The 57,671-nt window shown below is 52.7% G+C and carries 43 protein-coding genes and 2 tRNA genes (1 of these 45 only partly in view); 15 read left to right on the top strand and 30 right to left on the bottom strand.

All coding sequences use genetic code 11. The features are described 5' to 3' along the window. From ACAW75_RS08320 to ACAW75_RS08295, 6 genes are all read right to left on the bottom strand, one after another. Nucleotides 1-321, bottom strand: the 5' end (the start) of a protein-coding gene (locus tag ACAW75_RS08320; RefSeq protein WP_370728233.1) for a hypothetical protein. Its footprint begins 444 nt before the window's first position; the window shows 321 of its 765 coding nt (coding positions 1-321); its start codon is at nt 319-321; the stop codon falls past the left edge of the window. Between the two features lie 54 nt (nt 322-375). After that, entirely contained in the window at nt 376-1,362 is a 987-nt protein-coding gene (locus tag ACAW75_RS08315) for an L-threonylcarbamoyladenylate synthase (RefSeq protein ID WP_370728232.1), read from the bottom strand. Further along, complete coding sequence (locus ACAW75_RS08310) at nt 1,359-2,192, bottom strand: CvfB family protein (RefSeq protein ID WP_370728231.1); 834 nt, start codon at nt 2,190-2,192, stop codon at nt 1,359-1,361. The genes ACAW75_RS08315 and ACAW75_RS08310 overlap by 4 nt, the downstream gene beginning before the upstream one ends. A 173-nt stretch (nt 2,193-2,365) precedes the next feature. Continuing rightward, entirely contained in the window at nt 2,366-3,346 is a 981-nt protein-coding gene (locus ACAW75_RS08305; RefSeq protein WP_370728230.1) for an NAD(P)/FAD-dependent oxidoreductase, read from the bottom strand. A gap of 128 nt (nt 3,347-3,474) precedes the next feature. Further along, nucleotides 3,475-4,191 carry an outer membrane lipoprotein-sorting protein gene (locus ACAW75_RS08300; RefSeq protein WP_370728229.1) on the bottom strand — a complete coding sequence of 239 codons (717 nt, stop codon included), beginning with the start codon at nt 4,189-4,191 and terminating at the stop codon, nt 3,475-3,477. Nucleotides 4,192-4,215: 24 nt separating this feature from the next. Then, nucleotides 4,216-6,789: a TonB-dependent receptor gene (locus ACAW75_RS08295; RefSeq protein ID WP_370728228.1), complete on the bottom strand. Its 2,574-nt coding sequence runs from the start codon at nt 6,787-6,789 to the stop codon at nt 4,216-4,218. A gap of 186 nt (nt 6,790-6,975) precedes the next feature. On the opposite strand from ACAW75_RS08295, the gene ACAW75_RS08290 reads away from it, so the two are divergent. Beyond that, entirely contained in the window at nt 6,976-7,833 is an 858-nt protein-coding gene (locus ACAW75_RS08290) for a hypothetical protein (RefSeq protein ID WP_370728227.1), read from the top strand. Nucleotides 7,834-7,878: 45 nt separating this feature from the next. Next, entirely contained in the window at nt 7,879-8,202 is a 324-nt protein-coding gene (locus ACAW75_RS08285; protein WP_370728226.1) for a DciA family protein, read from the top strand. Here the strand turns inward: ACAW75_RS08285 and ACAW75_RS08280 are convergent. The 6 genes from ACAW75_RS08280 to ACAW75_RS08255 form a co-directional block, all read right to left on the bottom strand. Further along, nucleotides 8,145-9,341, bottom strand: a complete 1,197-nt coding sequence (locus tag ACAW75_RS08280; RefSeq protein WP_370728225.1) for a glycosyltransferase family 87 protein — start codon at nt 9,339-9,341, stop codon at nt 8,145-8,147. The two genes, ACAW75_RS08285 and ACAW75_RS08280, sit on opposite strands and share 58 nt — an antisense overlap. A 201-nt stretch (nt 9,342-9,542) precedes the next feature. Beyond that, nucleotides 9,543-10,328: a polysaccharide deacetylase family protein gene (locus tag ACAW75_RS08275; protein WP_370728224.1), complete on the bottom strand. Its 786-nt coding sequence runs from the start codon at nt 10,326-10,328 to the stop codon at nt 9,543-9,545. Next, nucleotides 10,283-11,281: a glycosyltransferase family 2 protein gene (locus tag ACAW75_RS08270; RefSeq protein ID WP_370728223.1), complete on the bottom strand. Its 999-nt coding sequence runs from the start codon at nt 11,279-11,281 to the stop codon at nt 10,283-10,285. The genes ACAW75_RS08275 and ACAW75_RS08270 overlap by 46 nt, the downstream gene beginning before the upstream one ends. 61 nt (nt 11,282-11,342) lie before the next feature. Continuing rightward, nucleotides 11,343-11,867 carry a shikimate kinase gene (locus tag ACAW75_RS08265; RefSeq protein WP_370728222.1) on the bottom strand — a complete coding sequence of 175 codons (525 nt, stop codon included), beginning with the start codon at nt 11,865-11,867 and terminating at the stop codon, nt 11,343-11,345. A 108-nt stretch (nt 11,868-11,975) separates the two neighbouring features. Next, nucleotides 11,976-13,121 carry a BT_3928 family protein gene (locus ACAW75_RS08260; RefSeq protein WP_370728221.1) on the bottom strand — a complete coding sequence of 382 codons (1,146 nt, stop codon included), beginning with the start codon at nt 13,119-13,121 and terminating at the stop codon, nt 11,976-11,978. Between the two features lie 32 nt (nt 13,122-13,153). Continuing rightward, nucleotides 13,154-13,696: a DUF1599 domain-containing protein gene (locus ACAW75_RS08255; protein WP_370728220.1), complete on the bottom strand. Its 543-nt coding sequence runs from the start codon at nt 13,694-13,696 to the stop codon at nt 13,154-13,156. 105 nt (nt 13,697-13,801) lie between these two features. Between ACAW75_RS08255 and folP the strand changes: the two genes are divergently transcribed. Together folP and ACAW75_RS08245 are read left to right on the top strand one after the other, a co-directional pair. Further along, nucleotides 13,802-14,668 carry a dihydropteroate synthase gene (gene folP / locus ACAW75_RS08250; RefSeq protein ID WP_370728219.1) on the top strand — a complete coding sequence of 289 codons (867 nt, stop codon included), beginning with the start codon at nt 13,802-13,804 and terminating at the stop codon, nt 14,666-14,668. A gap of 78 nt (nt 14,669-14,746) precedes the next feature. Next, nucleotides 14,747-14,819, top strand: a tRNA-Lys gene (locus tag ACAW75_RS08245). A 63-nt stretch (nt 14,820-14,882) separates the two neighbouring features. Here the strand turns inward: ACAW75_RS08245 and ACAW75_RS08240 are convergent. Next, the gene (locus ACAW75_RS08240; protein ID WP_370728218.1) at nt 14,883-17,549 is read right to left on the bottom strand and encodes a DUF5686 and carboxypeptidase regulatory-like domain-containing protein; all 2,667 of its coding nucleotides are present in this window, start codon (nt 17,547-17,549) and stop codon (nt 14,883-14,885) included. Nucleotides 17,550-17,778: 229 nt separating this feature from the next. Here ACAW75_RS08240 and ACAW75_RS08235 point away from each other — a divergent pair, with 229 nt between their 5' ends. Together ACAW75_RS08235 and ACAW75_RS08230 are read left to right on the top strand one after the other, a co-directional pair. After that, complete coding sequence (locus ACAW75_RS08235) at nt 17,779-18,843, top strand: ion channel (RefSeq protein ID WP_370728217.1); 1,065 nt, start codon at nt 17,779-17,781, stop codon at nt 18,841-18,843. A 9-nt stretch (nt 18,844-18,852) separates the two neighbouring features. Beyond that, nucleotides 18,853-19,758, top strand: coding sequence for a S66 peptidase family protein (locus ACAW75_RS08230; protein WP_370728216.1), 906 nt, complete (start codon nt 18,853-18,855; stop codon nt 19,756-19,758). A 118-nt stretch (nt 19,759-19,876) separates the two neighbouring features. Here ACAW75_RS08230 and ACAW75_RS08225 read toward each other — a convergent pair whose 3' ends face one another. The 6 genes from ACAW75_RS08225 to ACAW75_RS08200 form a co-directional block, all read right to left on the bottom strand. Next, the gene (locus ACAW75_RS08225; protein WP_370728215.1) at nt 19,877-20,212 is read right to left on the bottom strand and encodes an avidin-fold protein; all 336 of its coding nucleotides are present in this window, start codon (nt 20,210-20,212) and stop codon (nt 19,877-19,879) included. A 24-nt stretch (nt 20,213-20,236) separates the two neighbouring features. Continuing rightward, a complete protein-coding gene (locus ACAW75_RS08220; protein WP_370728214.1) occupies nt 20,237-20,974 on the bottom strand; it encodes a class I SAM-dependent methyltransferase in 738 nt (245 codons plus the stop codon). Between the two features lie 251 nt (nt 20,975-21,225). Further along, nucleotides 21,226-23,808 (bottom strand): YfhO family protein, encoded by a 2,583-nt coding sequence (locus tag ACAW75_RS08215; protein WP_370728213.1) that lies wholly within the window; start codon nt 23,806-23,808, stop codon nt 21,226-21,228. Nucleotides 23,809-24,028: 220 nt separating this feature from the next. Beyond that, nucleotides 24,029-24,640, bottom strand: a complete 612-nt coding sequence (locus tag ACAW75_RS08210; RefSeq protein ID WP_370728212.1) for a gluconate 2-dehydrogenase subunit 3 family protein — start codon at nt 24,638-24,640, stop codon at nt 24,029-24,031. After that, nucleotides 24,637-26,388 carry a GMC oxidoreductase gene (locus tag ACAW75_RS08205; RefSeq protein WP_370728211.1) on the bottom strand — a complete coding sequence of 584 codons (1,752 nt, stop codon included), beginning with the start codon at nt 26,386-26,388 and terminating at the stop codon, nt 24,637-24,639. The genes ACAW75_RS08210 and ACAW75_RS08205 overlap by 4 nt, the downstream gene beginning before the upstream one ends. A 107-nt stretch (nt 26,389-26,495) precedes the next feature. Next, nucleotides 26,496-29,111: a M14 family zinc carboxypeptidase gene (locus ACAW75_RS08200; protein WP_370728210.1), complete on the bottom strand. Its 2,616-nt coding sequence runs from the start codon at nt 29,109-29,111 to the stop codon at nt 26,496-26,498. A gap of 198 nt (nt 29,112-29,309) precedes the next feature. Here ACAW75_RS08200 and ACAW75_RS08195 point away from each other — a divergent pair. Continuing rightward, a tRNA-Glu gene (locus tag ACAW75_RS08195) sits at nt 29,310-29,381 on the top strand. Nucleotides 29,382-29,580: 199 nt separating this feature from the next. On the opposite strand, the gene ACAW75_RS08190 is transcribed toward ACAW75_RS08195, so the two are convergent. Then, a complete protein-coding gene (locus tag ACAW75_RS08190) occupies nt 29,581-33,282 on the bottom strand; it encodes an SdrD B-like domain-containing protein (protein WP_370728209.1) in 3,702 nt (1,233 codons plus the stop codon). Nucleotides 33,283-34,097: 815 nt separating this feature from the next. Here ACAW75_RS08190 and ACAW75_RS08185 point away from each other — a divergent pair. Continuing rightward, the gene (locus ACAW75_RS08185; RefSeq protein ID WP_370728208.1) at nt 34,098-36,431 is read left to right on the top strand and encodes a S9 family peptidase; all 2,334 of its coding nucleotides are present in this window, start codon (nt 34,098-34,100) and stop codon (nt 36,429-36,431) included. 122 nt (nt 36,432-36,553) lie between these two features. Here ACAW75_RS08185 and ACAW75_RS08180 read toward each other — a convergent pair whose 3' ends face one another. Together ACAW75_RS08180 and ACAW75_RS08175 are read right to left on the bottom strand one after the other, a co-directional pair. Next, the gene (locus tag ACAW75_RS08180; RefSeq protein ID WP_370728207.1) at nt 36,554-37,321 is read right to left on the bottom strand and encodes an HpcH/HpaI aldolase family protein; all 768 of its coding nucleotides are present in this window, start codon (nt 37,319-37,321) and stop codon (nt 36,554-36,556) included. 49 nt (nt 37,322-37,370) lie between these two features. Then, complete coding sequence (locus ACAW75_RS08175) at nt 37,371-40,820, bottom strand: ThuA domain-containing protein (protein ID WP_370728206.1); 3,450 nt, start codon at nt 40,818-40,820, stop codon at nt 37,371-37,373. A 191-nt stretch (nt 40,821-41,011) separates the two neighbouring features. Here ACAW75_RS08175 and ACAW75_RS08170 point away from each other — a divergent pair, with 191 nt between their 5' ends. The 5 genes from ACAW75_RS08170 (at nt 41,012) to ACAW75_RS08150 (ending at nt 48,302) form a co-directional block, all read left to right on the top strand. Continuing rightward, complete coding sequence (locus ACAW75_RS08170; RefSeq protein WP_370728205.1) at nt 41,012-42,400, top strand: glycoside hydrolase family 140 protein; 1,389 nt, start codon at nt 41,012-41,014, stop codon at nt 42,398-42,400. A gap of 78 nt (nt 42,401-42,478) precedes the next feature. After that, nucleotides 42,479-43,156, top strand: coding sequence for a 3-keto-disaccharide hydrolase (locus ACAW75_RS08165; RefSeq protein WP_370728204.1), 678 nt, complete (start codon nt 42,479-42,481; stop codon nt 43,154-43,156). A 39-nt stretch (nt 43,157-43,195) separates the two neighbouring features. Further along, entirely contained in the window at nt 43,196-46,066 is a 2,871-nt protein-coding gene (locus ACAW75_RS08160; protein WP_370728203.1) for a PVC-type heme-binding CxxCH protein, read from the top strand. 11 nt (nt 46,067-46,077) lie between these two features. Further along, nucleotides 46,078-47,352: an FG-GAP repeat domain-containing protein gene (locus tag ACAW75_RS08155; protein WP_370728202.1), complete on the top strand. Its 1,275-nt coding sequence runs from the start codon at nt 46,078-46,080 to the stop codon at nt 47,350-47,352. A gap of 95 nt (nt 47,353-47,447) precedes the next feature. Then, a complete protein-coding gene (locus ACAW75_RS08150; protein WP_370728201.1) occupies nt 47,448-48,302 on the top strand; it encodes an alpha/beta hydrolase in 855 nt (284 codons plus the stop codon). Between the two features lie 97 nt (nt 48,303-48,399). Here the strand turns inward: ACAW75_RS08150 and ACAW75_RS08145 are convergent, their stop codons facing one another. The 4 genes from ACAW75_RS08145 to ACAW75_RS08130 form a co-directional block, all read right to left on the bottom strand. Beyond that, nucleotides 48,400-49,032, bottom strand: coding sequence for an NAD(P)H-dependent oxidoreductase (locus tag ACAW75_RS08145; protein WP_370728200.1), 633 nt, complete (start codon nt 49,030-49,032; stop codon nt 48,400-48,402). Between the two features lie 26 nt (nt 49,033-49,058). After that, entirely contained in the window at nt 49,059-49,763 is a 705-nt protein-coding gene (locus tag ACAW75_RS08140; RefSeq protein WP_370728199.1) for a DsbA family oxidoreductase, read from the bottom strand. 67 nt (nt 49,764-49,830) lie between these two features. Further along, nucleotides 49,831-50,427 carry a TetR/AcrR family transcriptional regulator gene (locus ACAW75_RS08135; protein ID WP_370728198.1) on the bottom strand — a complete coding sequence of 199 codons (597 nt, stop codon included), beginning with the start codon at nt 50,425-50,427 and terminating at the stop codon, nt 49,831-49,833. A gap of 134 nt (nt 50,428-50,561) precedes the next feature. After that, nucleotides 50,562-51,494, bottom strand: a complete 933-nt coding sequence (locus ACAW75_RS08130; protein ID WP_370728197.1) for an extracellular catalytic domain type 1 short-chain-length polyhydroxyalkanoate depolymerase — start codon at nt 51,492-51,494, stop codon at nt 50,562-50,564. 224 nt (nt 51,495-51,718) lie between these two features. On the opposite strand from ACAW75_RS08130, the gene ACAW75_RS08125 reads away from it, so the two are divergent. Beyond that, nucleotides 51,719-52,633, top strand: a complete 915-nt coding sequence (locus ACAW75_RS08125) for a glycoside hydrolase family 19 protein (protein WP_370728196.1) — start codon at nt 51,719-51,721, stop codon at nt 52,631-52,633. A 146-nt stretch (nt 52,634-52,779) separates the two neighbouring features. After that, on the top strand, nt 52,780-53,289 hold the full coding sequence (locus ACAW75_RS08120; RefSeq protein ID WP_370728195.1) for a hypothetical protein: 510 nt from the start codon (nt 52,780-52,782) through the stop codon (nt 53,287-53,289). A gap of 115 nt (nt 53,290-53,404) precedes the next feature. Here ACAW75_RS08120 and tssD (ACAW75_RS08115) read toward each other — a convergent pair whose 3' ends face one another. The 4 genes from tssD (ACAW75_RS08115) to ACAW75_RS08100 all read right to left on the bottom strand — a co-directional run bounded on the left by tssD (ACAW75_RS08115) (nt 53,405) and on the right by ACAW75_RS08100 (nt 57,646). Then, a complete protein-coding gene (gene tssD / locus ACAW75_RS08115; RefSeq protein WP_370728194.1) occupies nt 53,405-53,830 on the bottom strand; it encodes a type VI secretion system tube protein TssD in 426 nt (141 codons plus the stop codon). Nucleotides 53,831-53,887: 57 nt separating this feature from the next. Continuing rightward, nucleotides 53,888-55,609: a type VI secretion system Vgr family protein gene (locus ACAW75_RS08110; RefSeq protein WP_370728193.1), complete on the bottom strand. Its 1,722-nt coding sequence runs from the start codon at nt 55,607-55,609 to the stop codon at nt 53,888-53,890. A 33-nt stretch (nt 55,610-55,642) separates the two neighbouring features. Then, nucleotides 55,643-56,059, bottom strand: coding sequence for a type VI secretion system tube protein TssD (tssD, locus tag ACAW75_RS08105; protein WP_370728192.1), 417 nt, complete (start codon nt 56,057-56,059; stop codon nt 55,643-55,645). 186 nt (nt 56,060-56,245) lie between these two features. Continuing rightward, nucleotides 56,246-57,646 carry a type VI secretion system contractile sheath protein TssC gene (locus ACAW75_RS08100; protein WP_370728191.1) on the bottom strand — a complete coding sequence of 467 codons (1,401 nt, stop codon included), beginning with the start codon at nt 57,644-57,646 and terminating at the stop codon, nt 56,246-56,248. Nucleotides 57,647-57,671 lie beyond the last annotated feature (25 nt).

Below are 57,671 nucleotides of genomic sequence, written 5' to 3'. Positions count from 1 at the left end.
ATCTAAACTCATGGCTAAATGAGCCTCTAGTGTCTCTTCCCTATTTGTACGGACACCGCCCCAACCGGCCACAATCCAGCGGGCAAGTAAACGTCTTTCTGGTAAGTCAGCTGTTTCCCATTTAGCAGTTAGATGATGCTTCAGCGCAATGCATTCATCGGATCCACCAGATGGTGTGTGCCACTTAAATTCAGGAATTAATAGTTCAGCTTGGCTCTTTCCTGACTGGCCAACTGGCCAGTAGTATTCTTGGTGGGACGACTCAAGATTCTCACCAAAATAATGAACAAATGCGTCGATAGGTAGCTGTTGTAGCATCATAAATTCGCTAGTTTATGACTATAAATTACGCATTTTCGAGACCAAGATCAACACCTATGCGGCAGCCCGCCTTAGCCGATCATTGACAGCCCTCCCGAGTCCTTCATCAGGGATTAACTGCGCGTAAAGATGCGTTACGGGAAGGGCATCCAGACGCCGCAGGTAAGCAAACAGATTGCGGGCAGCTTCGATCACATCGCCACCCGGTGCTAGTACTAATTGATGCTCGACAGGAATACCAGGCAACGTACCTGAGAAAGTAAGCGCCCCTACCGACCCGGCAGACGGCCCGGCGAGCAACGTACCCAGCTCTGGTGAGACTTCGCCGTAGGCCAGTAAGGTCAGCGGTTTACGGGGGGCGTAGTGGGAGGTGAGCATGCCCGGAGCCTGCGGAGCTTCCTGCGCCTGCGGGTTTGAGCTCGACGTTTGCACCCGAAGTGGCCCCGTTATAGCTTCCAGTTGTTCAACCGCCATGCCGCCCAGACGATACACGACCGCCTGACCGCCTTCATCGAACCCAATAATCGTTGACTCGACCCCAACGGGGCAGGCGCCACCGTCGAGAATATAGGGCACCTGATTGCCAAGCTGGTCGGCCACGTGCTGCGCCGTGGTGGGGCTGATATAGCCAAACGGATTGGCACTCGGCGCGGCCAACGGGAAATCGAGCGACTGCAACAGGGCCAGCGTTAGCGGATGGTTCGGAATCCGAATGGCCACGGTATCAAGGCCAGAGGTAGTCAGGTCAGGTACGTGGTCGCGTTTGGGCAGGAGTAGGGTGAGCGGTCCCGGCCAGCAGGTACGTGCCAGCTGTTCGGCCACGGGTGGCAGTTCGCGAACCAGGGTGTGCACTTTATCGAGCGAATCGGTGTGCACGATCAGCGGGTCGAAAGCAGGGCGGTTTTTTACCCGAAAAATCGTGAGCACGGCCTCTTCGTTCAATGCGTTACCAGCCAGACCATATACTGTTTCGGTAGGAATGCCAACTACGTTTCCCGCCTCTAGCCAGTACCGGGCGGCGTTGAGGTCTGTTCCGATCATACCAGATAAATACCGTCGTCTTTCAACACAATTTTTCGATCCTTATACAAGGCCCCTACTGCTTTCTTAAATGTCTTCTTGCTCATCTCAAGCAACGTATAAATAGCCTGAGGGTCCGATGAATCGGTGAGGGGCAGAAAGCCATTCTGTGTTTTCAGCTTATCGAGAATAGCCTGGGCGTTTGGTTCTACTTTGGCGTATCCTGCCGGCTGGAGGCTCAGATCTACGCGGAAATCTTCGCGAATGCGTTTAACATACGCCTTCACCTTATCGCCGATGCGGAGCGGTTTGAAGAGCTCGTTGGCATAGAACAAGCCACGGAACTGATCGTTCACCACGGCAATCAGGCCCAGGTCAGTTCGTTCGTAGATGAGCGCCGTAACTTCGTCGCCTTCTTTCAGGTCTTCGGGTGCTTCATCGTCGACCAGCGCATTGATCTTTGATGAACCGATCAGACGGTCTGTGTCGGCATCGTAGCCGCAGTATACCACATACCAGCGCCCTTCCGACATGGGTTCTTCCTGGGCTTTGGTAGGCACGAGCAAGTCCTTTTCAAGGCCCCAGTCCATAAACGCACCAAAGGGTGAAATGGCCACGCATTTCAACGCGGCAAACGTGTTGCGACTAACCGCCGGACGAAGCGTAGTAGCGATGGGCCGATCCTCCGAATCCGTATAGACGAACACGTTGATTTCGTCCCCTTCTTTCAGGTCATCAGGGACGTACTTGTTGGGCAGAAGGACATCATTGTCATCCTCATCGCCCAGATACATGCCTACGCTGGTCATGCGCAAGGCCGTGAGCCGGTTATACTGGCCAATATTAATCATAGAGCAAAGGTACGCGGAATATGTTGGTACGCGGATTTTGGATGGATACACGGATTGTAATGGTGTGCGGATCGTGCGGATTCGCGCGAATTTCTGGATTATAACAGATCTGCTCTGCTACGTCTGAATGATCCGTTTGAATCAAAAAACCTGCTGGAGTCTAGTTTAATCTGTTAAATCCGCGTACCATTTTCTATTTCCTTCGCCATAGCCAGGCCGGATAGGAAAGCGCCTTCGATGTTGCCCGGCCCAAACCCGTCGCCGCCGAACAGGAGCGGGGCTGGTGTTGACGCTGCCAAAAAAGGCTCGCTGTAGCGCTCGGTGGCGTTGCTGTAGCGCCAGCGGTGAATCTGTTGGTCGATGATGGTCTCCGGCGAAATGTAATCCGCCGCAGCGGCGACCAGTTCAGGAATCAGCGCGTTCAGGTCGGTGTCGTCTACGTGTTGCTGACTGTAACTGTGCGACGCGTGAAGCGTTACGGTGGTTACGGCCGGAGAAATGCCTTTCTGCTGATTGTCGGCGATCCAGGCGACCGGAGTGCCGGGCGGTAGTTTCAAACCGCCGGGCGTAGGTACGTTGCTGGGCTGACTGAGCTGGAGCATCACGGCTAAACAAGGCTCGTAGTGAATCGCTTCCAGCGCTGCTTTGTCGGCATCGGCCAGGTCCAGGCCAGACTCCTGCCAGAGCGCCAGCGCCTGGGGAGCAGGTAGGGTTATCAGCAACGAATCGGCCGCAATCGTCTGACCATCGTCGAAGGTCACGGCCCAGCCCTGGGGCACTTGTTTAACGGATACTGCGCGTTTACCTGTCTGCACCTGTAAATCGGTTGCCAGGTACTTGGCTATAGCGCTCATGCCGTCGGCCCCAATAAAGCGCGCGTGTTGGAACGAAGCCGGGTCCGACTGCTCAATGTGCCAGTCACTGACCACGCCCGCATGCTGCCATCGTTGGGTGAACGCAGCGAAGTCTGGTGAGCGGGCCGAGAAGTATTGCGCGCCATGATCGGCGCGGCCATCGGTTAGTCGACGAGTGGCCATTCGGCCACCAACGCCGCGTCCTTTGTCGTAAATGAGTACGGTATGGCCCAATCGGGTTAGTTCGTGGGCGGTAGTCAGGCCAGACAGTCCCGCACCGAGTATAAGCGTAGTAGGCATGTTGGGTATATCGTTATCAACAGACTCTAAACCAGCTACTGGTAGGAAACGTCTGTCTGATGGCGAAAAAAGCGAAAAGCCACTCAGTAGCTGAGTGGCTTTTCGAAGAGGAATGACAGGCTGACTTTTTATTTCGCCGGTTTTTTGAAGATCGCTTCGTCTACCGGGCCATTCACCGTCACCTTGTTGGTGTTGAAGGTGATCGAACCCATCTGACCACCAATGATTTCCATCGTGTTCGGGAATTTCACACCATTCACTTCCTTGTAGTCAGACAGCATGATCTCGCTCTCCTGACCATTTGTGTTTCCCTTGATTTTAGAGACCAGGTACGTTGTTCCATCCAGGTACAAATCGTAGGGCTGCCCCTCTTTCGAGGTCACTTTCAGGTGATACGCATCCTTTTTGTCGACCTGTTCTTTACCAACCAGTTCAACCTTTGTGCCGTTTTCTTTATAGCCAACCAGGGTGCCAAATGGATACAACTGGCTTATTGACTGCTTCACCATGGCAGCATCCATATCTTCCGGGTCGCCAGTGCCACCCATCATGGCCGGCCGGATCATCCAGCCCGTTGAGCCATTGACAACCTGCACCATTGAGTTGCCCATCACGGTTGATTCAGAACGCATGGCTTTGCCGACAACAACGGTGGTGACGGTGGGTATTTCCATGCCCTGTACTGAAAGAGACCGGTCTGTAACCACCGTTTTTACGGCACTCAATTTGTCCATGCCGCCTAGCGCAGCGACATGTTTGTCAACAATTTCATCGACGGTTTGGGCATAAGCACCAAACGTAACGAAAGCAGCCAGGGTTGCGGCCAGAAGTTTGTTAGTTTTCATTAGGCAAGTTTTAGTTAAGTTTTTTTACTGCCGTGGGGCACCACCCGCTGGAGCACCGCCGCTTGGCGCTTGTCCGCCGCCAGCACCGTCACTCTTCACATCGTCATTATTTACCGACTTGGCTTTTTTGCGAGGTGCCTCCATCGTCATCTTTCCAATCTTGTATGTGAACGTTAAACGAATACCCCGGTTGTAAAGATACACATCGTTGACCTGACTGAACTGAGGCGAATTCAACACGGTGTGAATATTAAACCGATTGGACAGAAAGTTCTCGGCCGCCAGTCCGACGCTCCCTTTCTTGTTCGCAATATCTTTTTTCACCCCCAGGGTATAGAAGCCAAAGCCACCCTGCGTTCCCTGCAATTGAATGGTGTTGCCCTGCATGAAGCCAAAGGCCTGTACACCCCAGCCGTGCGCAAACTGAGCCGTGACAAACGAACCGCCGCTAACCTGAAAACCATCGTTGGTCAATTCCTGCGAAAGGCCAGTTTTACCCGTTACCTGTCCGGTTAGTTTGGTGTAAAAAGCATTGAAAAACACACCGATATTTATTTTCGACGTGGCGGCTACGTTGGTGAAAATGTTGGTACCAAACGCGCGCTGACGGCCAATGTTCTGATACGTCGTGACGATAGCACCCTTCAGGGTATCCGAGGGCTGGCTAACCTGCGTGATGGCATTGTCGGTTACCCGGCCAAAGAACGTGGCGTTGACAAACGTCTTCTTGATAGTCCGGCTCAGGCCCAGTTCAAAGTTATCGGTCAGTTCGGGACGCAGAGCGGGGTTACCAACAGTGATCACCTGTGGGTTCGACGCGTTGTAGTTGGGATTCAACTGCTGAAGGCCCGGCCGCTGAATCCGGCGGTTGTAGCCGAGCTTAACGGTTGTTCCTTTAAAGGTTTTCGAGGCATTGACGCTGGGCACCAGCACGCCGTAATCACCAACACCAACGGGACCGCCTTCTTTGGTGCTGGCATCAATGAACGTATGTTCGTAACGCAGGCCACCTTTCAGGGTGTACCGCTTTTTGGTGGTGTAGGTATAGGAGGTATAGCCTGCCGCGATATTCTGGTTGTAGGTCAGTGCGCCCAGCGTGTTGTTGTTCTGGGTCAACAGTTCGCCCGTTGGGCCGCCAAACAGGTAGCGATAGTCACTGTCTACCCGGCGCAGAATGGCTTTTCCACCAAACTCGATCAGCTGGTTTTTCTTGATCGGCGTCTGATAATCGGTTTGCAGGGTAAATTCCTGGTTCACGTTCGAGTTCAGGTTACGCTGCCGGCTAACCAGCGCGTCATTGGTGCCAAACAGGTTCGCGTCGAAGTTATTGGTCAGGTCTGTCCGGCTATACAGCGTCGAGATGCTCCATTCCTGCTGCGGTTTGAAGGTATGCAGGTAATCGACGTTCATATCCACCGTTCCCGATAGGTTTTTGGCATCTACGAAGCGGTTTACGCTCGAATTGACCGCACCATTGGTTGCCAGGCGAGTGACCAGGTTCTGCAGGGTATTGAAGTTACGGACACCATACCGTACCCCGGCCGTAATGCTCTGGTTCTTAGCCAGGTCATAGTCGAATCCCAGGTTGTATTGACCAAAAAGACCGTTGCTGCTCCCGTTCCCGATCTGGCTGGTCGTGGTGGTTGCTCCATTCGACTGGCTGGTCTGCTCCAGGTCGGTGTCGGTTTTGGTATTGTAGATGCCTCGTCCAAAGCCACCCAGCGTGAAACCGGCCTTCCCTTTCCGGTAGCTACCATTCAGGGCGAGCGAAGAACCCCGGTTGCCAACCCCCGAGTCGACGTTCAGGTTGAGCCCCTGCAAACTATTCTTCTTTGTAATTATATTAATAATCCCCCCCGATCCTTCGGCGTCGTATTTGGCTGATGGGCTGGTGATTACCTCTACCGTTTTGATCTGATCGGCGGGAATCTGCTTGAGCGCATCAGACACACTGCTGGCTACGATCGTGCTCGGTTTGTTGTTGATCAGCACGCGAATATTGCTGCTTCCCCGAAGCGATACATTGCCGTCCAGATCGACCGTTAGCAGCGGCACTTTACGCAGTACGTCTGCCGCATCGCCACCTTTGGCGGCAATATCTTTTTCGGCGTTATACACCAGCCGGTCAACCTTCTCTTCAATGAGCGCCGCCTGACCAGTTACCACTACTTCATTAAGCTGTTTTACGCTGGAGCTAAGCTTAATTACCCCAATATCAAGCGTTTGGCCGTTGGCAACGGTTAGGCTGTCAACGGTTTTTGTCCGGTAACCCACAAAGGTGATCAGGGCTTTGTAGTCGCCCGCGACCAGTTTGCTCAGGGTGAATTTCCCTTTGTCGTCGGCCACGGTGCCGTCAACGGCCTTACCAGTAGCCTTGTTGTAAAGGGCAATGCTGGCAAATTCAACGGCCTTGGTCAGGCTCGAATCGACAACGTACCCAGTTATTTTGGCGGTCCCTTTAGGGCTAGTATCGCCTGCCGTGCCGGGCAGGGCTTTGGGCTGTGCCGCGCCCCCCATGCCCGGAAACTGGGCCAAAGCAGGTGCCGATAAACTGGCGGTGAACAGGGCAGCACTACAAAGTAAAACGGTCGTCTTCATAATTTGGCGGTTGTACAATACAAAGATGTTGCCCCGTTAAAGTCTGTGAAAACGAAAGGGGATAGACCCCGAATTTGACAGGATAGACAGCCAATTCCGCCCGACGAACGGTTGGGGCCCGTTGCCTGAACGAATGAAAAGTTCATAGCTCAAAACTGTCTATCCGTTTTCGTCGTTGACAGATTCATGCGTTGGACTGTTGTTCGTTGGCTTATGCTGTTGCTGATTGTACTTCCTCTTGGAACGGTTATCCTGTTTCCAACGCTTTGGCGATGCCTTACGATCGCCAACACCAGCAACTTTAACGCTGCTCAGGTTGGCAAACGAACGCTCTACATCAGTGCTGAGGCTACGCCCCGGCAACGCGACGTATTGTTGACGCACTTACAAATCGCCTCCAACCGCATCAGGCAGTTTTGGGGTAATCAGCAGGGGCAGGCGACGATCATTTACTGTCCGACGCAGGAACAGTATGCCCGCTATTGTTCAGGAGGTGAAGGGGCAGGCTGTAGCTTGGGTATGCCCTGGGGCGACTCATTTTTGGTACTAGGTCCCGAAGGAAACAGCCCGGACGTGATGGCCCATGAGTTCTGCCACGATGAGTTGTTTGCCCGCCTCGGCTGGCTGACGGTGAAGCGCCAGGTGCCGCAGTGGTTCAACGAAGGCCTTGCCCTGATGGTCGACTACCGCTTTTCGAACGGAAACAGTACGGCCCGCGAGCGGTTTCAGACTTACAACGCCGAATGGAACTACCGGGCCCATGGTCCGCAGGGGCTAAGCCCACAGGTGATGCCAGTACTCTCGTCGCTCGAAACAACCCGCGACTTTTTTTATGGCGATTACGGCCGTGTCATGCTGGCTTACCTGACGGCCGGACGGGAGGTGTCGCGGTGGCTGGCTACGGTTGGCCCTTCTGCTTTACCCCGGCTGATTACCGGTTTATCAGAAGGCAATGACTTTGCGGCTGTTTACCAGTTTGCCCACGTTAAGAGGCCCGGTACGTTGCAAAAAAATGTTCCACCTGTAAACCGTTCGCTGCATTAAGCCATTGTTATCTTTGTCTTGCTCCGGCCAACGCTATCCTACACTATGACGACCAATAACAAGTACGTAACCGCCACTTCGCGTAATCCGGGTACCACCACCGTCAAGGAAGCGTTCGACAAGTTGCTACAGGTCTATAAACTGCGGGGGCGATTCAACGAGACGTACCTGGAAGCGTATTGGGGCAAAATGATGGGGCAGGCCATTGCCTCGCGCACAACCCGGCTATACGTTCGGGAGAGCACACTGTACATCGAACTGTCGTCGGCCCCGCTCCGTAGCGAACTGGTCAATGCCAAGCAGAAAGTGATTCAGCTGGTTAATAAAGAGGTGGGGTCAGACGTCATCTCCGACGTGGTCTTTATTTGAGTCCAGAGCTGGTATTGTATACGTAGCCAAACCAGCACACACGGAACGGCCTTGATACTGTAGGGGACAAAAAACTCGTTCTGCCACGCTTTCGGAAACAGATCCGTTGGAGAAAGCGAGGTAAAGATGATCACCAGTGCCAGGAGTACCTTGTCGAGCGTTGAGACAGGCGATGGTAGGGAAACCCACCAGAGCCCTACGCCCACTACGGCCAACACATACGTTGGCGATTCGGCCATCTTGTTGAAAATAATCACGAACAACAGGAAGTAGGCCAGCATTCGCCGTTGGTAGGTACGTTCCTGCCAGAGACTGAATCGGACAAACGGAGCCAGAAACAGCACAATGCCGATCAGTTCCAGAAGGCGTAGGTTGGCGTCTGTTTTCGCCATGCCGAACCACGCCACCAGAATGCCCGGCACCGAAATCAGCACCCCCAGCTTACTGTCGACCACTACACGCCCCCATTCGGCGTATTCGCTTAAGACGCTGTTCCACGGAATCATCATCCAGGGAGCCAGGCCAAGTAGTAGGGTCCAAACGACCATAGCCAGCAGAAACTCGCCTTTTTTGGGATAAAACAGGAAGAAGATGGCTGCACCAACACCGTAGAACTTGATATACAGGCATAGGGTGAAGAGCAGCGCGGCGATCCAGACGCGCTGATTGCGGAGGAAGTAAATGCCCAGCAACATGGCCCCTACGATGAAGTTGTTGCTCTGCATGTTTTGCGCTGTGATAAGCCCCTCAGCAAATACAATCAGCAAGACCACTGCCCGCTTTCGATTGGCATCGGCATAGTCGCTGAGGTAATACCAGATGCCGGCTACAAACATGACCGCGTTGAGCAGGTTCCAAAGTAATACCCCCAGCCAGTTGGGCATATAATAGAAAGGGCCCATCAGCCAGGCAAAGGTGGGGCTATACTTATAGTTATCCTCAAACAGCGTTGGATGAAGACCGTATATCGTTTTATTGATCAGCAGGTTGTGAAACGGCTTGGCAAACATCAGGTAGTTGTTAAACTGACCAAGCGCATATTTCTGGCCCGCCACGGCGGTGAAGATAACCAGCGTAATGGCGGCCATCCGGTAGGGCGTCAACCAGCGAAAGGGACCATTGAGTGTAGCGTCTGTCACGAGAAATGGTTGTATTGATTGTGGTATTTTGGTAGCGGTGGCTTCGCGTGGATGTTGCTTTTGCGCTCGGTTACACCGGGTCGTACCCGGTGCAATTGATGCGCTGCGGCTGATAGCTTTTCCTGTATGCTATTATCCTGAAGTTTTAAAAACAGCAGCGCATCAATTGCACCGGGTACGACCCGGTGTAACCGGGTCAATCTATTTCAGCGTATCTGCAAATTCACCCATGGTGGTGTACTCGCCGTGTTGGCGCAGGAAATGTAGCAGCGCTTCAACACGGTCGAGGAGTTCATTGCGGGAATGGCGTTTCACGTAGGTTGGAATTTTGTCAAACTCGGCCAGATCCGTGAATTCCCAGGGGTGAACATATAAGTTGACGAACCCGTCGGTGCGGAGTGTTTGCAGGCAAAGCTGTTTGTAGAGGCTGAACGGAAAGTTTTTCAGGCTCAGCCAGAACAGGGGTAACCGGATGTGCGGCGTTACCGAAGCTGGAATTTGCCAGACCGTTTTCTCGCGGAACGGCAGTCGGGGTTCACCCCAGTGGTTGTATCGGCCCGGAATGAAGGTCGGATGTAGGGAGGAATTGTAGACGTACCCGGCCGCCACCAGATCGTTGGGGTTTGTTTTGCCCATCCGTGCCCGCCGGAACCCCCGAATGGGCTGCCCCAGCAAGTGTTCCAGCGCCTGTTTTGAGGTGGCCAGGTCAGCCGGTTCAAACGTGGTATGGTAATAGCCGTGCGAAGCGATCTCGTGCGTTTTGGCCAGCCGTTTCATCAGTTCTGGCTCGTGCAGCGCATAATTGGCTGTGGTAAATAGCGTCGTTCGGGCGTTCAGGCTGTCGAAGCGTTCGGCCAGCAGGCGCAGGCCTTTCGTCGAAACGGCAATCTGCTCGTCGAGTGACAGGTCGTGGCCATACTCAAGGGCCGTGTCGAATTCCTCTACGTCAACGGTGAAGAGTATATGTCGGGGGTTGGTGCTTGCCATGTAATGACTTCCTCAATCTCGCTTGTATCACCGATAATATACGGCGGGCGTCGTTTCACCTCATCAAACGTTTTCCCCAAATATACGCCCATAATGCCGATGACGATGAATTGCATCCCACCAATGAATACCGTCAATACCACCAGAGTAGTCCAGCCGGAAACCGTCGCGTTGGTGAAAAAGTACTCGTAGAGCACCTCCAGGCCCGTCAGTGTGGCAAACAGCGACATGGCAAAGCCAACGGCAACAGATACATACAACGGCTTTGAACTGAACGATGTAATCCCCATCGTAGCCAGCTGAAGCATCTTTTTAAACGAATACTTCGTTGTCCCGGCAAAGCGGGCAGCGGGCTCATACTCGATGCGACATTGCCGAAAACCCATCCACGAAATCATACCCCGCAGGAAGAGATCATTTTCTTTAAACTGTTTCAACGCGTTGAGCACCTTGCGGTCGACCAACCGGAAATCGGCGGCTCCGTCTTCCAGTTCAAGGTCAGAGGCCGCCCGCAGGAACTTGTAGAAATTGCGCGATGTAACCCGTTTCGACCAGGGTAAATTCGGATCGGGCGTACGCACCGTATACACCACATCGAACCCTTCCCGCCATTTTTTTATGAGCGCCGGAATGAGCTCGGGCGGGTGTTGCAGATCCGCATCGAGGCTGATGGCACAGTCGCCACGGGCGTGATCGTAGCCTGCCCGCAAGGCCACCTGATGACCAAAATTCCGGGAGAAAGACAGAAAACGCACTTCATCGAACGTCTGACTTAGCTGCCGGAGAACCGCTTTTGTACGATCGGTACTGCCATCGTCGACGATCAGGATTTCGTATATACCCAACGGTGTCATAACAGCCCGCAACCGATCAACCAGCATCGGAAGGTTGTCTTCCTCGTTAAAGGCGGGTATAACCAGACTGATCAGGTTAGGGATAAGCGGGGCGTTCATGCAGAATAATTGACTGTCACCGGGAATGTATGAACAAATATACGAACTGTATTTACCTTACTCACAGCCAGTCGCCCAGGAGCGTAAGAACGTCATGTTCAGTTGCGTCGCCCATGATACGAATGTCGGCTTGCTGATAGATTGGTAACCGTTGGGCATATTTTTGCCGCAACGTATCGAGCAGATCCAGGTCGTTTGGTTTGAAAAGTGGCCGTTCCTGGGCGTCGGCAGGAAACTGTTGCACATGGGTGATCATTCGCTGAGCCAGCACCTCTGGCGATACGTTCAGAAACACAGAAATACCGGTTTGCCTGATGTACGTCATGTTATCGTGAAAACAGGGCATACCGCCGCCTGTGGCAACTACCAGGCTGGCTCCCGATTTAATGGTGCGTAGTACGCGGGCTTCTGCCTCTCTAAAATACGCTTCGCCTTCCTGAGCAAAAATATCGGCAACACTACGACCCTCTTCGCGGGTGATAAGCCGATCGGTATCAACAAAATGATAGTGTAACGCCCGGGCAAGCCGCTTACCAAGGGTAGTCTTACCCGAAGAGGGCATGCCAATAAGGTAGATATTTTTCATGTAGTTATGAGTGAATGGCGAAAGAGCGAGGGGCGAAAGAGTGCTTACGCGTAATCTTATTTTTGCGTAAGCAACCTTTCGCCATTCGCTCTTTCACTCGTTCGCCCCTCACTCGTTCACTCGTTCCAGTACCTCCGCCCTGTCGGGTGTGCGGTTATTGTGCCATTTACCTTTAACAACACCGTTGCTGAGCAGCCACGTACCTGGGTCGGCCCGCATAATGGTTTTCAATACGGTGGCATCTCCTTTATAGGCAGGGATGTCGAGCAAAAACTCTTTCTTGAAAGCACCGATGGCTTCGTCGGAGGCTGATGTCAGCAAGAGCGGTGTGACGGTCGTTCCTTTCAGTTCATTGACCAGTGTCCGAATGGCAGGTACGGTGCCCGCATCAATAGTCGCCGGGTCTTTTACAATGATGAACAGTTTATTTCCCTGAAAACTCTGCTCCGTAAAATCGCCTTCTGTATCGCTCCAAATACGGTAGTCCGTGATTTTGGGTTTCGCCGATTCGTTCAGCGTAATCATCTGTTTGAACTTGAAGGTTGTGTCTGTAGGGTACTTTTCCATGTCGTACTCCTGGCCATCTTTGGTCATGATATAACTGAAGCGGAGTGGCTCCGACGGCTTCATCTGTACCGGAATACTTTTTCCAACGGCATAGGGAAGCATATCCAGCGGGGGTAGGTATTGGATGGCCCACACTCCCAGTCCAACCGACAGCACGAAGGAGAGAAACACCAGCCAACCTGTTTTACGGGCCTTCATCCGGTTTCGATGGCCAATGATGAACAGGATCAGCACCATCAAGATCACGTCTTTCGTAAATGAAGTCCAGGGTTTCAGCTTCAGGGCTTCACCGAAACAGCCGCAGTCGGTCACTTTGTTGAAATAGGCCGAATAGAAAGTCAGGAAGGTAAAAAAGCCAACCAGCAACAGCAATAGCCAGGTAGTCAGCTTAGGCCGGTACGAGACCAGTAGCGCTACGCCAAGCACCACTTCGGCAGCACACATAAAAACCGACACATACAGCATGTAGGGAATGAAGGCGTGGAAAAAGCCCGCGAGCGCAGGCAGGTCGTCAGCGAACACCTCAAAGTATTCGGTCATCTTGATCTGCGTGCCCACGGGGTCGTTCATCTTGATGAGGCCTGACAAAATAAAGAGCAGACCGACCAGTACCCGCGCTACTCTGGCTACGGTGAGCATGATAGGGGTGCCCGACTTCACCGGCGGCTGTGGTGTAATTGCGTTCATATGGTTAGTAAAAAGAGGCTTGCTTGCAAACTTTATTCCAGTGTCAACTTTATCAGGCAAAAAACGGCGTAATTAATCATGTCCATATAATTGGCATCAACCCCTTCCGAGACCAGCGTGGTACCCTGGTGGTCTTCAATCTGCTTGGTACGAAGCAGTTTCATCAGAATCAGATCAGTCATAGACGAAACCCGCATTTGCCGCCAGGCTTCGCCATAGTCGTGGTTTTTGGCGAACAACAGGTTCATCACCTGGTTCATCTGGGCATCATACAATTGTTCCAGCTCGTCTGTCGGAATATCGGTGCGGGTATCATGATTAGCCGCCAGATGCAGTTGGATCAGCGCCATCACGCAGTAGTTAAGAATACCAACAAACTCAGGTTCAATGCCTTCACCTACTTTGCTGACGCCCGTTTCCTGTAACGTTCGTATGCGCTGCGCCTTAATGTAAATCTGATCGGTAATACTCGGCAGCCGTAGGATGCGCCAGGCGGTGCCATAATCATGGTTTTTTTTCAGGAATAAATCCTTGCAGCGCAGCACGACCTGCCGATATTGAGCTTCTGTTGACAAAACTGCTTTCAGTTTTCTGTTTACCGTTTTCAGTTGCTTCGCTATTCTAACATTACTCGACTAAGCGGAGCAACTGAAAACGGAAGACTGTAAACTATCTTTTTGATGGTCAAAATTACGCAAAAAACGCTGAACTGCCGGGGGCGGCTAGTCGATCTGACCAAACCCGCCGTGATGGGTATTCTGAACGTGACCCCCGATTCATTCTACCAGAAGAGTCGCCTTCATGTTGGGCAGGAGGTAGAAATGGCCGCTCGCATGATCGACGAAGGAGCCACCTTTCTGGACGTAGGAGGCTATTCAACGCGCTCAGGGGCTACCGACCTTAGTGCTGCGGAAGAGGCTGACCGTGTGCTCCCTGTTATCGAGGGAATTCTCGATAGTTTTCCTGATGCACTTATCTCTGTTGACACGTTTAGAGCCGAGGTGGCCCGATTGGCCGTGGAACAGGGAGCTGTCATGATCAATGATGTGGGAGGAGGGTCACTCGACCCGGCGATGTTTGCGACCGTAGCTGCCCTGAACGTCCCGTACATTTTGATGCATATGCGCGGTACACCACAAACCATGCAGTCGATGGCAACTTACCGGCACGTAACAACTGACGTGATCGACGAACTGGCGGCACAGCTAAAGCAATTACGCGCTGAAAATGAGCCAGGTACGTTGCCCGTCGATGTTATTCTGGATCCGGGCTTTGGCTTTGCCAAAACGGTTGAGCAGAATTTCCAGCTCCTGCATGAACTGGCCGCGTTCAGCACTGTTTTCGATGAGCCATTGCTGGTGGGTATTTCACGGAAGGGGACAATCTGGAAAACCCTACATGTAACGGCCGATGAGGCACTGAATGGGACTACGGTACTGAACACCGTGGCCTTGCTCCAGGGCGCATCGATCCTGCGTGTGCATGACGTCAGAGAAGCGGTTGAGGCTGTGATACTTACAGAAAGATTAAAAAAAGTTTCCCGCTAAACTTGCCTTCATACAGGAAAACGTCTACTTTTGCAGTCCCAAATCAGTAGTCAATATACGGTTACAGGTTCTCGGGCCGATCTGGTAGCTCAGCTGGTAGAGCAATACACTTTTAATGTATGGGTCCTGGGTTCGAATCCCAGCCGGATCACAAGTAAAAAAGGGTCTGAAAACATATCGTTTTCAGACCCTTTTTTGTGTGCTCAGTTTACTGTTAGTCTCTGCCAAATTTTAGTGACGTACCTACCAGGAAACCGGTTCCCATGTATTTTCCGCCCTGAACCTGGCCAACTACCTCGACCCGAAAGAAAGGAAATCCAGGGATCAGCCCGTCGAGGCCGTAGCCGATTTCTGTGTAATTTTTGCTGGCAGGCGTAGCCAGATAATGCACAAATAGATTCTCTTTTAAACCGGCCAGCCGGACTAGTGTAAGCTGGGTGATCAACAGATGACGGAACTCGCCCAGTACGTGTAGTTCAGCAAATTTGCCCCGGGTGCTATACTGGTAGTAAGGCAGCATTCGGAACGAACTGACCGGGTCGCCTAACTGAAAGAAGAATTCGTTGCCCTGAAAATGTTTGAAATCGGGGAAGAAGACCGATGAATTGTTCAGAAATCCACCCGCTGATACTTGATACGCCAGTCGGCTACGTATACCCGTTTCGAACGAATGCCGCCAGGTTGCCTGCGCAAAGTCATAATCCACATCAGAGCCACCGACCCCGGAGATACCTTTGCGGTAATTGATCGACAGGAGTGGGGCCTCACTGTTGCGCAATTGAATCCGTCTTCCATTACGGATGCGATACCGCAGTTCACCCAGTCGGAGTGAGGCATTCAGATTCAGTGTCAGCGCCTGATGCACCGGAAAAGCGGCACTCTCTACCTCACTGCTGATGGGGCGGTTTGGCGTATAACTAAACTGATTCCAATTGATCAACGGCTTAATGCCTTCCTTGTAATTGGCCAGTTCGGTGCGCTCGGCATATTCGAGGCTGCTATTTACCTGCAACCGCCCTTCGATGGGCACTGCCGACGCCGACAGTTTCAGGTAATCTTTCTGAAAGAGCTTCATAAAGTTGCGCTCGAAAAGTACCGTTGTCAGCCCATTCAGGCTTGGACTGATCGGATTGTCGGGGTTTAGCTGGGCTACGAAACGGCCGCCAGCGATATCCAGGTACGTTCGTTTATGCTGGTATCCCACTGTTCCGAACCCAATGAACTGTTTACGACCTGTCTGGTAACGCCCAAGGCCCGACCAGGACCAGTAGTTCTGTTTTATGCTGTCGAGCCGGTGTCTGTAGCGCAACGAAGCGTCGAGAGTGATGCCTTCAACGGTGTTAAAATTGGCTCCCGCCAGCGGACTCACCCAGGTCAGCGAGGTAGCACGCGACAGGTTCCATACCTGTGTACCCGTCAATACATTGGTGGTTGTCCGCGATTTTTTCCGCTGGGCCTGTACCCGTTTCAGGCTATCTGTAGGGGCTATTCCCTTACGAATGGCGATCAGGCTGTCTCCTTTCTGATAGCTGACTACTTCGGCTTTGGTGAGCGGGACCGTTCGGAGCGAATCCCAGAAGGCGTTGCTCCGCTTCTTGGCCAGTGTATCGATCACCGTTGAATCGTTTCTGACAACGGCAACGTCTTCTCTTCGCTCTTTCCGGGCCTTGTATTCCTGTTTTTCGTATTCCTTGACCAGTTGCTTGAGGTTTTTTGTCGAAAATTCCTTCTGCTTGGCTACGGCATCGGCAAACGGCTGATTCTTCATGTCAGTCTTGCTCAGCGTTCTGGCGGGTGGGTTGAACCGCTCGTCCACAACCTTTACATCTTCGACAAAGCCGGGATTGATCGTGAAATCACGGAAAGTCTGGTTGCGGACCAACTGCGCCGTGAACGTAGCCCCCATGAAGGCCCCATTGATCTCGAACTGCTGGTTCACGGGCATCCAGACATTTTTAACCGGACTGCAAACCACTTTGGTCAACACGGAGAAACCCAGCTCGTTTCGGGTTTCCAGTTGCGCACTGTATACGGCCCAGGTGTCTTCAATAATGTAAATAGTCCCCCGCATCACGCCATCGCCATACTGTTTTGGCATCACCCTGATCTTCGAGACATCAACACCCTGCTCGTGGAAAGTGCCTTCGTATTCAAATTTGTAGTAGCCGAACGCATTGGGAGCCAGCGGTGAAACGGCCCCTAATAGCTTGGGCGTGTAGAGGTTAGCGCTGTAATAACTCGACACCTGAATAAAATCGCCGGCCGAGTTTCTATTCGCAATGATGCGCTGCTTGACCGTGTTGGGCAGGCGAAAATCAACCTCCGCGACGGTTTCATTCAGGATAGGACGCCCCACTTTGAAATTGGCTTCTTTTTCGGCTTCTTTTAATTGCTTCTGATACAGAAATGTCATTGGCAGCTTATGAACCACAATCGACGATTTGGTGTAGACCCGCGCCGTAAATTGCTGAACCTGAAGCTGATGAAAGCGCGCTTTGGCAATGGCCCGCCGCATGATACTCACCGCTGGGTCTTCGGTGTTCTTACCAATTTTTACATCCTGTAACGTGATTGACTGCTGCGTCATTGTCACGTTGATTTCCTGAAAGGCATCGGTAATCGTGACCGGGCGTGTTTCGGCTTTGAAGCCCAAAAACTGAAAAACGATCTCATACTGGCCCGGTTTTAAGGCGAGTTCATAGCGCCCTTCTTCATTGGCAATCGTGCCCAGCGTTGTGCCTCTGGCCGCAATGGTAGCGAAGGCCATTGCCTCGCCCGTGGTTGATTTCACGGTTCCCCGAATGCCCTGGGCAGTGCCTGTAAAGGCGATCGAAAGGAGCAGGCAGAAGCCGATGAGAGAAGTTCGTAAACGACGGAACATAGTGCTGGTAGGTACGTGGATGATGAGGTTAAGTAAAGAAATACGGCAAATGAATCAGGAAAGCGACTTTTGGATGAGCTGAGTGTAATTAAGTTTAACCAATTGGTTTTAGCGGATGAGTGATTTTATATACAGATGCTTTTTTAGTTTTAAACGTTGTACCCGATCTGATTAATGGCATGAATCAAACGGCAGATAGATTTGTACTACTGTCGAATCCATCCAATGTATGAATAAGAAGACGATAATCGACCTGAAACAGTCTTTAGCTACCGACCCGCTGCCGCATGAATCGTTCGGGCAACGATTGGCCGACAGTCGCCGGGGAAACAGCACGCTGGTTGAGCAGGAAGTAAAGCGGGAGGACATTGGCTTCGGAACAAAAATCAATGATGCTTCCTCACGACTGGTCAACAAAGATGGCAGTTTCAACGTGGTACGGGCACACCAGGGGTTCTGGAATCGGGTAAACCTCTACAATACCTTGATAACCATGCCCTGGCCAAGGTTTCTGGGCCTGGTTTTCACGTTCTACATCTCCTCCAATACCCTCTTTGCTACCCTCTATGGCCTGCTTGGCTACGAAAACCTGGTAGGCCTCGATAAGGTCACGCCCGGCACTACGATTGGCCGGTTCATGGGTGCGTTCTTCTTTAGCTCGCAGACCTTAACGACAGTAGGCTATGGCCATATTAGCCCAATGGGGTACTGGACCAGCAGTTTGGCTGCTGTTGAATCGATGTTTGGGTTGTTGCTTTTCGCCATGGCCACAGGTCTGATGTATGGCCGTTTTTCGCGCCCGGTGGCCAGCATCCGTTACTCGACTACCTCCGTTTTTGCGCCCTATCTCGATATCAATGGCTGGATGTTTCGCATCATCAACCAACGGACTAACCAACTCATTGATGTACAGATCGAGGTATCGCTTTCTAGACTCGAGAAAAAGGCTGACGGTTCGCTGTATCGGCGCTATTATCCGTTGAAGCTGGAACGGAGCAAGGTGAATTTCTTTCCGGCCAACTGGACGCTGGTGCACCCGATCACCGATGAGAGTCCACTCTATGGGTGCACCGCCGAGCAACTGGCCGAATCAGACACGGAATTCCTGATTTTGCTGCGGGGCATTGAAGACACCTTTAACCAGCCGGTGCACAGTCGGTTTTCGTACCGGTATGATGAAATCCAGTGGGGCAGGAAATTTAAACCGATGTTTACCCCAACCATTCTCGACAACCGGGCTACGCTGGTTGACCTTGACCAGCTTGACGAAACGGTGCCTGCTGATCTTAATTAATTTCTGACGTTGATTACTCCTCCATTCCTACGACCCGGCGATACCGTTGCGGTATTGGCGCCGGCCAGCCCATTCCCCTACGACGATCTACAGCGTGCCTTTCACGTGCTGCGCCACGATTGGCAGCTAACGGTGCTTGAGGGAGCCCATTTACAGGCCAGCGCAGGTGCTTTTGCCGGCCCCGACCCGCAACGCCTGGCCGACCTTCAGACGGCCATCAATGATCCGTCTGTACGCGCTATTTTTGCTGCCAGAGGGGGCTACGGCTCGTATCGCCTGATTGAGGCGCTTGATTTTACCCCCTTGCTTACTCAGCCCAAATGGCTGGTCGGCTTTAGCGACATCACCATTCTGCTAAGTCATCTGCAACAGCTTGGCATGGCCAGTCTGCATGCCATTATGCCCCGGCAGTTCAGGCTGGACGATACCGCCGAGGCTATCGAATCGCTGCGTCGATGGTTATTTGGTGAGATGGTAGTTCCCTACACAGCACAGCCCAATGCCTTAAATCGACTGGGGACAGCCACAGGTACGTTGGCCGGCGGAAACCTATCCCTACTCATTCATGCGCTGGGTACGTCGTCGGAGGTAGACTGGGCCGGTACACTGTTGTTCATTGAAGATCTCGACGAAACGCTTTTCTGGCTCGACCGCACCATGATCCAGCTGCGACGAGCGGGTAAGCTGGCCAACCTGGCGGGGCTGCTCGTAGGTACGTTCTCGGATATGCGCGATAATGTGACCACGCCCTATGGAAAGACCGCCACCCAGATCATTGCTGAAGCGGTGGCTGCCTATACGTACCCAGTTGCCTTTAATTTTCCAGTCGGGCACGAGGGCCGGAACCTGGCCCTGCCCGTCGGCCTGTCAGGTACGTTGGCTGTCGGCGAAGAAGGAACCGTTCTACGGTTTTAGACAAACGCGGGGAATAGGTTATGGGTGTAATGCATTGACGGCTAGAAAGCTAATCGAAGAGCTGGCCCTGTCTTCCTGATTTCCTTAGTACCTGTGCTTCCTGATCTTTCCCTATAAATCAGACTTCTTCCACAATAGACGTACCGGTTGAGCGATCGCCTGATGTCCATTGCCAGGTTTCATGCAGGCGGATTTTTCCGGTAGGCAGTAATTCGGGGACCGATTGGCATTGGCCGGTCGTGAGCTGTCCGTTGGTGTTGAGCTGATGGTACCGAAAATCGAGTCGGCCTGCTTCATCCACCAACCCGAGCAGATGACCGGTTACAATGCGTCCGCCGCTGTACTTGCCCGTCAGGATGTTGCCGGTCTGCTCATAGTGAAAAACCGTGGCTGCCGACGTTTCGCCATTCGCGGTATTGCTGACAGCCCGGAAGATTTTGTTGTTGTACTGCATCGCCTGTTAAACGGAAAAGATGGCCTACAGTTTAACGGCTGAGAGGCCAATTATTGGTTGACTGTCCAGGATGGCTGTCCAGTAATCGGCGGGATGAGCCTGTTTGCCTTCCGGCGAGGCGGTTACCGCATGCCACTGAACCTGCGTAAGTCCAGCCTGGCTTAATGCCGTTTCGTGCGTTGTCTTGGCCAGATGATAATTGATCACAGCAATGTTCGACAGGTCGGCCTGATAAAACCGCCAGGTAATTTCGGCGCCCTCTGCATAGCTGGCATTCTCGCGGGTAAAACCATACGGAAACATCGCCTCTACCGAGGCCTGATAATCAGGGTTACTATTTATCGTGACAAAACGACCACCCGGCTTCAGGTGGTTGGTGATGACCTGACCCATCTGGTGAAGTTCCGCGGCAGTCTGGGCGTAGTTGAGCAGATAAGTGGCCGTAATCAGATCAAATTTTTTGGCCAGGTTCAGTGCCAGCGCATTCTGACAATGATAAGCTACACCAATAGGCTGTTGGTCCTCCGCCTCTTCGGCCAGCTGGATCATTGCTTGGGAAATATCTACGCCAACAACGTCGGCGGCTCCCCTGAGCTTAATCTGTCGGGTGTAGAATCCCTCTCCGCAGGCCAGATCGAGTACATCCAGGTTGGCAAGCTCCCCGACCAGCTGGAAAAAGGTATACGACTCGACGTGCTTTCGCCAGGGTAACATCTTCGATGCCTGGTATTCTTTGGCAATGGCATTGTAGTCAGTTGGCATAAGGTAGCGGTTTAGGGGGGGGGGAATGCTAAAGTAAATGAACGTTTTTGTAATTCACTACCCGTACGATCTTACGATGTAGAAAAACGATTGTCAATCTGTTAGCCAGGTCAACAAAGCTATTGCGCCCGACCAACCGCTTTTTGCCGTGCGCGGTGCGGCAGCATAAATGCCCTCAAAAACCGATGCCATCGCTGATCAGCGATGGCATCGGTTTTTGAGGGCATACAGTAGGTACGTTCCCGTTTTGCCTATACCGTAACAGCCGTTTTTTCAGTGCCAACTTGTTTAGCCCCACGCAGTGAAAACCAGGCTCCGGCCATAATCAGGACGATGAGCAGGAGGTTAGCCACCAGATCGAGGCTATTGCCAAGGGCGACAACGGGCGGGTCAAAGCGGAATTCGATAGTGTGTTTACCGGCCGGTACGCGCATACCGCGCAGGATGTAGTCGGCGCGGAAGTGAGGAACTTCTTTACCATCCACGTAGGCTTTCCAGTCGTCGTTACCCCGGTAGTAAACCTCCGAGAATACCGCCACCTGCTCAGTTGGACTGTCGCTTTGGTAGGTAAGCTTATCCGGTGAATAGGCCGTTAACTGAATGGTGCCGGCGGGCGTCAACGAAGCAGGCAGGCCCTTTAATTGATCGGCAAAGCGCTTGTCGACGACGGCTGTCTGTTGAGCGCTCAAGGTTTTCAACGCGGCCATGTCGGCGTCGGCATCGGCTACCTGCTGTACGTTCTGCACAAACCACGCATTGCCCAACGCACTCGGGTTTTGTTGGGCCACGGGCGATCCCGACGGCCTGCCAGTGCTATCAACAGGTGGCGCAATGATGTATTTCACGTTCAACATATTCAGGATATTCTCGGCGTTGTCATTGAACGCGTACGTGATCATCTCCTGATACCGTTGCAACTTGGCCGCACTGTATCCACCTATCGACTTGTGGAAATACGACGCCCGGTTATTGTTCATGAAGTCGAAATTGCCGTTCGAGTTATCGAATACCCGGTAGCTCAGGGTTTTATCCTGCAAGATCTGTGCGTCGGCGGGGGTTTCGTCAAAGGCCGAATCGACGGTAGAGTGAGGAATAAAGCTTTGGCTGTTGATAAACCGCCGCCCCAGGCTGTAGACATCGATGGTGTTCAGCAGGAACAGGAGTGGAAGCAGCAGGCTGGCCTTTAGCTTTTCGGTCAGGTAGAGCCAGATCAGCCCGCCAGCCAACGTGACCACGAAAAAGGCGCGGAACGCATCGGCCCGTAGCAAGCTGGCCCGATCGCTTTGCAAGGCGCGCAACAGGTCAGACGCATCGGCTCCGAACATAGCGGTATCATTTGGCCCCTGAAAATCGAGCAGGCTGCTGCCTAGCAGCGCCAGCAGTAAGGCCAGCCCTCCGGTAAGCCCAAAGGCAATCAGCAGCGGTCGCTGAATGGCTTTGACCGTTGGTTTTTGTGTCAACAGCGTGTACAGTGCCAGCATCGCTCCACCGCCCAGGAAGATCGGTGTCATGGTGAGGGTCATGGTCACGGCCCTGAACTTATTGAAATAAGGCAGAACGTTGAATAGCAGGCCATTGAACCAGAGCATATTCTTGCCCATAGCCAGTAACAGGGTCAGTAGCAGGCCAGCCAGCATGAACCACCGCAGCGTCGACCGGCTGATGAAGAGGCCCAATATGAATAGGAAAAGTAAGGTTGCCCCCGCGTAGGCCGGACCGTTTGTGCTGCCCCAGTAGGTTGGGATTTGGGCAATTAGCTCGTCGGCTGCCAGCCCTCGGCTCACCAACACCTGGTAGGTAGCTGATTTAGCGTCGAGCCCCCCCGAGCCGGCTAGGCCGCCATACAGATTCGGAATCAGCATGGTCAGTGCTTCGCCCACACCGTAGCTGTACTGAAAGGCGTATTCTTCATCGAGTCCATCGGCGGGCTTGGCGTGATCCGACGGTTTGGCCTGAGCAGCCTGACCCGGAGCCGTAGCGGTAGTTGTTTTGGCGGTTAATTCAGATCGCCCCCGCGTTGTTTCTTTTGAATACTGATTCAACACAAGCAGTCGCTTGCTGAACGAAGCCATACCGATTCCTGTGGTGACGCCGAAGATGGCCAGCCCAATCAGCAGCCGACGTACCTGGCCCAGTCTGATCAGCCTGGTGCCCTCAATGATGACATAGAGACCTATGCAGAGAAAAAGATAATAGGTAATCTGTACGTGGTTGGCGCTGATGTTCAGGCAGGTAAACAGCCCGGTTACAGCCGCCCCCGACCAATATTTTCCCCGCAGGCAAAGCACCAGCCCTGCCAGCATACCGGGCGCATAGCCAAGGGCCAGAATTTTGGAGATATGGCCTGCTTCGATCGTGATCAGGTTCCACGAAGCCAGCCCGTAGGCCACTGCGCCAATGGCCGCCAACCAACCGCGCGCCGTACTGGAAAGCGTGGTTGGAAGGTCTTCGTCAGTGTCGGATGCCTGTTTGCCCAGCAGCACTACCAGCAGTATATACAGACCCAGCATCTGCATGAAAACCACGTCGATAGGTCTTGGAAATAGCCTCAGCACCGCTGCGGTTGCCCGGCCAACGTAGGTGTTTGGGTAGTCGTGGGCAATGAGGTAACCCGGCATACCACTGAACAACGCGTTGGTCCAGTTTGGAAACTGACCCGTTTCTTTTTTGTAGTACCGCAACTCCATCGTGGCAGCGTTACCCTGCCGCACGTCCTGCAAAGGCAATTCTTTACCCTGCCAGGCGGGCAGAAAATAAATAGAGGTGATAATGAATAGCCCGAAAATAAACAGCAGATGAGGCCGAAGCCGCTGAAAGAGGGTACGTTGTTCCATGGGGGCAAAAGTAGGGAAAAAGGAGGAAGGGGAGGAGGGGAGGAAAGGAGGAAAGGAGGAAGGGAGGAAGGGAGGAAGGGAGGAAGGGGAGGAAAGGAGGAAAGGAGGAAAGGGAGAGCGGAGGAAGGGAAATTGGAAAAGGAACGATGTAATTTGTACGTTCTATTTCTGCTTTACCCCTTCCTCCGCTCTCCCTTTCCTCCTTTTTCCCGGTCCGCTATTAAATAAGCTTATACTGTTTCAGCACGGCTTCTGGCGGACCATCCCAGTTATTAGGTGTGTTACCCATATAACCGAGGTCTTCGATGCCCATTTTACTGGTGTAGAACCCGGTCATGGTGTAGTTTCTCATGAGGGTGAAGAAAGCAGCCCCCTGCGACAACTCCGGTTTGGTTTGTTGCGGATAGGCAATCAGGTCAACCATTTCGATTTGCTGCGCTTTGGCTGCTTCTGAAAAAGGCTTGCCAAACCGTTTACGACACTGGTTGTCCAGCCAGGCTAGTCCGCCGCGCATCGGCGTCTGGTTGGCGGGTTGGTCTTTCATCATGAATTCGATGAACGCCGGTACACCTGCCTGCGACGCGCTGCCCGACTTGGCGTCGGCGGGGAGAATAATGTCGGCCAGGATCGTAACGGTTTTTAACTCAGCAGGCGTGAAAAACGTATCGGCCTGAAGTTTGGCGTCCCGTTCGGCTTCAAACGCTTGCCGACCGCCGGGAATTTTCAGCGGCACCTTTTTGTCGGGTGGGGCCGGAACCGCTGCTTCGGCCGGTCCAACAGCCAGCCCGAGGCTACTCAGCGAGATAGCCTTAAGCGAATCTCTGCGCTTCATATATTTTTCTTTTTGACTTGATCAATGAAGTATTCCGACGTGCGCATTGACGAGGCCAGGATTGTCCACGTAACGTTTTTATCCCCCTGCGTCACAAACGGCGCGGCATCAACAACGAACAGATTTTTCACCTCGTGGGCCTGCTGGAAGGGGTTCAACGCTGACCGTTTTGGGTCATTACCCATCCGAACGGTACCGACTTCATGGATGATCTTACCGGGCGCTTCCAGGCCGTAGCCGTGATTGGTGTTGGGCCCCGGCTTTTCGCCCGTCGGAATGCCCCCTACCGAACTAATGATCTCTTCGAAGGTATCCTGCATGTGCTTGGCCTGTTTTACCTCATAATCAGACCATTTGTAATTGAAGCGCAACGTGGGAATGCCGTACTTATCCACTTTCGTGGGGTCAATTTCGCAGTAGTTGCTTTCAAGAGGCACGGGTTCACCCCGGCCAGCCATGTGGATATAAGCCCCGTAGAAACGGCGGGCATCTTCTTTCAGCCGTGATCCGTAGCCGCCTGCCGGTAATGACTTTCCGTTGGCATAAGGGTATTTTCCGTTCATGGCCTCCATACCCATACCGAAACCAAACGAAGGCATGCCCATGCCGCCGCCGTATTCGATGTGATAGCCACGGGGGAAGTCTAGCTTTTTGTTGTCGAGCCACCAGGGGGTGAACACGTGCATGCCGCCCACACCATCTTCATTATAACGTACCCGGTCCATCAGGGCAGGCACGAAGGCAGACCGCGAAGCACCGGTGGAGTCGTTCAGGTATTTACCAACAACACCGCTGCTATTGGCTAAGCCATTCGGGTACCGCGACGACTTGGAGTTCAACAGAATCCGGGCCGATTCGCAGGCACTTGCGCCCAGCATAACGGCTTTGGCGCGAACGGTATGCTCCTGCAACGTACCTGTATGGACATAGCTGATCCCCGTAGCCAGACCCGTCTGTGGATCGGTCAGCACCTCGCGACACATAGCTCCGTTGATGAGTGTGACGTTTCCCGTTTTTACCGCTGGAATGCACAGGACCGATGAGGAGGAGAAATCGGCGTAGGCCTGACAGGCGCGGTTACATTGGTTGCAATAGAAACACTGCCCACGCTCGTTGTTGATCGCTTTGGTCAGGATAGACAAACGTGACGGGATAACCGGAATACCGATGCCTTTGCCCGCTTTCTGGAGCAGCATTTCGTGCAGGCGCGGCTTCGGCGGCGGCAGGAAGTACCCGTCTGGTTCATTGCGCATGCCTTCTTTTGAGCCAAAAACACCAATCAGCTTGTCGACCCGATCATAATACGGAGCCAGGTCATCATAAGTAATTGGCCAGTCGTCGCCAACACCGGTTAGTGATTTACGCCGAAAATCGTCGGGGCCGAAGCGCATAGAGATACGTCCCCAGTGGTTGGTGCGTCCACCCAGCATACGCGACCGGAACCAATAGAATTCAGTGCCCGCTGCAGCAGAGTAAGGTTCGCCATCAATTTGCCAGCCACCCCAGGCTGCGTCGAAATCCCCGAAGGCGCGGGTAGTACCTGCCCCACGGCGGGGCGACTCATACGGCCATTTGAGTTGCGTAATGTACTTTGGATCGGCGGGATCGAAATAACCACCCGCTTCCAGCAGCACTACTTTTGCACCGGCTTTTGCCAGCATATAAGCAGCCATGCCGCCGCCAGCTCCGGAGCCAACAATAGCGACGTCGTAGGTAGTGGGAGTTTCTTTGATCTGAAAAGAATTCATGTAGTACCCGGTTATGATTTGATGAATTACACTTGGTAAAGATAAAACTGGCCTAAATATCCCTATAGAGACGTTTAAGTTCGCAGTAAATGCTTCCGGGTTTCCTGTTAGTTGCCGCTCATAAACACAGCGTTACCGAAGAGAAGCTTGCCATTATACCAGAATCCCCGGAACAACGGATTGTCGGCCAGATAAATTACCTGTCCTCTACCCAGCTCCTGCACACCGATGGATAGTGTCTGCTTCAATTTCTCTTTGGCGTTCTTTCCGGCGAAGCCTGCCACCAGATTGCTGTCTTTCAGATAGCCTACATTCCAGCCATCTTTCAGCATATCGTACGTATGCGTGTCCTGAACCAGCGTATAATACCCGCCCGACAGACCAAAACCCAATGGATGGGAGGTGTCAAGATTCAGGCGGTAGATGCTGCCGGGGGTCTCATCTGATACGGCCACCCGTTCGCGATCGGCGTATATCTTCAGCGAGTCGGTCAGGGCGCGTTTGCCTTTCGCCTTATCCTGCTCGCCTTTTTCGTCTTTCTCCTTTAGATCGAAACCTTCTTTCCCAACCAACGCTGCTATTGCCCGCTCCATAGCAATCAGTTTGCCGCCACCACGAATCCAGTCGCGAATAGCCGACAGCGTGCGATCATTCAGGATGCGGCTGTAGGCAAAACCATTCGCCAGCACCAGTACGTCGAGTTGTTTCCAGTCCACCGAACCCAGGTCAGCTCCGTTGATCAGGCTGACGGGGTACTTCAATTCCTGATCGAAGTAGTGCCACACTTCGCCAACCGATGTCGCCGCTGTTCCTTCGCCCGATACGACAGCCACTCGGGGCGCTTTCAACGACATCACGAAATCAGAACCAAAGTCAGAACCCTTGGTCACAAAGCCAGTTGTTACGGGGGTCAGCGTAATGGTCTGGTTGGCGGCCTCTTGCCGAACTAGTTCGTCGAACCGGTTGCCGAGGCGCTCGTTACCTGCCCGGGTAATGAGCAACGTACCTGCGCTATACTGTTTGCCGTTTAATTCAAAGGGTTTCTCGGCAGCACGTACCCGAACTTTCTTGCTCAGCAAGCCCGCCAGGAATTGCACCGACGGCATCGACTGCCAGTTGACCAGGTAAGCGTATGGGCGATCAGACGTAGACAGGATCGAGGCAGACGCTGGCTTGGCTGTTGTACTGACCGGATCAATCCGGGAGGTTAGCCCGTAGGTTTGCAGGCCAAAGGCGTAGGGCAACGACCAGGCCGTGATATCGTAGGTGACGGAATCCTCCAGTACCGATTTTGGCTCGAACAGGATCTTTAGCAGCGTAGATTTTGGTTGGTAGGCACTGATGATCAGATCCTGTTCATCGATCGTCACGCTTTTGTCGCTGGCCTGTGTCATGTAGTTATACACGCCGGCAGACATACCTGACGATTTACCTTTCGAAGTAGACCCACCCGATATCGTCTGCGTTTTTCCGGCTACTCCGTAGCGAATATGGTTCCGGTCGAGCAGTTGCCGTAGTGCCGAAAGTTTACCCTCATCGCCACCACTCTTGATCACATAGGTTTTGTAGGGACCTACGGGTGCCGACTGAGCTTTATCGAAAAAATGACCAAACTCGTTGACCACTTCTGCTGACCGATCGGCCACTGATTCGAGCGTGGCGAAAGAAGAGGCTACATGATGGTCGATACGCTGACGCAGGGTGAGTGTGTCGCCGTCTGCTTTTCGAATAGCCAGACCAGCCCGGCTGTTACCTCCCTGCTCATACGTCATGCCAATGGCTCCGTTGTAGGTTGGGTACGTGTCGCCATAGCTTGGATAAAAGAGGTCGAAGCGTTCGCGGGTGTAATAAAGCCAGTGGTTCCGGTCGAAGTAGCGGCTGCAATACTGCCCGACGACGGTTTGGAACTGCCGTTGGAACGGGGTAATATCTTCGTGATACGGCTTGGCTGAGGGCGCAAAATAATACGGGCTTTCAACGCCCATCTCATGAAAATCACCGTGCAGGTGCGGCATCCATTGTTGATACAGCGCCATTCGCTGCTGCGTAATTTCCTGCGTTTGCCAGGCCCAGTCGCGGTTCGGGTCGAAATAATAGTGAGTATAGCGCCCGCCCGGCCAGGGTTCACTGTGTTCACGCGCAAACGGAGTAGGATCAGGCGTACGCCCCTTCATCTGGTTGAACCAGTTCACGTACCTGTCGTGGCCGTCGGGGTTGAGGCCTGGATCGAGAATCACCACACTCGTTTCCAGGATCTTTGGTGATACCGTAAAGTTTGCGCTGGCTTTACCGGGCTCCAGCAGGCCATACATGACTTCCATAAAGGCCTCTGAGCTAACAGCCTCGTTGCCATGTACATTGTAGCTCAGCCACTGAATGGCTGGCATCGGGTTGCCCGAAGGCTTTCCCGACAGCATCCCGATACGACGAAGGTTATCCGTCCTGATTTCATCGAGGCGGGCAATATTGGCTTCGCTGCCAATCGCCACCACAGCTAGTTGGCGGCCTTCATACGTGGTGCCATAAGGAATTACCTTGATACGGGTGGGCGCCTGCCGGGCAACTTGTTCGGCATAGGCAATGACGCGATGATGAGGTGTGTACCGTTCTCCAACCGGATAACCTAGAAACTGGGCGGGAGAAGGAATGGGACTTTGAGCAGAGACTGGCGTGTAAAATAGATACGTACAGCAAATAAGGTAAGCAATGAAATTTTTTTTCATGCCGGTGGCGGAGTGAAACGAGTTGAGATTGAGCTAATTGTTACCCACCAAAAATAGCAGTAAAAGGGGTCTAACCCATTTTTAAAAGAAAATTTTAGGGGTGGGTATTGCATTTTACGCTTATCGCCGTACTTTTGCATCACGATTCGCTGACGGCGTAATTGAGCCATCAAAAACACGTCAGGTCTTTCACAAGACGGTCGATTCGTCTAGCGGTTAGGACACTGCCCTTTCACGGCAGCGACACGGGTTCAAGTCCCGTATCGATCACAGTTCAGCCCCCGGCTACGCAACAGTCGGGGGCTTTTTTGTGCTCGGTTTTTACTGGTGCGCCACGGCGATGGACGTATGGCGGGAGATACTGCCCACCAGCCCCGAATACCAGAAACGAAAGCAGATCCGGTTTAAACCAGCAGCGGCTGACCGCTCTGGGCTACGCTGGGTCTGCGCTAATAAACAGCCATAGACATCACCTGATCCGCCTGACTTCAATAGGCAGGCATTTGCCGGCTGAACAGTCACAGGGTTGAATCTCAACGGCAACTTCCGTGAAGCAGCCGGTTCCGCTATACACCCGGACCCAGTACGTACCTGCCTGCTGGAGCAAGGGTAATACGCCGCTAACGGGTAAGCCGGTTGGTCCTGTTGTGACGGACACGCCGGCTTCAAATGAACTGCCCCGCGCCAATTCGTAACTAACTGCGTTAACGACACCCATGAGAATAAGGCTGTAGGCGGCAGGCCCGTCGCAAAGTGTGGTGACTGGCCCGATAACCGGCTTGGGGTTTACCTGCACACTAACTGCAGCAACGGCTGTACTCGTACCAAGGGTACAGGTGGCCGTATAGGTAAGCACCGTAGGACTGCGTAAAGTGAGTAGGTCGGCCGTCGATACCAGCACTGACCGGCCACTGGTAATCACTGTTCCTGACGACCATTGAATACTACCCAATGCACAACCGGTGGCCGTCAGCAGAACGGACTCCCCCGCACAGACGACCGTGTTGCTAACCAGTATGTCGGCAGGTACAGTGCAGCTAAGCGGGGCCGTATAGGTCTGACTTATCAGTTGGCCTGCGTAGCTTACCGTGAGCGTGTGCTGGCCAGACCCTGAGGCAAAACCAGTCAGCGAATACGGGACAAACGTTGCGCCGGCGGTGATCGATAGCGTAGTCGTACGGTTACCATCGGTCAATAGAGCGGTGTCTGTTATGGCGTTGGTCAGAGAAAGTACCCCCGTTAGCGTATACTCGTTGGTCATCGTACTGCACTCGCCCGGCGTTATAGCGACAGACAGAGCCGGAACGCAGGTACGTTGAGGAAGCACGGCCGAGATAACCGTGAAACAACAGGGGCCGTTGTAAATGATAATAGAATAGCTGGTGCCACTGCTACTGGTCGGGTTAGGGAGGTCCGTATACGTCACTGAACCATTGGTAACTACGCGGCTGGTTGAGGTGGCCGTATAGGCCGGTGGAACGGTAGAGGTAAAGAGGAAGGTCTTATCGCCGTTCTGAATACCAGACAGTTCAATACGGCCATCATCGTTTGCTACGGTGCCACTTGCCGGACAGGTGGGTGCGGTAACCTGAACGGTGGCAACGGTGGTCGGCAGGCAGTAAAAACCAACGTCAAAGCTATGATCCACCGAGCCGAGATTGCCCGTGGTAAGGTTGACGACGGGAACTCTCGCAGTGGCAAGGGTACTTACTTCGGCGTCTGAATCGTTCGTGTCATTCAGGGTGCCGCCTGTTGCATTGGCGGTAGTCAGCTGATACCGGCCACCCGCCTCGGTCAATACATTATCCACGAACTGCCCGCCTGCCCCAAAAACAAGCTGATAGGTGGTGTTAGGCAAGAGTGCCGGTGTTGTGCCGGCCACAGTAGATGAAGTGGGCGAGTAGGTAAAATAGTAGTTTCCATTGGCATCAGTCGTTGTGGTGGCAATGGAGGTTCCGTTCTGGTAGAGGGCAACCTGGACACCGGCCAGCCCCTTTTCGTTGGCATCCTGCTCGCCGTCGTGGTCGTCGTCCTGCCAAACGCGGTTACCAACCTGTAAATAACTGGGCAGGTCGCAACTGAGGGTCACGCCGCCTAGTCCGGTAGCTTTTCCGAAAGTGGCCCCGTCGCCGTCCAGTGTCCGGTAAATGACGTACGAACTGGTGGCGTTGCTGCCCGATGTATAATAACCGGTTGTATTGCTCAGAAAGCGAATACCGCCCGACCAGGACTGATCATTCAGCGGGTCCATCGTAGAGACCACCACTTCGCCCGACCCTGGCCGAATAGCCAGTGCACCGTTCACATTTTCGCTGTGAACCAGCACGCCACCGTAGTAGAAATTGTCATTATAGAACTCGCCGGCACCGGGGCCTTCGTTGTTGGTGGTACTCGAACCCGTGTTGGGACCAGCCTGGCCACCATTTTCGAGAATGTAGGTTCCATTGCTGAAGTAAGCTCTAAGTATGTCGCCTCCACTGATATTGGTGTAATGAGCCGCATCACTTGAGTTGGTGTTGGCATTTTCGAAGCCTAACTGCATGCCCGACCGATCATTGAAACCCAGCACCATCGACCCGTCAATATCAAACTGGATATCGGCCAGAAGCGGTTGTGGATGAATCAGCGTACGGTTTACATTCGTGAGCTTGTCGAATGAATCTTCCCAGGGAAACCAGCCTCGTATGCTGAAGTCGGTCCAGTCGGGCGCTCCCTTGGGGTATGTTAATGGGAAATCGAAGATAACTTTAAACGTACCGCCGCTCCCCAGGCTATTCCCCGGGCCCGGCGTATAGGCCAACACTACGGCCCGCAGGTCTTGTTTGTGCTTGCTCAGAGAAGCATCGCAGACCGCACCCACATATACCTTGCCCTGATACGTTTTCACCCCCCATATCCGGCGAACACCGCTGCTACAAAGGGTGTCGAGCGGAAGCGGATGCGCCGCCCAGTCGGTAGGGCCGGGGGCGCCACTTGCCGGTACGCGCAGCGAATAGAGCTGACCATCGCTGAGGTTGGTAAACCAGAGTAACGAGCCATCTTCGGCCAGATCCATATCGCCGATTCCTACTTTGCCAACTGCCGAAAAAGCAAGTGAATCGTGGCTGGAGCTGCGTGGTTCCGGCTGTAGCCCGCGGTCAGTATTGGTTGGTAACGAACCCAGGTTGATACCAATATCATTCAGGTTAACCAGCAAGCTTGTGTTGGCCGTACCGAGATTGGGGCCTGTCATATCGGTCACGTAGATGCCGCCTATCCCGCCGGGGCCAAGGCCTACGTGGCGCCTGACAACGGCACTCGAATACAGGCGTTTCGTGAATTTATTGTAGGCCGTTCCCCATAATGACCCCACCTGGCCGGCGTTGGCCAATGGCGTCATCCGGCTCATGTCTTTGTTGCCGCGCAACGAATATGGAAGGGCAACCAGCGCATCCAGCGACCCTGAGACCCCGCCCGCAGGAAGCGGGTCACCGTTTACGAAGCAGGGAACAATGATCAGCGGGTCGTTTTGGCAATATTCCTGTGCGTTCAAGACACCTAAATCGACCGCGCAGTCGGGGCCGTTAACAAACTGCACGGTTGTCTGGCCATCTGCCCCGACGGGTGTTCCATTACCCGCATATGTAGGTACGTTCCCAAACTCTACCCGAACCGGGTAAGCCGCTGTGGGTAACGCCAGCGTGTATTTCCCGGTTGAATCGGTCGTTGTTGTCAGAACGGTACCAGCCGGTGTAATCGCCCGAACCAGGATGTCTGGCAGGCCCGTCGACTCGCCGGGCTGATGAATGCCGTCAGCGTTGAAATCGTTAAAGACTGTGCCGCCTAAGCCAGCGCAGCTAAGTGATGGACAAGGCGCTGGCGACATGAATGTGCGCGACACACTACAAACCGTTGTGCCTGACTCATAACTAGCCGACACACTCAACAGCGCGTTCGTTGGGTCAATCTCGAACGCCACCAGCTGAGGGCTGCGTACATCGGCCTCTGATGCGGTCGATACATCCCGGACCGTTATCGTTTTTGTCTGATCACCCAACTGCACAGAAATGACCCCGCCATCTGGAATAGCTGTCCAGCTTACTTCAACGCTGGCTGTTGCCCGGCTAAGCCCGCTGACGGAATAGCAACCCGATACCGTTGTCGTGATCGTGAGGCCACAGTCGTTGTCCATCGCCTGTTTGGCAACTGCAGCAGTGCGGTGGGCTGAACGAACTGGCTTGCCGATTACTGTATGGTCTGGCCTGGGCGGTGGTGGAGCAGTTGACTGCTTGTCTGAGACAGGGGGATGTAGAAGGAACAGATTAAATAAAAATACGAGTAACCGTAGCCTCATGGTGGTCAAAATTAATGTTGAGTACTTTACTAATAAACACTAAAAGAGCAAAATTGCTTAAGTACGTCACTTAATTATTAGATCAATATGACTGTTGCCCTGTTGGATCAGGCCTTACAGGAAAATTATTGATAAATGTTTATGTAGTCATTTAAGCAGACTTGCTGTTCTGTTCGACAACATTCATACCAGCCAGCAACAGCTACGCTGGAAGAAACGAAAAGTAGATAAAACCTATAGAATGTGCGACTCAACTAGCCTGAAGGCCTCGCAGAAGGAGAGCCGCCAATGGTTACAAAAATTAAACCAATCTGGTTGTGACCTTTGATTAGGAGACCAAAAAAGGCTTAATAAGGAAGTTTAAGTAACTGATTATGTTATATAATTAATAAATCTAAGCCCGTTTACGTGGTCTTTATAGGTGAATTTTACCGCGGTAACTACTCAGTTGTAGTTTTACTTACCAAGCTACTGCGTCTGTTTAAGTATCAATTTTCCGACTCAGTGGTAAGGAATGCCGGTTACGGTTCGATAAGAAGCGCTTAATCAACGGGCCTATTAGGCTTTTTTAGTAGTATTGTAGTAGTTCGCCATCCTGTAAAAGAGGCGACCATCAACTCACTAAGTCGTCTTCTTGAGCAACTAAACAAATTATGATTAAACCCTTGTTGGCAGGCCTGCCTGTTCTGATCGTGTGCTTCGCCCATGCGCAGCAGCGACCTGTGTTAACCGCTCAGCAATATGAACAGGCGCAGCGGTTCATAGGCTCAAACGCTGAGCAACTCATTGATCACGGTTTCGCCCGCCCCACCTGGTTGCCCGGCGACCGGTTCTGGTACCGTGACCTGACCGCCAAAGGCAGCGAATTCATTCTGGTCGACCCCGCAAAGGCGACGCGCACTATTGCTTTTGATCAGCAAAAACTAGCCACTGCCCTGTCTAGAGCAACCGGAAAAACCTACGAAGCCTCGAAACTGCCGTTTCAAAGTATTGGATTTTTGCCTGATAACCAAGTGGTTAACTTTCAGACTGCTGGTAAGACGTGGCAGTATAATCTGCTCACCGATCAGCTTACTGCCGATAGCACTGGTCGGCCAGGTAACGGAGGTGGCCGTGGAGCGCGCGAAGGAGACGGCAACGAGGTTATGTCGCCCGACCGTAAACGGGCGGCGTTTATCAAAGACTTTAACCTGTGGGTACGTGACATGCAAACCGGTACCCAAACGCAGCTAACCACCGATGGGGTCAAAGATTTTGGGTATGCGACCGATAACGCGGGCTGGAAATCAAGTGATCGGGCCATTCTGGCCTGGTCGCCAGACTCGAAGAAGATCGCTACGTTTAAACAGGATCAGCGCCAGGTCAGCGATATGTACCTGGTGACCACAAACGTCGGTAAGCCCAATCTACGGCAGTGGAAATATCCGCTACCCGGCGATAAGGTCATTCCAACCATCGAGCGGGTGATCATCGAAGTAGACGTACCTAAAGTGATTCGGCTGCAGGTGCCGCCCGATCCTCACCGGGCTACATTGAGCGACGATATCGCCAGCAGCGGTACGTTCGACGATGTAAACTGGACGGAAGACGGCTCTCAACTGGCTTTTGTATCAACCTCGCGTGATCATAAGCAGGAGAAGGTCAGGCTCGCCGATGCCGCTACAGGGGCCGTGCGGGAGGTATTCGAAGAAACCGTTCCAACGCAATACGAGTCGGGTTGGGGGGCTATTAACTGGCGTTATCTGGCTAAGACCAATGAATTTATCTGGTTTTCTGAGCGCGACAACTGGGGCCATCTCTACCTGTACGACGGAGCCACTGGCCGGGTGAAAAATCAGATCACAAAAGGCGATTGGCTGGTAACCAGGCTTCTTCGGGTCGACGAAAAGAAACGAATGCTGTATTTCATGGCGGTGGGCCGTCAGCCAGCCAATCCATATTTTAGTCAACTCTGCCAGGTCGGGTTCGATGGAAAACAGTTTGCCGTACTGACACCTGAGCCGGGTACGCACCAGATAAGCCTATCGCCGTCGGGCGCTTATTTTGTGGATAGCTACTCGTCCCCCAACGTACCGGCCACCACCGTTTTGCGGAGTATGGATGGAAAGTTGATCACGACGCTGGAAAAAACGGACATTTCACGGTTGACGGCCACCGGATGGCGGCCACCTACGCCCATCCGTGTGAAGGCACACGACGGTCAAACCGACCTGTACGGTCTGATGTATACGCCAACCACGCTGGATCCGTCAAAAAAATACCCGATCATCGATTACATCTATCCTGGTCCGCAGGGAGGAAGTGTAGGCAACTGGTCGTTTTCAGCGTCGAGAAAAGACAACCAGGCACTGGCCGAACTGGGCTTTGTGGTGGTGGAGATCGAAGGAACCAGCAACCCACTGCGCTCGAAACGGTTCCATGACATGAGCTATGGCAACATGGCCGAAAATACCCTGCCCGACCAGATCGCGGGTATCCGTCAGCTGGCGCAGCAGTATGGCTACATGGATACGACCCGCGTAGGTATGTGGGGCCATTCGGGGGGCGGGTTCGCCACGGCAACGGCCCTGTTTCGTTTTCCTGATTTCTTCAAAGTTGGCATTTCAGAGTCTGGTAACCATGATAACCGCAACTACGAAGACGATTGGGGCGAGCGATACAACGGTCTGACGGCCACCGCCGATTATGAGGCGCAGGCCAACCAGAACTACGCCAAGAACCTGAAAGGAAAACTGATGCTGGCCCACGGCATGATGGACAATAACGTGCCGCCATCGAATACGCTGCTGGTTGTGGAAGCACTGGAAAAAGCCAACAAAGATTACGACCTGGTCATTTTTCCGAATAGTGGTCACGGTTTCGGCAGCTACTCGTCATACATGATGCGCCGCCGCTGGGATTACTTCGTGAAGCACCTGCTGGGCGCCGAACCGCCCAAAGAGTTTCTGGTTGAACTGAAACCCGACCCGCGCACCACAATGCGTTGAGAGTAGGGGTAAAACCCCTTTACCAACATTGGCCAGGTACGTTCCACTCACATTACGGTGCATGGAACGTACCTGGCCAATGTTGGTAAAGGGGCGCTGACGAAATACCGACAGGTTCAGTGTTACTTAGGCTGGATGATGCTTTTGCAGGCGTCTACTACTTGCCGTGCCCCGTTCCAGACAAAAAAAGTGTCTGTCCCAACGGCCAGAAACGTTGTACCGCTGGCAAGTTCGGCCTGAATGGTATCCGGCTTTTGCAGGAACACACCAACAGGAATGCGCCGCTGTTTGCATTTCGTTTTTATCTCCCGGATGCAGTCCTGAACCACATCGCTGAAAACGTCGCCAAGTCTGTTCAGGCTTCCCGACAGATCATACGGCCCAATGAAAACGCCATCGATACCGTCGACCGCGAGAATAGCGTCCAGGTTGCTGACCGCCTCTTTGTGCTCGATCTGAATAATCACGGCTACTGAATCATTTGCTGTCTGAATGTAGTCGGTAAAGTTCAGCCCGTACGCATGCGCCCGGGCAATCCCGACGCTTCGATGGCCAACGGGGGGGTATCTGGCCGACGCCACCGCCCGTTCCGCTTCCAAAGCCGTATTGACCAGCGGAACGATGACGCCATCGGCGCCGATATCCAGCGCCTGTTTAATGAGAACAGGGTTGTTGTCGGCCACCCGAATAAGGACGCTACACTCATTTTTGATGGCTAACAGCATGTGCTGAACAGCCCCGATCGACAGGGCACCGTGTTCCATATCGATGAATAGCCAATCGAAGCCAGCCAGCGAAAGTAGCTCGGTTAGCTCAGGCGAGGGCAGCGAGGCAAGCGTACCCACGAGTGGCTTGTTGCCACGGAGCTTCTCTTTAAATGATAATTTCATCCTATAACGTACCCAGCCAGTCTGCGATCACGAGTTCAGGCGGTTATACCTATTCGTCGAACCGGATCGTGGTGAGTTTCAAAATTTCGTCGTTGGGTTTGGTGCGTTTGATCGCGAAGAAATACACATCGTGCCGCCCGCTGATCGGTTTGTCGAGCGTACCCGTTACCTTTTTCAGCGTATCCCAGGAGCCGGTTGGGCCGTAACTTGCCCGGCTCACCATTGGTCCCGCCTGCGAGTCGATCCTGACCTCGATGTCACCCGACTGACCAGCCGAGGCATACTCGTAGGTAAACTGCCGGATGCCGGTCAGGTCAATATTTTTGAGGAGGATGTACGATTTGTGGGCACCCTGCGACAGGTTATCCCGGAAGCGGGAGAAACCAACGTGTGCATCGGCAAAGGCTGTTTTCACGGTGGCGTTGCGCAGCCTGACCACATCGGTACCGGTGAGTGGCTTCACCAGCGTTCCCCCGTTGTCTGTATAGGAAGCCAGTAGCGTGTACTGCCCCTGAAGATCATCTTTGGGGTGGTCGGCCAGGGCCAGTGTCCCTTGAGCAGGTAAGGTCGCCGCCTTCTTTTTGGGGTCTGTAAGTGAGTAAATATAACGAACCATCTCCTGGGCGTCCAGGGGCGACAGTTGCGGATGGGCGCTCATCACGTGCTCGGTGCCCCACTTGCCCCCGCCCCCGTTGATGATTTTAGTAGCTAACTGTTCCAATGCCCCCGACTGTCCTTTATAACGCTCTGCAATGGCCAGCAGTGACGGCCCGACCGATACTTTATCTACGGTGTGGCAAGCTTTGCAATCACTGCTGGCCATCAGTGTTTTACCGGGCGGAATCGGTTCAGCCAGCGCAACCACCGCCGATTTTGGCGCTATGTTGTCCTGCGCGCCGGGTTGAGGGGTAAAGCGGTAAGACACCTTAACCCGTTTTGGGTTGATGGTCCGGTCTTCTTTGTCGGTCACGTTTACCGCGTAGGTGAACGGTTTGTTGGGCCAGAAAAAGGACTTATTTCCAGCACTGGTGATGCTTACTTTCGGCCTGGTATCGCCTACATGGACCATGACTGTATCGCGGCTGACCAGCCCGGCCCGGTCCGTTACGCGCAGTATGGCCGGATACGTACCCGGCTTCAGGTACGTGTAGGAGGCGTTAGGCGTAGTGGCCCCCACTGTCTTTCCATCAAACAACCATTGGTAGGTGATCCGGTCGTCGTCGTCCAGGTCACGGCTGCCTCTGCTGCTGAAAAGCACTCGAAGGGGCACTTGCCCGCTGGCTTCGCGCAGAATAGGGAAATTGCGTCGCTCCGACGTTAGAAACACCGTTTTGTCAACATGCGCTTCGGTTGCCGAGTCGGCGATGCTAGCCTGGGCAATGGGCGCCCGATTGCCCGTATTGTACTCGATTTTGACTAGCCGGGCATCCTCATTGTCTGCCCCGTACACCGACCCGTATTCCAGCATGTACATCACCCCGTTGGGACCGAATGCGAGATCGATGGGGCGGCGAAAATCACCGTTTCCGGCCATGAACGGTTCGCTGCGCACGTAGTTTTCCTGCTCATCGAAACGGAGCGCCATCACCCAATTCCTCATCCAGTCGAAAACAAAGAGCGCTCCGTCGTAATAGTCGGGGAATTTTGTGGGCGAGGTGCTGTTTTGGTCAAACGTGTAGAAATCTCCCGCCATCGCACTACGGCCACCAACGCCCAATTCCGGGAATTCGGTCGACGCGGCATAGGGGTACCAGATCATGGCGGGTATGGCCGGAGGCAGCTGAGTTAGCCCCGTATTATTGGGCGAGTTATTGACTGGTGCGGCCGGATTGAAGGCCGGGCCAGCTGTTTTGGTGGCGAAATCCCACTTTGGGTAGGCTGCGTTGTTGCCAACGAAATACGGCCAGCCGAAGTTGCCAGCCTTGCGTGCCTGGTTGAACTCGTCGTAACCACGCGGGCCCTGCACCCCCTCTTTGCCAGCGTCTGGCCCGATCTCGCCCCAGTAGAGCACCGATGTTTTTGGGTTGACAGCTATCCGGTATGGGTTTCGGCAGCCCATCGTATAAATTTCAGGTAAGGTTTTAGCCATGCCCTTCGGAAATAAATTGCCTGCCGGAATGGTATAAGTGCCATCGGCTTCGGGGTGAATACGCAGCACCTTGCCTTTTAAATCATTGGTGTTGGCCGACGACCGCTGTGAATCCAGGCTATAAAATTCGTTGCCAGGCCGCTCGTCGAGCGGCGCGTAGCCGTCTGATGGGAACGGACTGGAGCTGTCGCCCGTAGACAGGTACAGGTTGCCATCGTTGTCCCAGGCTAGTGAACCGCCATGGTGCGAACCACTATTTTTCTGGACAGGTACGGTCAGCAAAACCTTTTCGGAAGCCAGATTCAGCGTGTTCGACGGGGTAAGCGTAAACCGGGAGAGCCGGAACGCCAGGTTGTCTTCGGTCTGCCCAGCGGGAGCGTAATAAAGATACAGGTATTGGTTCCGGGCAAAATTTGGGTCAAGCGTAACGCCGATCAGCCCAGTGCCACCCATGTTTGTGATCGGCAGCTTATGCACGAGCATGGACTTGCCCCTGCGCGGGTCATACATGGATAGGCTACCGAACAATTCGGTGAAAAAGACCCGGCCATCGGGGGCGACGGCCAGTTCCATGGGGGAGTTCAGGTCATTGACCAGCACCGTTTTTACGAACCGATTCTGATCGGGCGTCACTTTGGCGTATGCCTTCGTGTAGTCGAGCGGTTTATTGCCGCCAATGGCATAGGTGATGCCACCCAGCAGGTGTGTGAGAAACAAGGGCTCGCTGTAACTTTCGTCGGTGTGGCCGATACCCGTATAAAAAGCCCGGCCACCATCAAAGTCGTGGTACCAGCTGATGTGGTGATGCGCCCCGTTGGTGCCGCCTTCATACGTGTTTTCGTCGAGATCGGCCAGTACCTTGATGTCTGAGTAAAACGAGCGATAATTGTACCATTCGTCTGTCCGTTCCCAGCGGGCAGGCAGCGTGGCCGTAGCCTGATTGCCCGAATCGACGATTTCGACGGTTGCCTGACGAACGTTGGGATTGTGGGGATGACTGGAAAAGAAAGCGCCCATCAGTTTCCCGTACCAGGGCCAGTCGTATTCAGTATCGGCGGCCGCATGAACACCAACGTACCCGCCACCTGCCTGGATATAGCGCTCAAAGGCAGCCTGCTGTTCGCCATTGAGCACATTGCCCGTGGTGCTCATCCAGACAACCGCCGCGTATTTCTTCAGGTGCTTGTCGGTAAAGAGCGTTGCATCGGTGGTTGTATCAACAGCGAAGCCGTTTTCGCGGCCCAGCTTCTGAACCGCCGCAATACCGAATGGGATCGACGAGTGATGCCAACCTTTGGTTTTGGCGAAGACCAGTACGGTGGGTGGTGCAGCTACTTGTTTGCGGGTCATGCCCAGCTGGCAAAAGGCAAGCAGGCATACCAAGCTAAAGAGTTTAGCAGATAATGACATGGTTTAGGCGGTGGAGAGGGTGACGCAGACCGTTTCTTTACATAAGCCACCACAGCCTTGTGACTACCCGAAATGCAGGCGTAACCAGTGAAGGACAGCCTAGTTTGGGTGGGTTTGATTGAGTAGGGAACGGCTTGTCCACCGCTTTTCCGAAGACTATTCATCTCGGTCTTTACTCTCTTGACTTCACCATGAAGCAGGCCCTTTTTGTACTACTTTTCAGCTGTATCGCCACGCTGACGCTGGCACAACAACCGTTTGCGGGCGGGCGACTACAGGTATCGGCCAATAAACGCTTTCTGGTTCATCAGAATGGAGTTCCGTTTTTCTGGTTGGGTGATACCGCCTGGGAGTTATTTCACCGCCTGAACCGGGAGGAAGCGGATGGCTACCTGAAACGCCGCGCCGAACAGGGCTTTACGGTAGTGCAGGCGGTAGCGCTGGCTGAGTTCGACGGCCTGAACGAAAAGAATCCGTATGGAGAGGTTCCGTTGGTTAATAATGACCCGACGAAACCCAATGAGGCCTACTTCGCGCACGTGGACTACATTATCGATAAAGCGGCTCAGTACGGGATCGTCATTGCTTTTTTGCCCACCTGGGGCGACAAGGTCTTTAAAAGCACCTGGGGCAATGGCCCTGAAATTTTTACTCCAGACAATGCGCGCAGCTACGGGCAATACGTGGGCAATCGCTACAAAAACCGGGAAAATATTGTCTGGGTATTGGGCGGCGACCGGAACCCCCGCGACGGATCAACCGACCTGGCCGTCTGGCGGGCTATGGCTGTGGGCATTCAGGAAGGGGTTGGCGGTGCCGACAAAGCGTTGATGACCTTCCATCCGCAACCGAACGGCATGAACGGCGGCGCCTCAAAGTGGTTTCAGGATGACCTCTGGTTTGATGTCAATATGCACCAGAATGGCCACTGCCGGAACGTACCTGTGTATGACTATATCACGGTATCGTATAATCGGCAGCCTACTAAACCAACGATGGATGCTGAACCGATTTACGAAGACCATCCGGTATGCTTCAATGCCAAAGAGCTGGGTACGTCCAGTGCGTATGATGTGCGCCTGTACGCGTATCTGGACCTGTTTGCGGGGGCACACGGGCATACGTATGGTTGCCATGACATCTGGCAGATGTACAGCGCCAGTCGACCGGCGGTAAACGGGCCGCACCTATACTGGCAGGAAGCCCTCGACCTGCCCGGCGCTAACCAGATGAAGCACATACGCCGGTTGCTGACCGCCCGTCCAGTACTTGATCGTGTGCCAGACCAGACATTGATCGTGGAAAACAACCTGAGCCCGGCAGAGCGGATTCAGGCAACGCGCGGAAGGGATTATGCCTTTGTGTATTCGGCAGCCGGAAAGGGATTTACCGTGAATCCGGGCAAGATTTCGGGTTCGCGCCTGACCGCCACCTGGTACGATCCGCGATCGGGTAAAACGCAGGCGGCAGGTACGTTCACCAATCAGAAACCAATGCCGTTTACACCGCCTACCCAGGGCTATGGTCAGGACTGGGTACTTGTGCTCGATGATGCGGCCAAACAGTTCGCTGCGTTATGACCGCCTGCCCAACCAGTAACGAAGCTGGCTACCCCTGCTTTTATCGCTGATTGTTTCGACCGCCAGCCTACTAATCGAATGGACGTAACCTGGAGAAAGCGAACCGTGTTGCTCAAATACCTGATGGCGGTATCGGCGCTGGTGGGCGGCGCCGCCCTGTCAGGCATAGCCGTGGCCCAGTCGACGGTAAAAGCAGTGGCCTTATTTGATGGAAAAACCCTGACGGGCTGGAAGACGGTCGATCCGACTCATATGAAGCTATGGTCTGTTGCCGACAGCATGATCACGAGTGGCGATGGACTGCATAAGATACCGGAGAACACGTACCTGCATACGCTGAAGGCCTACGGCGACTTTGAATTTCGGTGCCTGTTCCGGCTACATGGCGACCCATCGACGGGAATGATCAACAGTGGTATTCAATACCGGTCTGTGCTGGAAGGCGGGAAGATAGTAGGGTATCAGGCCGATATTGGAGAGGGATACTGGGGCGATCTGTACGACGAACACCGGCGAGGCAAGTTGGTCGGCGGTGATGTAAGAACGCTGACGCATTTGTTGAAACCGGATGGCTGGAACAGCTACATTATCCGCTGTACAGGCAATCGCCATGAACTGTATATAAACGGCGTGAAAACCTGCGACTACAGAGAGCAGGACAGCACCATTCCGCAGAAAGGCGTTATTGCCGTGCAAATACACAGCGGTGGAGCAGCTCGGGTCGAATTTAGAGACCTGGTTATTTCCGAACGCTAACGTACCTAGTTTCCCTCCCATCTACTAAAGACGAATCATATGCGTACACGTCGAGTAGTCTACCTATTCATCACTCTGGCTGCCGTGCTACCGGGTGAGCACCTGTTGGCACAGGTTGTCAAAGCTAAACCGGTGCAGGCGCTCGAAACGGTTGACCGGGACTATAAGCTGGAGGCCTCTATGCTGGGCTATTTTGCCCAGGACGGCGCCCGTAACCCTACCCTGAAGGCTAATAAAGGGGATCGGGTGCGGATCACCATCACCGATACCGAGCTGATGACGCATGATATCGCCCTGGAAAAGATGGGTATCAAAAGCAAAACGGTTCAGGAGAAAGGAGCAAGCACCAGCCTGACGTTCACTGCCGACAAAAGCGATACCTACTACTGTACCGTGCCGGGGCACCGGGCGGCGGGTATGATAGGTACGTTTGAAGTCGTTGAGGGCGCGCTGACCACCGCACCAGTAGCCGGGGACGTACCTGTGACCAATGGGAAACCCCTAAATCTGAATGTGGAGTCAGGTACGTTGGCCGACTGGACCGCTACCGGGGGGGCGTTTACCAACCCCATCATCGATCAGGACCCGTCGCCGGTTCATGAAAAAGACATGCACATTGGCTTTGCCGGGACGCATTTTCTAAGCAGTGGTGGCACCACTAATTACCAATTAACGGGTACCCTAACCTCCGTACCGTTTCCTGTTACCCAGCCGTTTGCCGCCTTCTGGGTGTCGGGAGGTGCCCTGCAGGATACCCGCGTAGAACTGGTGCAGGCGCGTACGAACAAGGTTATTTTTCAGAGTACAGGGCAGGGGCGGGCCACGCTTCAGCCCGTGGTGGTCGAACTGCAACCCTATCTGAACCAGGAGATATTCATTCGGCTGGTCGACAACGAAACAGGTATTTCGCAGATTCCCTACATCGCCAACGACAAATGGGCACACATCAATTTCGATGATTTTCTGTTCTACCCGACCCGGCCGGTGTTTGATAATGAACTGAAACAGAAAGATATAATCGTTCTGCCGCCGTTAGACCCGGTGCTCAACGCCGGCCTTTCGGGTACGAAAGCGGCGCAGGCCATGACGCTTCCTGCTGGCTTTAAGATTACGCTGGCCGCTGCTGAGCCCGACATCATCAAACCCATCTGCTTTACACTCGACCCCCGTGGCCGACTGTGGGTGGTCGAATCACACACGTACCCGGTACCTGCCCCGGAAGGGAAAGGGCGCGACCGGATCCTGATTTTTGAAGATACCAATGGCGATGGCACACTAGACAAAAAGAAGGTCTTTGCCGAAGGACTGAATCTGGTCAGTGGCATTGAAGTGGGAATGGGGGGCGTCTGGCTGGGCGCTGCCCCCTATCTGCTGTTTATACCGGCCGATTTTACCACCGACAAACCAACCGGACCGCCCCAGAAGCTACTCGACGGCTGGGGGACAGACGACACCCACGAGGTGCTGAACAGCTTCCGGTGGGGACCAGACGGCTGGCTCTATGGTACCCACGGCGTGTTTACCCACTCAAACGTTGGCAAGCCGGGAGCCCCCGATTCGGAGCGGACTAAACTGAATGCAGGTGTTTGGCGATTTCACCCTACAACCAGGCAGTTTGAACTCTTCGCCGAAGGAACCAGCAACCCCTGGGGGCTCGATTTCAACGACTACGGACATGCCTTCGTGACGGCCTGCGTTATTCCGCATATGTACAACATGATCCAGGGAGGGCGGTATTTCCGGCAGGCGGGTAAGCACTTTAACCCCTACACCTATGATGATATCAGGACCCACGCCGATCATGTACACTGGGTAGGCGAACGAGGGCCTCATGCGGGTAACTTCCGATCGGCCTCGGCCGGCGGGGGGCATGCCCATGCCGGCGCCATGATCTACCTGGGCGGCAACAGTTGGCCGAAGGAATACCGCAATGAGATTTTCATGAACAACATCAACGGAGCCCGGCTAAACCGCGATCACCCGGCCCGGTCAGGTTCTGGGTACGTGGTTCATCACCGGCCCGATTTTCTAGCCATGAATGACTCCTGGTCGCAATGGCTGACTATGAAATACGATCCCAGCGGCTCGGTCTATGCCATTGATTGGTACGATAAGAACCAGTGCCACAGCCCCAACCCGGATGTGCACGACAAAACAATGGGGCGTATTTTTAAGATCACGCACGACAACGACAAATGGGTAAGCGTTGACTTAACGAAGGCCTCTGATAAAGAACTGGTCAACTACCAGCTACACGCCAATGAATGGTATGTACGCCAGGCCCGAACCATTTTGCAGGAACGTGGCCCAAATAAAAAGGTGCACAAAGCACTCAAGGACATCTTGGCCAACAACCCCGACCCCACGCGGAAACTCCGGGCTTTATGGGCATTACACGTAACGAAAGGGTTGACCGAAAAGGAACTGGCCGATCTGCTGACCAGCGAAAGTGACTACGTCAGAAGCTGGGTTATTCAACTCCTGGCCGAGAATAAAGCCGTTTCGGCCGAAACGATGAAACGGTTTACCGCGCTGGCCCAGCAGGATACGTCGGCGTTGGTTCGGCTGTACCTAACATCGGCCATGCTTCGGGTAGACCCCGCCCAGCGGTGGGATGTGTTGGACGCATTGACCCAGAAACCACAGGATAAAACCGACCATAACCTGCCACTACTGGTCTGGTACGCCTCGGAGCCCCTGGCAACTATCGATATGAAACGGGCCTTGGCGATGGCGCAAAAATCAACGATGCCCAAGCAATTGCCCTACACCATTCAGCGCATCGCCGCCATCGGTACCGACGAGGCAAAGAAACTGTTGAAAGAGCTGAACGAGCGGGTGGGCAAACAGGAACATACGCCCGAAACCCACGGACTTCAGGCCCTGCTGGCTAAGGTACTGTCGGACTAGATCTGGTCGATATGAGCAAGAGAATCATCCCTGGTGAACGGCCCATACGGGAACTGCTACGTTGCACGTTGCTTTGCTGCTGGCTGACAAGCGCCTCGGGGCAGGCTAAGACCCTATTCGACGTGCGCCAGCAGCAGGCAACCAGCACCGGAAGCACCTCGGCCCCGACGAAAGAGGTTGTTCTTTCCGGCGACTTTAAGAAAACGACCCTTACCCGTGACTTCGTGTCGGAAGGCGTGGCCGTTGCTGATTTGAACAAAGACGGCAGAAAAGATATTGTGGCGGGCTATTATTGGTTTGAAGCCCCCGACTGGACGCGCCACGAAATGGCCCCGTCCCGCCCATTCGACCCGCGAAAAGAATACAGTGAATCATTCCTGAATTTGGGGATGGACGTAAATCTGGACGGTTGGGACGATGTAGTGATCATCGATTTTCCCGGTAAACCGGCGTTCTGGTTCGAAAATCCAAGAAATAAGCCGGGAACCTGGGCAAAGCACATCATTGCCGATTCGGTAGGCATTGCCAATGAGTCGCCCGGATTTATTGATATTGATGGTGATGGCCGTCTCGATATTCTGTGCGGCGACAAAGCAAAAAAGCAGATCGTCTGGCTGAAAGCGCCCGTAAAACCTGGCGAGACAGCCTGGCAACGCTTTCCGCTGAGTAAAGAGAACGTACCTGGTACAGAAATCTTTTCGCACGGTATTGGCTACGGCGACATCAACCGCGACGGAATAAAGGATGTGGTGATCAGAGACGGGTGGTTTGCGGGCACGGCCGATAAAAAATCGGGGAACTGGGTGTTTCATCCGGCCAACCTGGGCGAACCCTGTTCGCAGATGCAGGTGCTTGACGTGAACGGCGATGGGAAAAACGATGTGGTTAGTGCGTCGGCCCATGCGCTGGGTGTCTGGTGGCACGAACAGATCGTTGACAAGCAGGGAGCAATCAATTTTAAAACCCACCTGATGAGCAACACCACGGCCCAAACCCATTCGTCGATCATGGCCGATCTAAACGGCGACGGTCGCAACGAGTACATTACGGGGAAGCGCTTCCTGGCTCATCATGGGCGCGACGCTGGTGATAGCGATCCGGGTATTCTCATGTGGTTTACGTTTACCCCCGGCACGGCTCCTTTTTATACCGAACACATTATTGACAATGATTCGGGCGCGGGCCTGAATATCGTAGCTCAGGATATGAACGGTGACCGAAAAACGGATATCGTTGTGGCGAATAAGAACGGTGTTTTTTTGTTTGAAAACAGGATCAAGCAGTAATCAGCGTGCTGAAAACGGTTTAAGCAACGTACCCGGCCCGAACCGGAAAAGGCAACCCGGTTCCACAAACACATACGCACTGACCGATCTCTTCAATGACCCGATCCACAGCAACAGGTATTCTTCGCACGCTATTCTTCGCCTGCTTGCTGCTCACACGCAGTCTTGCCGGACAAGCCGCCAAAATCGATACGGTGGAGACCGTCAGTCCGTCGATGAAGAAGACGATCAAGGCGGTGATTATCAGGCCCGATTCCTACGCCGATGGCCGGGAGCTACCCGTACTCTACCTGTTACATGGCTATGGGGGGAACTACGCCGACTGGGCCAGGAAGGCAGCAGCAGTTATCGGTAAAGCCGCAGACACCTACCAGATGATCATTGTTTGTCCGGATGGCAACGTGGGCAGCTGGTATTTCGACAGCCCGGCAGACCCTTCTTTTCGGTACGAAACCTACGTAGCCGATGAACTGGTCAACTGGGTCGATAGCCGTTACAAGACCATAAAAAGCCGAACCGGACGCGCCATCACCGGCTTGAGCATGGGTGGCCACGGGGCGTTGTATCTGGCGTTCAGGCACCAGACTGTTTTCGGCGCAGCAGGCAGTATGAGCGGCGGCGTTGATTTTCGGCCTTTCCCAAACAACTGGGACATTGCCAAACGCCTGGGGCCTTACAGCCAGAATCCCGAACGATGGGAGCAGAACACGGTCATTAATCTGCTGCATCTGCTAACGCCGGGAGCGCTCTCGCTCATCATCGATTGTGGTTCCGAAGACTTCTTTTTTCGGGTGAACAACAACCTGCACGAAAAACTCCTGGAGCGCAACATTGCCCATGATTATATTGCCCGGCCAGGTGCACATAACTGGGCGTACTGGAACAACGCATTACCCTATCAAATGATGTTCATGCGCAACTACTTCGATAAGCAAACCGCAAAACAATGATTCAGCTCAGGCAAAGCCGAAAAAATAGAACAGCCCGCTGGGAAATCACCAGCGGGCTGTTTGCTGAATGGAAGGATAGTCTGTAAGGAATGGGTAGTTAAGCGGCCTCGATAAATAGGTCTTTCCGGGGACGACGGACTTTAACGGCCTTCGACAGAAAATCTTTCTCCGCATCCCGGTACCCAAGTGCCAGAATGACAACACTCTTCAATCCCTGAGCAGGAAGATCCAGAATTTCGTCAAGCGCGTTGGCGTTAAAGCCTTCCATTGGGGTAGCGTCGACATGCTCTGTGGCGGCTGCAATAATCCCGGAGCCCAACGCGATATAGGCCTGGCGTGCCGCCCAGTTGGCACGTTCTTCAGGCGTTCTAGTCAACAGCGCCCCTTTGATCGACTCTGCGAACGGAGCCAGTGACTCGGCCGAAACTCCCCGTGTATTGGCAATCAACTGGATGTATTCGTCGATCTGAGTGGCCTCGACCGTTGACCAGGACGCAAAAATCAGCAAGTGTGAGCCTTCAACGATTTGTGGTTGCGGACAGGCCAGTTCATGGATTTTGCCCTTTAGTTCGTGGTTGTCGATCACCACCACCTTGTAAGGCTGAATGCCCACTGATGAAGCAGACAGGCGGATGGCCTCCAGAATAGTATCCAGTTTTTCGACGGGTACTACCTCGCCGTTCATTTTTTTGGCAGCGTACCGCCAGTTCATTGCAGCTAATAAGTCCATGGTTGTATTTAGAAAGAATAGAATTGTTAACAGAGTTCGCCAGGTGTGCAGGCGGGCCCGTCGGTCGATGATGTAAGGGCAACTGGATTGGCTTTTTCCCAGTCCGCCCAGGCAGTGTTCAGAGCACCGAGAAACGTTTCGGGCTGTTGCGCCCCCGATACGGCGTACCGTCGGTCGAGCACGAAGAAAGGTACGCCCCGTGCACCCACTTGCTGAGCTTCGTACACGTCCCGTTTTACGTCGTCGGCAAACTGGTCGCTTGCCAGCATCCGTTGAACGTTGGTAGCATCGAGCCCAATAGCAGTGCCCAGTTCCAGTAGGGTGGCGTGGTCAGACGTGTCGCGACCTTCCGTGAAATAGGCCCGGAATAATTGTTCTTCGGCGGCATCGCCCAGGCCATGCTGCTTGGCCAGCTGAATCAGCCGGTGTGCATCCCACGAGTTAGCCACAACGGCTTTATCGAAATCGTACAACAAGCCGACTTCGCTGGCCATAGCCGTTACGCGGTCGTTCATCTGCTTCGCCTGATCAAGGCTCCAGCCTTTACTGTCGGCCAGGTATTGGTTAATGTTTTTTCCCGGTTCGGTGTGCAGGTCAGGGTTTAGCTGGAAGCTTTTCCAGATCACATTGACCTGCTCTTTGTGGGCAAACTGATGGAGGGCGTGCTCAAACTTTCGTTTACCGATGTAACAGAAAGGACACATGACATCACTCCAGATTTCGACATCCATGTTGTGAGTTAGCTAAAAAATTAACGACGACATAAAATATAACAGTGTTAGGTTCATGGCAAAAAAATTAGCCGTTGAGCGCTTTGATGAACCCGCTAATGGCATCCTGTAGCACCAGCTGGCTCCACGGATTCTCTTTACGGCCCATCATTTGAATAGAAACCAGTCCGTGAAGAATTGACCAGTAGGTGTGGAATTTCAGAAAGGCGTTGACCTGTGGTTGATTGCTCTCCTGGATGGCCTGCTCGATAACAGAAATGAGCGTATCTGAAAACTCCTTCATTTCTGCAACCTGGCTTACCATATCGCAGGCCGGAATGCCCACCCCAAACATTAACTGGTAATACTCTTTATGCTCGAAAGCAAAGTGCCAGTACGCCCTGGCAATGGCATCGAGTTGTTTACTGGCCACCTGCTCCGTCGCTTTCTCCTTCAGAATTGCCTCCGTCAACAGGCGAAAGCCGTCTTTGGTAAACTCCAGCAATATGGCCTCCTTGTTCTCGAAATGACTGTAGATCACCGGGACACTGTATTCAATGGCGTCGGCTATTTTACGGATAGAAAGCGCTTGCCAGCCTTCTTCCAGAACCAGCTGCCAGGCTGCCTGTAGAATACTCGTTTTCACTTCTTCCTTCTGTCGTAACCGTCGCTCAAGAATGCCCATGTTGGGGGATGTTAGCTTCTATAACAGTGTTAACTATTCTATCGTCGTAAAAGTTCGTTGAGCCGCCAGTTGGTCATATGCGCCGAGCCTGCTAGGCCAGCCAGCGATAGAGATACAGGGTATTTCCTTGTGTATCAGGGTAATGCCCGGTTTTTGAAGAAGGTCCAGATAAGCTCGTTATTGGCCAGTGCAGCTGATGGCGGATCGCCAAAGCGGCGTACTGCCTGTTGACCGCCAGGCCAGGAGTGACCACCATCATTGGTGAGGTAATACTGAATGGGGGTGTTGTCCTGGCAGTTCATCCACTCGTAAAGCGTATAGCCGGCTGTTGTCCGAACGACCTGTTTGGTCGTTGTGCAATGCGCTAGTTTGGCGAACACAGAGAGGGTAGTATCTACCGAAGGGTTCCATTGCCTGTTGAGGCTTTGGGAGCCAACCCCGCCATCAGGCGGAACATGGCGATCCTGTTTTGAGTGGATATGCAGAATCGGCATAATCCGGCTTGGCTGACAGGCCGTTTTTAGTTGCATTGTACCTGCGTTGGCGGCTATAGCGGCTAGTTTATCCGGTAGTTCACAGGCCAGCCGATAGCAGAGCATGGCCCCGTTTGAATGGCCAGTAGCATACACCCGTTTCGGGTCAATCTGGTAGGTAGCTTGCAGCTTATCAATCAGTGAGCGGATAAATCCCACGTCATCGGTTTGTTGAGTCGATGCGCTTTGGCCACAACAGGCGCCTGCATTCCAGGTACGTAGCTTAAGCATACCCGAATTCTGCCGTCCGTCGGGATAAACCACAATAAAGCCCTCCGTGTCGGCCGTTTCGCTCAACTTGGATTGTGCTTCAAACTGCTGGCCACTACCGCCACCACCATGCAGTGCTACCACGAGTGGTAACGGATGGTTACGCTTCGAATAGCTGGATGGGATGTAGATCCGGTATGTTCGGGTTAAGCCTGCGTAATGAAGAGTATCGGGCGAGCTAAAAGAAGGCTGGCGATGATGGATAGTGCTATCCATCATCAGTGGCAGGAGGATCGTGAGGAGTAACGGTGATAGTGTACCCATATAAGATGGTGAGAGGTAACGACCACAAGGTACTGCCGATGTGCCGGAGTAACGATACCGCTGTAAATTTTCCCGACTGCTGGTTTAATCGATAAATGCTATATTCGTTATAGTTAAAAACAGATCCCGTTATGCCATTACGCCTCTTCGACAGCAACGATCAGACCAATCAGCCCGGACAAGGCTTAGATGATAGTGCCTTTGGAAGCTACGAGTCTGGCCTGATGGGCTGGAAGCGAACCGGAACAGTTGATAGTCTGCTATTTAGAGAGCAGGTAGCTACCAATAAGCGAGAGTTTGAATCTGCCTTTTATAAACAACTGCTCGACGAAAGAAGAGCATTCGACAACATGCTTTCTGACGTGTATCAGGCTGCTTCACGTCAAGCGGGCGAAACTGGGAAAGGAACCGAGGCGACGCAGACGAACGTACCCGATGACCCCAATGCGCCCACTTTTTATGTTACCGAAGAGCAACTCCAGCAAATATTCCCTGGCGGCGATAAAGCGGTGTTGAAGCAACTGCAAGCGCAGCTTCAGCAGAATATGCGGAAATACGGGATTGTGAATGAAATTCAACTCGCCCATTTTTTAGCACAGGCCGGTCATGAAACAGGTGGTTTCACCAAAGGGACGAACGTAGAAAACCTTAACTACAGATCAGCCGACAGGTTACGAAAAATATTTCCTAAATACTTTAAAAAAGGTGCGCGTGATCCCGAAGACTATGTAAAGAACCCACAAGATCTAGCCAACTATGTATACAGCAGCCGGATGGGTAACGGGGCTGAAACTACGGGTGATGGCTATAAATACCGTGGACGGGGCGTGTTTCAGTTAACGGGGAAGAATAATTATTCGTCTTTCAATGATTTCTACCACCAGAAACATAACGACACGCTGAATTTTGTTGATAATCCAGATCTAATTGCCACCGACACTGGACTGTCTGTTGAAAGCGCACTCTGGTTTTTTCAGATGCGAGTAAATGTGACTGATATTACGCTATTGACATCGGTCAAAGAGGTTACCCGCAAAGTGAACGGAGGCGAGAATGGGTTGTCTGACCGTGAGCGAATCTTTGCAAAAGCATTGTTGTATCTGGTCTTTTTGCCGAAAGGTATCGCTAAGGTTGATTGATGAGTATTCTGCGCCGATCCATATCTATGTCTGGTCAACTAAGTCTTCCTGCAAGCGTTATTCTGGCGATACTTCTCCTTGGTTTTAGCGCAACAAGTTCGTCTGGTCAACAACCACTAAAAAAGAAGGTTGACTCAGTAGAGGAGATGATCAATAAGTCAATGCCGACAGGTGCGAAGCTGGCGCACCCGATCATTACAACCACACTGTGGGGGTCAACCAGGTCAGTAATTGCCCTATATGGATTCGATGACCCCGCTGACCCAAACATCGGATTTAACAAAATCCTGGGGCATGTCTATTGCCCTACGGGAAAAGGTTCAACAAGCGATAGTATGTTCGGGCCAATAGACGAAGATGGAGGGTATCCTGAAGTGATCTCCGTTTTTTTTGCTAATGCAGATAAAGACAAAGTAAAAGAGTTAGTTGTCCTGTGTAGATATAAACAGCAGCATCACGACTATAATGGCGACTTTTTCGAGACGTTTATCTACGATAACCCTGGCCCGGGATCGACATTAACGTACCTGGAGAAATTGAGCGAAAAATTCTTCGGCTGCGAGTGTACGTATACGGATGGGAAAGTAGAGAAGGCGTTGTATAAAAATGCCGAATCGATCAAGGCAAAATTGAAAAAAATGGGGTACAGCCAGTAAATAGTATCTAGTCTTTATGAATAATAACGTAATAGGTTGACATCTACCAATAGTTAAAGCCAGGAAATTCTACAGAAGCTGTGTTCCATAAAATTTCCTGGTATTCCTTAAACAGCTAAGCCTTGTCGCCCCAGTTGTTATCATGCTCAGCCCCTGCGAAAGTAATTTTCTCCGCTGAGATGCTCAACGTAAATGTTGCTGCTGGCCGGGCAACAATGCCTTGTTCCGGCGTTTTGTTGAAACGTTCGGCGTAGCGAATGCAACGGCCTTTCGTAAATTCTACAGTTTTCAGTGTGGTCTGGTCCTGGTCAACAAACCGGATGCTGCCATCACCTTCTGTGTATGAGTTGGCAAGCCACTCGGCGAGAGGGCCGTCGGCGTCGGAAGACGTAAGTTCGACATGCACTACGCCACCCTGGGTGACGGATGAGGGTCGTCCTTTTGAGTCAACCGAACGGCTCAACTCATAGTTGAAGCTCACGACTTCGGTATCGGGTACGCCCATAGCGGTAAAATACGCGGCAACTGCTGATGCAGCCATAGTGGTAAGTTGTTTTGTTGAACGTTAGATTATATTAGAAAAGGAATCTGAAAATGCTCAATTTATTTTAACCATTCCGCCTTTCACGTTAACCGTCATACCTTTCACGTCGGTCGTTGTGGCGCTCAATTCAGCGGTGTCACCTGCTTTTATGTTCACATTGGTTCCACCTTTTATGGTGACATTTTTTCCGGCCTGCATCTCAATATTATTCTTGGCCTGCATCTTAATGTCTTTTGCGTCCAGTTTAATAACCCCTTTTGTTTGAAGATGAATAACACCATCATCTTTAAAACTGATGTGTAAACTGGTTCCTTTATTGTTGGCATTCGTAATGAAGAATTCCTGTTCGCCGGGTTTATCCTTCATGACAATTTTATTGCCGCCTTTCGTACGAATAATTTTCTGGTAATTATTATCAAACCAGTAGTTGGTGGAGGGATCTTTGTGGTAAAGGCTGCCAACAATTACTGGAAAATCAACATGGTTCGCTTCGTAACTGATCAGCACCTGATCATTAATTTCCGGAATAAACAGCGAACCTCTTGCGCCGCCTGTATAAGGCACTGCCACACGTACCCAGCTTGACTTGGCCTCTAATTCATTTGGCCAGTGAAACTTGATTTTGACGCGGCCAAGCTGTTTCGGATCGTCATTTTTTATAACGGTCGCAATTTCAGGTAAGGCTGTTGGAGCCCGCACAAGTGGGTTGCGCGGTGGCATTTCGGCAGAGAAAGGAACCGCCTCGAACCGATTGCTATAGTTCCCCACTTCGTCGACCCGGTGAATGATGGCTGTAATCCGATATTTACCGGCGCTCAGCTTTTTGAATTTACCCGTATCGGCCAACTTTTGCGTAGTAACATCAACGATTACGCCGATGCTCAGGTTGGGGTTTTCGCCTACGCCTTCAAACGTGACTAAATCCGTTGCGTTGCTGATATTGGTTGCCTCTACGGCGTCATCCAATTCGCCTTTCGACTGAATATCGCGCAGTGGCCACCGTAGCGAGGCCCGACTGAATAAGGAGGCTGATTTTGAGTACGCAAAATTGCCAAATGCCTGTAAACTTTGGACTGGCTGCCCACCACTTCGATATGATTCATCTTTCTGGTAATTATAATGAAACATCTGAAACTGGTTAGGCTTCAGAGAGACCGATAAGTTGAAGTGCTGAACGCCGTCGATAATGAACGGGACGGTATTATTTTCTGGCTTGCCAATGATCAACTGCGTGCCATTGTAATAACACCATTGGCTATATTCTCGACAAAGTCTGGTAAGCAATGCCCAGTTTGATTCATCGTACTGGGCTTTATAGTCGATCAGGTTTGTAAATGTTGACGAAACGACCCTTGGCAGCGCCGAGGCAGAATAATCTTTTAGAACGGCGTTGAAAATATTGGCTAATTGCTGCTCGACCCAGGCTCTCCGTTGGTGACCATCCTCCATTAAATAAGTAGGGCTGTGCCCTCTTATCAAAAAAGAATTTATCATGTCACTGTTGTTGGCCAGAGTAATTTCAGTGACAATACCTGAGAATTTGAAATCTTCAGAAACGTTCTTGTACAGCGGTTTGAACGAAATGGTAGCGGCTTCGCCCACCATCGCTGTATGCGACTGTTTGAAGAAGAAGTCCTCTTTGTCTTCAAGCACTTCGAAAGGCACGGCAATCTCGAACGTATGGTGTGTGAATAGCGACTGGTTGATCTGAAGATGCGTAAAATGCTCCAGTTTCTTGCCGCCAATTACTATATCTGCTTTAACCTGCTGAGCCATTAGTGCGTCCGTTAACGATAAAAGGTGCGGTTGTTAAGCCCCCATTTTCCAGTCCATCCACATATTATCGTGTACGTACCCGTCAATAATAATCTGGCGGGCTGTCATCCCGAGCTGAATTGAATAGGCGGCGGTTGCATCGCCTACCCGAAACGTTTCATGGTAGCGTACACAATAGGCATCTTTAAATTCAACGCGTTGTAATGTGCCGCCTTTCTGGTCCCGGTAGATGATCCAGCCGTTCTTGATCGCCAGTGGATCCGAAGCCCAGTTGGTCAGAACACCCCGATCGTTCCCTAAAATGGACACCTCCAGCAACCCGCTTCGAACACCTGCCGATGCCCGGCCCTTCCGATCAACCGATTGGTTGAAGTTGATCGAACTATCGATAAGCGTTAATGGATTCTCAAGGCCATCAACGGAAAATTCTGATCGAAAAGAAGAGGCCATAAAGACAAAACACAGTTTCGAAAATGCGTTAATCTATAGATTAAGTTATGTAAGCTTCTGCTGTCGAAAACCTGCTTCTCCTTACGAATTATCGGCGTAAGTAGAAACAATAGGCTGATAAAGTACCCTAACCTACAGACACTCCGGGCAACTGTTCATGCTACGGCTGCCTCTGCGGAAGGTGATTTATCGTACTTCCGCTTTGAAATCGTTTCTACGACCAGTTTCTTCATTACGGCCTTTTTCGCCCGTCAGGTTGATAATGAACGTCTTGGCTGGGAAAAATGGCGTCACATTCAGATCGACGATGATCCGGTCGGGCTGCATAGGATCTGGCCGAAATTTAGGCGGATCAAACTTGTCGATGATTCGGCCAGGCCCTTTGATTCGATCAAGGAATTTCACAATCTCGTCGGTGAGCTCTTTTTCTACTTTTCCGCTCCAGTTCTCCATCGCCCGCTTGTTCAGGAAATTCATCATCACCTTCATCAACCAGTCGAATACCCGAACAACGGAGTACGTTTTAAGGCCCACATTGTTACCGGCAAACAGTGTTTTGCCAGAAAAGGGGATAATCCGGGCAAACTCTTTCGTCATCGGAATCAGGCCTAATCCTTCGAGCTCGCCTACCTCTGTTTTGAGCAGGTTCATTCGAACGCCATCTACTTCTTCGAGCGCTCCGAACTGCAAACCAGCTGATACCTGAGAGATCAGATTCTGGTGTATTTTCCCGGCGAGTGCCGTTGAGGGTTCGATGTAGAGATCCTCCTCCTCATCGTACTCTTCGTATTTCCCACGGCCAACCAGATGATTTACGGTCATCATCACGTTGGCGAACCTGGGTACGTCCTGCGATAGTTTTTCGCGTTGGAATTCCTTGATCGTATCCTTTAGACCGCCCATGTTGCGGTAATCGGTGATCAGCATCAGTTTGTGTTCACTGGCTATTTTAGCCCAGGCATCAACAACGGTTTTTTTGCCCAGGTAACCCGGAATGACAAGCAGGGAATAGCTCTCCTGCAAGTCGAAGCGGTTATAGACCTGATGAATTTCATTTTTGACATACTCAATCGTGTCGTTATTGTATACGTTGGCCGGGTCTAATTGACTCAGGCCCGCGTTCAGAAACACGATATTACGTACCTTGAAGCCGCTCTGATTCGCATTGGCGAAGTACAGGGCAACGCCTCGGTAGGTCGCCTCCAGTTCGCGGCTGGCGTCAAGAACTTCTTTTACATTTTGTTTATGCAGTTCTTCGGTCGCTTCCAGCTTTTTTTGAGCCTGCTCGGCCAGTTCGGACACAGTGCCGTCCGACGATAGCATCTCTTTCCACAACTCCAGTCGTTTGAGCAACGCCTGCCGGTCACGCCGGCGATCACCTTCCTTCAGAAATATCTCACGCTTGGCGCGGCGTTCTGGATTCAGGCTATCAGCGCCTTCGATAGACGTTTCCAGCAGTTTATACCCGCCAAATTTTAGCTGCTGAAGCTCGGCAATATTTTGCGAAAAGGAGCGACTCGAGGCCAGCTCGCGTTCAGCTGTATCAACTGGTTGATTGGCAATCTGATTGTTCTGTTGTTCGGCCATGGCAAAAGTGGTTAGGTATGGATTG

The sequence above is a fragment of the Fibrella arboris genome (assembly GCF_041321095.1).
GTDB lineage: Bacteria > Bacteroidota > Bacteroidia > Cytophagales > Spirosomataceae > Fibrella > Fibrella arboris.
The sequence above is the reverse complement of the archived record's forward strand: the minus strand, read 5'-3'. Positions and strand labels throughout refer to the sequence as shown.

Coding starts and splice junctions, on each gene's coding strand:
- ACAW75_RS08315 (WP_370728232.1), bottom strand. CDS start 1,362: ATGATCGGAACAGACCTCAACGCCGCCCGGTACTGGCTAGAGGCGGGA.
- ACAW75_RS08310 (WP_370728231.1), bottom strand. CDS start 2,192: ATGATTAATATTGGCCAGTATAACCGGCTCACGGCCTTGCGCATGACC.
- ACAW75_RS08305 (WP_370728230.1), bottom strand. CDS start 3,346: ATGCCTACTACGCTTATACTCGGTGCGGGACTGTCTGGCCTGACTACC.
- ACAW75_RS08300 (WP_370728229.1), bottom strand. CDS start 4,191: ATGAAAACTAACAAACTTCTGGCCGCAACCCTGGCTGCTTTCGTTACG.
- ACAW75_RS08295 (WP_370728228.1), bottom strand. CDS start 6,789: ATGAAGACGACCGTTTTACTTTGTAGTGCTGCCCTGTTCACCGCCAGT.
- ACAW75_RS08290 (WP_370728227.1), top strand. CDS start 6,976: ATGCGTTGGACTGTTGTTCGTTGGCTTATGCTGTTGCTGATTGTACTT.
- ACAW75_RS08285 (WP_370728226.1), top strand. CDS start 7,879: ATGACGACCAATAACAAGTACGTAACCGCCACTTCGCGTAATCCGGGT.
- ACAW75_RS08275 (WP_370728224.1), bottom strand. CDS start 10,328: ATGGCAAGCACCAACCCCCGACATATACTCTTCACCGTTGACGTAGAG.
- ACAW75_RS08270 (WP_370728223.1), bottom strand. CDS start 11,281: ATGAACGCCCCGCTTATCCCTAACCTGATCAGTCTGGTTATACCCGCC.
- ACAW75_RS08265 (WP_370728222.1), bottom strand. CDS start 11,867: ATGAAAAATATCTACCTTATTGGCATGCCCTCTTCGGGTAAGACTACC.
- ACAW75_RS08260 (WP_370728221.1), bottom strand. CDS start 13,121: ATGAACGCAATTACACCACAGCCGCCGGTGAAGTCGGGCACCCCTATC.
- folP (WP_370728219.1), top strand. CDS start 13,802: ATGGTCAAAATTACGCAAAAAACGCTGAACTGCCGGGGGCGGCTAGTC.
- ACAW75_RS08240 (WP_370728218.1), bottom strand. CDS start 17,549: ATGTTCCGTCGTTTACGAACTTCTCTCATCGGCTTCTGCCTGCTCCTT.
- ACAW75_RS08235 (WP_370728217.1), top strand. CDS start 17,779: ATGAATAAGAAGACGATAATCGACCTGAAACAGTCTTTAGCTACCGAC.
- ACAW75_RS08225 (WP_370728215.1), bottom strand. CDS start 20,212: ATGCAGTACAACAACAAAATCTTCCGGGCTGTCAGCAATACCGCGAAT.
- ACAW75_RS08220 (WP_370728214.1), bottom strand. CDS start 20,974: ATGCCAACTGACTACAATGCCATTGCCAAAGAATACCAGGCATCGAAG.
- ACAW75_RS08215 (WP_370728213.1), bottom strand. CDS start 23,808: ATGGAACAACGTACCCTCTTTCAGCGGCTTCGGCCTCATCTGCTGTTT.
- ACAW75_RS08210 (WP_370728212.1), bottom strand. CDS start 24,640: ATGAAGCGCAGAGATTCGCTTAAGGCTATCTCGCTGAGTAGCCTCGGG.
- ACAW75_RS08205 (WP_370728211.1), bottom strand. CDS start 26,388: ATGAATTCTTTTCAGATCAAAGAAACTCCCACTACCTACGACGTCGCT.
- ACAW75_RS08200 (WP_370728210.1), bottom strand. CDS start 29,111: ATGAAAAAAAATTTCATTGCTTACCTTATTTGCTGTACGTATCTATTT.
- ACAW75_RS08190 (WP_370728209.1), bottom strand. CDS start 33,282: ATGGACAACGACTGTGGCCTCACGATCACGACAACGGTATCGGGTTGC.
- ACAW75_RS08185 (WP_370728208.1), top strand. CDS start 34,098: ATGATTAAACCCTTGTTGGCAGGCCTGCCTGTTCTGATCGTGTGCTTC.
- ACAW75_RS08180 (WP_370728207.1), bottom strand. CDS start 37,321: ATGAAATTATCATTTAAAGAGAAGCTCCGTGGCAACAAGCCACTCGTG.
- ACAW75_RS08175 (WP_370728206.1), bottom strand. CDS start 40,820: ATGTCATTATCTGCTAAACTCTTTAGCTTGGTATGCCTGCTTGCCTTT.
- ACAW75_RS08170 (WP_370728205.1), top strand. CDS start 41,012: ATGAAGCAGGCCCTTTTTGTACTACTTTTCAGCTGTATCGCCACGCTG.
- ACAW75_RS08165 (WP_370728204.1), top strand. CDS start 42,479: ATGGACGTAACCTGGAGAAAGCGAACCGTGTTGCTCAAATACCTGATG.
- ACAW75_RS08160 (WP_370728203.1), top strand. CDS start 43,196: ATGCGTACACGTCGAGTAGTCTACCTATTCATCACTCTGGCTGCCGTG.
- ACAW75_RS08155 (WP_370728202.1), top strand. CDS start 46,078: ATGAGCAAGAGAATCATCCCTGGTGAACGGCCCATACGGGAACTGCTA.
- ACAW75_RS08150 (WP_370728201.1), top strand. CDS start 47,448: ATGACCCGATCCACAGCAACAGGTATTCTTCGCACGCTATTCTTCGCC.
- ACAW75_RS08145 (WP_370728200.1), bottom strand. CDS start 49,032: ATGGACTTATTAGCTGCAATGAACTGGCGGTACGCTGCCAAAAAAATG.
- ACAW75_RS08140 (WP_370728199.1), bottom strand. CDS start 49,763: ATGGATGTCGAAATCTGGAGTGATGTCATGTGTCCTTTCTGTTACATC.
- ACAW75_RS08135 (WP_370728198.1), bottom strand. CDS start 50,427: ATGGGCATTCTTGAGCGACGGTTACGACAGAAGGAAGAAGTGAAAACG.
- ACAW75_RS08130 (WP_370728197.1), bottom strand. CDS start 51,494: ATGGGTACACTATCACCGTTACTCCTCACGATCCTCCTGCCACTGATG.
- ACAW75_RS08125 (WP_370728196.1), top strand. CDS start 51,719: ATGGGCTGGAAGCGAACCGGAACAGTTGATAGTCTGCTATTTAGAGAG.
- ACAW75_RS08120 (WP_370728195.1), top strand. CDS start 52,780: ATGATCAATAAGTCAATGCCGACAGGTGCGAAGCTGGCGCACCCGATC.
- tssD (WP_370728194.1), bottom strand. CDS start 53,830: ATGGCTGCATCAGCAGTTGCCGCGTATTTTACCGCTATGGGCGTACCC.
- ACAW75_RS08110 (WP_370728193.1), bottom strand. CDS start 55,609: ATGGCTCAGCAGGTTAAAGCAGATATAGTAATTGGCGGCAAGAAACTG.
- tssD (WP_370728192.1), bottom strand. CDS start 56,059: ATGGCCTCTTCTTTTCGATCAGAATTTTCCGTTGATGGCCTTGAGAAT.
- ACAW75_RS08100 (WP_370728191.1), bottom strand. CDS start 57,646: ATGGCCGAACAACAGAACAATCAGATTGCCAATCAACCAGTTGATACA.